Origin of the sequence: Halobacillus aidingensis (assembly GCF_900104185.1) — a bacterium.
Classification (GTDB): Bacteria; Bacillota; Bacilli; order Bacillales; family Halobacillaceae; genus Halobacillus; species Halobacillus aidingensis.
This window is the reverse complement of the sequence record NZ_FNIZ01000006.1, coordinates 7,112-64,782: the sequence shown is the minus strand read 5'-3', so window position 1 is coordinate 64,782 and position 57,671 is coordinate 7,112. Positions and strand designations below refer to the sequence as shown.

Here is a 57,671-nt window from a genome sequence, read left to right as displayed (position 1 = left end):
AGTCTTCTTATGAACAAGGAGCCATTTCAGGATACCCTGATGGTACATACAAACCAAAAGAAACGATGACACGTGGACAAATGGCTGTTTCGGTCTCTAACGCTTTTTCATTAGGTTCTGGCACTAATGGAAGCTATGGAGATGTCAGCCCATATGCGTACTATTATGACGCCGTTAAAAGTGTAACAAGTGCCGGGGTAGCTGCTGGATACCCTGATGGTACCTACCGGCCGGAATCAGCGATTACAAGAGAAGAATTTGCATTATTTGTAGCTCGTGCTTTGAACGATCAATTCAGAGTTTCCACGGACATTGATTCTTATGGAGAACGAGTGGTTACAGCGGATATTTTAAATGTCCGTTCAGGCCCAAGTACGGGTTATTCCATTGTCGGTAAACTCTCCGAGGGAACAACGGTTCAAGTTCACAAAGATTTAGGTAATTGGCTGAAAATCTCGTATGGTAGTTTGAACGGTTATGTGCATGAAGATTATACGACCCCAAGTCATTCGTCCCGTTCACATATCATTGCAATCGATGCAGGTCACGGGGATGGAGACGGCGGCGCTACAGCTAACGGATTGGTAGAAAAAGAAATCAACCTTGATGTAGCGAAGCGTGTTCAGAAGTATTTAGTGGATGCAGGTATTCAGGTAGTCATGACAAGAGATGATGATACTTTTGTTGAATTGGAAGACCGCGTGGATTATGCCGTCAACCGTAATGCGGACACGTTCGTAAGTATCCATTCGAATTCTTTCTATATGGAAAGTGCCAATGGAATCGAAACCTACTACTCTTCCGCTAGTCTGGACGACCGGGCTAGAAAGAGTATGCAGCTGGCAATTTATATTCAAAACCGGCTGGTCCCAGCCCTCGACTTAGCGGATCGTGGAGTGAAGGATGTTCCTTATCATGTGATTAGTAAAACTCCATTACCGTCTGCCTTAGTAGAACTAGGGTTTGTAACGAACGATACCGATGCATCAAGACTCGGATCAGATTATTGGAGAGAGCGTGCAGCAGAAGCGATCGCACAAGGTATAAAAGATTATTATAATTGGGTAGATTAACAGACGCCCCTCTGCAAACGCAGAGGGGTTTTTTATGTTTGGTTTTTGTTAAGTACAAACGGATATTTATCGAGTATTAATAAGAAAAGCAGCTTGTTTAGTTAGAAATAACAATCTTGGATGCTTTTAACTCTTCCCTGGTACTGATGCTTGTGTTGATAGCTTGTTCTTCAGCCAGGACGACTTTAACACTTCTGGGGGTGTTTGTTTTTTCTACATCGAATTCAGCCAAATCATTAACCTTTAATTTCTGCCCATCTTCTGTTTCAATGATTGTATTTTCAGTGACCTCTACCTTACACATATAGCCTATATCTGTACCGTAAGGATCATTTTTTTGGACCGCTGAAGAACAATCTATTCTTAGGGTGTTAGAAGATTCGACAGTATGAAAATAACCTTCAAAGGATTTAATAGGTCCAGAGTTGGTGCATCCAGTTATCAAAAAAAGCGACAACACCAGAAATATATATCTTATTCTTTGCACCTCCCAGTCTAAGTCACATATTACTGCTCCGTTAGTTGAACATGAAATAATAGTTACATTGAAAATTTGACTTGTTTAAGCTTAGCGTATCATAAAATACAAAGGTGTACTCCACCAACTAAATGTATGAACAAAATCATTTTATGTAGGAAACATGGGAAGGGAATCAACTCGCTCTGTGGAAAGTGGTCGCACCACAGCCTGCATTCTGAAAGAAATCTTCAAGAAGAGGGAGACTATTTTGAACCTGGTTAGTGAATAGAGGTGAAAATATTATAAAAGGATGTTTGGATCTTAAAGCGAGCGGGAAATGTTTTGATAGTACCAATCAAATAGATGTATAAAATATAGTCTTTCATATAAAAAAAGACAACAAAAAAGCCCAGAGTCTGAAACTCTGAGCTTTTATACGAATCTCTTATTGATAGAGAGCTCTGTACAAGAATACAGCGAACTCACTACGGATGGTTTCTTTTCCTGGCTTGAATGTGTTATCAGAATAACCAGTTGCAATAGAGCTTGCAGACAATGTTTGGATATCTTCATAAGCCCAGTGATCGGAACTTAGGTCAGCGAAGCTGCCGGAGCCGTTTGCATCAAGGTTGAATGCACGAGTGAAGAGAGCGGCGATTTCTGCACGTTCAATTGGCTCGTCCGGTTTGAAAGTACCGTCTTCATACCCGGAGAAATAACCTTTTGCTGTAACACCGTTGATGTAATCAGAAGCCCAGTGAGAACTAGATACATCAGAATACTCGCTATGAGAAGAAGTCGGAAGATCCAGCGCGATGCTTAACATTGTAGCGGCTTCCGCACGTGTAACTTTGTTATCCGGCTTGAAGAGGCTTCCTTCATATCCGTTGATGATGCCTGTTTCTCCAAGGTGGCTTATGTGATCAAAAGCCCAGTGGTACTTGTTGACGTCGTGGTATTCCCCTGCTGGAAGTTCTTCAACCGCAGATTCTGTTACCGTTTCTCTTTCTTCAATGACACGTTTTGCACCGGCATAGTTGCGTCCCCAGTAACCGGTCAGGGAAGCGACTTGAATGTCGTCTCCAGGGTTTTCAGCTGAAATCATTTTGTTGTTTCCTATGTATATTCCTACGTGCCAGATCGGGCTGCCGAAGAAGACTAAGTCTCCTTTTTGTAAATTGGAGCGGCTTACATATTCGCCTTGGGTGTACTGTTGACGAGAAGTTCGATTAAGGTCAATGCCCGCTTTTGCGAAAACATATTGCGTATATCCTGAGCAATCAAAACCGTGTGGCGATGTGCCTCCATAAACATACGGTGAACCTGAGTAATCATATGCTATATCTACTACTTGGTCCCGAACACTTTGTCCTGCGAAAGCATTAGGTGTAAATAGTAGAAAAACCGTGGCAAAAGCGACAATCGACGTTAAGAATTTTCTCATTCTAGTTATACTCCCCTTGTGTTTTTTTGTCTGTCCTTGTAATCCTTTACAAGCGTAACATAACAAGATTCGTCATAGTTTTACAGTTGTGTAACAATTAAGTTTCATAGATTTTACCAATAGGGAATAGTCTCTAGATACATAACAAAAACGACCAGCAGAAGCTGGTCGTTTTTCCTTGTTTTTAGATTAACTTGCTTTCATCTTTTCTTTCAATGGTGCGGATGACTTAGGAGCATTGAACTTACCGACAATCAAAGCTCCGTATGGTACCTTGTTCAAGAGATAGGTAACCAATATCGGGCCGCCGACGCCCATGATGAATAAGAGTAAGATGTGCACGCCGAAGTTTGTGTAGAAGGGCATGCTTTGCAAAAAGTCGATCGTATTGAACTGGAATAGTGGGTGAAGCAGGTAGATTCCATAGGAGCTGCTGCTGATCCACATGACGATCGTCGGTGTTTTCTTCAGCTGTCTGGCAATGAGATAGAGTAGACAGAAGATGAAAAACGTATAAAGCACGACGTCAAATCGCTTCGATGATACGACCGAATAGATATGGTTGTATCTCATCAGTAACGGTACCATTCCAGTCAGTGCTGCACCTGCAAGCAGATAGTATTTATACTTTTGAATGAAGCTTAGGAATATATCAATATTTTTCCCTGCATAGTAGGCGACCGTAAAGTAAAAGATCCAGCCTAGGAATGGCAGCTTATAATAAGGCCTTAGAGCAGCGACGAATGAAAAATCATGGAACCAACTGAAATTATAGATCGCCAGGTAGAACATATTGACGATAAGAGAAATTCCAATCATCAACAGCGCCGGGAACCGGTCGAAATATTTCTTCAACAAGAAATGTAACGCATAGAACTGGAAGATAATTAACACGAAGTAACCATGCCACAGTCCTAAGAAACCTTTCTCAAAGAACAATTCCATAAAGCGCCCCCACGTAAAGCCTGTCCCTACCAATAGAGGATAGGCGGAATAAATGACGGCCATCACGATATAAGGCACTAGAATATATAAAATTCGTTTCTTCCAAAAAGCCTTTGGAAGTTTGTCTGGATAAGAGTAGGATAATAAGAATTCAGAAATCATAACAAAAACGGGTGTTGCAAACATAATGGTAAGTTTGAACATATACATCAGTTCATCCGTCAATCGGAACAGCTCATAATTATGCTGGGTCATCGTCATGGAATGGATGAGCACGACACATAAGCATGCAACCGCCCGGATGAAGAAAATCTCGTTGATCATCGTACGTTTCATAGGATGCTCCTTTCTCATAACTCCTATATTTTATAGGGTATAGATGGAAAAGAAAAGGAGAAATTTCACCCATCTTTCGTCGTGCTTCCATGTATTCCGTTCACCCATACCCGTAGCTGTGGTAAAATCATGCTAATGGTTTTTTATTGTCAATTTATGAAGAGATATGAAAGAGGTATAGAAATTGAAATCGAAGTTAGGGATCGCAAGTCTATTATTTATCGGAGCGACACTGCTCCTGAAAGTTTCTGGTTTGATCCGGGATATGGTCATTGCCTATTATTTCGGTGACAGTTATGTCGCAGATGCGTATTTAGCTGCTTTCATCATCCCAAACATGCTTATTCTGTTCATGACGAACGGGATGAAAAATGCGCTTGTACCGAGTTATATCGAATCTGTAGAAAAGAATAAAGGGAAGAGATACTTAGGGCAGGTGTTCAAAGGGACGCTCGTCCTTGCCTTCATACTATCTGTCATCGGTATGCTGATCGCTCCTGTGCTCATGCCGCTGCTCTACCCGAACTTCAGTGAGGAAGCGACGCAGATTGCCACATGGGTGACGATCATCTTTTTTGCCTGCATCTCATTTGTCGGGATGAACAGTGTTCTAGAAGCGTTCTTTGATGCAGAGAGTAAGTTCTCTTTGTCGATTGTTTCTCAAATCATCGTCATTTTAAGCTCGATCGGAGCGGCCTTTTTATTCGCCAATCAAATCGGTGCCTATTCACTAGCGCTCGGTTATCTAGTGGGAACGATTTTGTCGTTGATCTTCAAGTTGTTCCTAGTTGTGCCGCGTAAAGTGATGGATGTGAAACAAAAAATCGACTGGCCGGAGGTTAAACAGTTTTACTGGATATTCTTACCCGTAGGACTTACCGTTGCCGTTGGTCAAGTGAACTTGATGGTCGGGACGATTTTCGCTGGGTATCAGGGTGAAGGGGCCGTGACGTACATCAACTACGCGAAAAACCTTGTCCATATGCCACAGGCCATTTTCGGGGTGACGATTGCAACAATTATTTTCCCGTTGTTATCAAAAGCGGTCACCGCAAACGACAACGGTCAGTTCAAGAAAGGCATCGAAAAGGGACTGACGACGATGTATCTCGTCCTGCTTCCTTCGGTTATCGGGATGATGCTGTTGATGCCGAACTTAATCGAGCTTTTCTACGAACGCGGAGCCTTTTCAAACGAAGCGACGGCCGCTACGACCCAAGTGGCGTACTTTTATTTCGGTTCGGTCGTGTTCTTCAGTTTGAATAACGTCATCAACAAAGGGTTCTACACGATGAAAAAAGGACACCTGATTTTGATGATCAGTATCGGTTCGATTGCACTCAATGTTTTGTTCAACTTCCTTTTCGCTGAATGGCTCGGCTACTTGGGAATCCCACTCGCCGCATCCGTCATGGCTTTGTTCTACACAGGCGCATGTTTAATTGTCTTCGTAAAACTCGTCGGCGGACTGGACTTCAAGTATTTAACGATCGATTATTTGAAAATCACCTTGGCTGTTGCTGCGATGAGTGGGGCTGTGATCGGTATCCAACAGCTGATCACCGATTGGCCGAACATCGTGCAGATCATTACAGTCGCCATCGTTGGTGGTATCGTGTTTGCAGCAGCAGCTTTTGTACTAAAAACACATGCCTTCTTGTTCTTGCTAAGAAATGTCACGAAACGTAAGGGGTAGGGATTATGAATAGAAAAGAAACCTTAATGAATATCGCAAGACCGGTCAACCGACCTGTCACGCGTAGAATTTTGAAAAGACATTATAGTGCCGACTTAGATGTAACGTCTCTAGAAGAGGAGAAAAAGGTGCTTGTCCTCGCGCCTCACATGGATGATGAAACCATCGGGCCTGGAGCGACCCTCCGTAAACATGCCGAACATGGCGCCGAGATTTACTGCCTTTTTATGACCGATGGAGGCGGAAGTGTCAGTGATTTAAGTGAGGAAGAACTGAAACAAAGCCGTAAAGAGGAAATCCATCAAGTGATGGACATTCTGAAACTATCCGACGTTTCTTATATGGACCTTCCTGATGGCGGCGTATCTAGTAGTGAAGAGAATATCCAATTTCTTAAACAAAAGATCGAAGAAGTTTCACCTGATGTCATTTATACAACACCTTATGTCGATGCCCACACCGATCACACGGCAACCGCCCAGCTTCTCGCGGACACGCTGAAACAAATGGATTACCGAGGAATTGTCCGTATGTACGAGATCAATTGTGCGTTTCCACCGGACTTCATCAACTGTCTTATTGATACATCTGATCAGTACGGCAAGAAGGTCCAGGCGACGGAAGTGTTCGCTTCCCAGGCAATTGCTTTCGACGGCTTCCTTGAGTTGAACCAGCTGAAAGGAAATCTCGCCAAACCCTCCGTGCAATCGGCCGAAGGGTACATCCAACTGGACAAGGATGCGTTCATTAAGCACTGTGACACGCTGAAAGAAAAGGAAATCAACTTCCCGAAAACGTTCAAGCAAGTAAACCGCACGGATACGCTGCTGTGGGCGATCTTCAAAAACTATGACCAAAAAAAAGATTTCTATCGTCACTCGATCAAATAGTGGCCGGGGAGGATTCATCTATGAGTAAACGTGTACTAGTTATCAGTAATATGTATCCCAGTCGGAAGAACCCGACCTACGGAATCTTTGTTAAGAATCAGGTCGAAGCTTTGAAGAAAAAGGGGCTGAAGATCGACATCGCCGTCAACCGTGATAATCGTGGCGGGAAAGTAAATCTTTTGAAAAAGTACGGCCTTTGGCTCCTGAAAACGCTCAGTAAACTGCCGTCCGGCCGTAACTACGATGTCGTCCATGCCCACTACATCTTTCCAAGCGGGCTGCCTGCACTCCTATTCAAGAAGCTCTTCGGGACGAAGCTTGTCGTCACTTCCCACGGTGGGGACCTCGATCAGATGGCGAAAAAGAACAAGTGGATCCGGAAGATGACAGGATATATTTTGAAAGAAGCGGATCATGTCATTGTCGTTGGAGAAGCACTGAAAGAAGAAGTCATCCAAGGGTTTGGCATTGCGGAATCCAGTGTTTCTGTCATCAACATGGGAGTGAACCGGAACGTCTTCGCTCCGAGGCCGAAAGAGGCGACGAAGCAGGAACTCGGCCTCTCAACAGAAGACCGTCACATTCTTTTTGTTGGAAACTTGATTGAAGCAAAAGGTTTGCGTGAATTATTGGTTGCTTTCCAGTCCTTGAATGAAAAATCAGAGGATCTCGAGCTCCATATCGTCGGAAGCAAGAAGAGTGATAGTTACTTACAGGAACTAAAGTCTTCGATTCATTCTGATCAAAAAGACCGTGTCCACTTCCATGGAACGAAAGATCAGGCGACTGTCGGGAAGTGGATGGCAGCAGCTGACCTTTTCGTCCTGCCGTCCCATATCGAAGGATTCGGACTTGTCGCGCTTGAAGCGATGTCCGCCCATACCCCAGTCGTTGCTTCTGATGTCGGTGGGTTGTCTTATCTTCTGAAAGACGGAGCGGGGGAGCTTGTTCACCCGAAGGATGCTCAATCTCTTGAAGAAGGAATGGCCAAAGTGTTGAATGATGCTTCCTTAAGAGAGGCTAGAGTTCAAAGAGGAGAACAGCTTGCTCAGGAGAATGATGAAGAAGTGATGCTGGAGCGGATCATAAACATTTATACACAATGAAAGTAGAAAAGCCATGAGATCACAGTGATCTCATGGCTTTTCCTTTATTCTTCTTCTACATCAGATTCGTTCACTTGTTTAAATACTGCCGTGACATGTTTGTTTCGGTTCATCTTTATCGAAGTGCTTGTCGACCCTCCTGATGTTTCGCCTTCCCATCGGACAAACGTCCAACCTTCAGCTGGAATGGCTTGAACGGAGATCCTTTGCCCCGCGGGTACCGTCTGTTTGGAAACTCGAATATACCCTTGTCCATCCGTGGATGTTGTTAATGTGTAGAGTTCCGGTTCGGGCTCTGGTTCAGGTTGGGGGTCTGGCTCAGGCTCGGGATCAGGTTCCTGGGTGACCTCTTGGAACACGGCCTTTACAGAATAATGACTGTTCATTTTAATTGTAACTGTACGGGACGAATGATTAACATCTCCCCGCCAACCGACAAACTCATAACCATTAGATGGAGTAGCGGTTAACGTAACAAGTAATCCATCTTCAAAGCTTGAGCCGGACCGACTTTGCTTAATCGTACCTTTTCCGCTCTTCCCTACGTTCAGTCGGTATTTCGTTGTTTCTTTTACTTCTTCTTGTTCCTCTTCTTCTTGCACTTCCTCGTCCTCATCCTGTTCTTCTTCAACGAAAACGGCTCGCACCTGCTTATCCTCATCAAACGTCAAGCGAGCAGAGGTTGTTGATGATGTCAGATCACCTTCCCAGGCGGCGAATGTCCACCCAGTGGCTGGACGTGCCCGCAACGAGATGGTCTCACCATGCGAGTAGGTGTTGGTGAGGGAGTCACGGAATATTTCGCCTTCTCCTTCAATCGTAAGGTTTAACTCATGACTATTGGATTCAAAGATGGCGGTGACATTCAGGTGTCCATCGATCGTATGCTCAATGGTGCTCTGAGTTCCTTCGATATCGCCTGTCCAACGGACGAACGTCCAGCCTTGTTCTCCAATGGCTTGAAGCTGAACGACATCTCCCGTTTCATAACTCTCTTGATCTGGTGTAACAGCAATACGGCCTTGTCCTTCAACGTTTGTTTGGATGAAGGATTCGGATTCGCTTTCCCCTTCAACCATCACCGGAAGTTCTTTCGTAAAGTCTTGATAGGAGAGAGTTAACACATCCAATCCGGACTCTTCAGCCGTTAATGTGGCTGATGGACCGTCGGACGTGAGTTGAACTTTTCCTTCCGTTACTGCCCATTCCGGTTCAAAGGACATCTCTTCACCGGCCGCATCTTTGCCTGTTGCTTCAATAGTAAGACTTTCTCCGAGAGAGAACGCGTCCAATTCTTCAGGTGAAAAGGTGACTTCTTCCAATACCTGTTCTTCGACGTTGACATTCATCGTTTGGGTGAAATCCTCCCAAGTAACTACAACATCTGTCTGGCCGGTTTTTATCCCCTTTACCGTAACTGCAGGCTCTTCTTCCACAGGAGTCACTTCTCCAATCGTCGGATCCTCGACCGTCCATTCTGCTTCAAGTGGATAATGATTTCCATCGCCATCCGACCAGACAAGGTGGTATTCCCGTTCGTAACCTTCTTGGACATACCTTCTTTCTCCGTCGATGGTGATTTTGGAGAGAAGATGATCGTAAGTTTCTTGAACAGATGGGTCTTCACTATAGCGGAGGCCTTTTTTTAGCGTCCGGTACGCTTTTTCGATATCTCCTTCGTTACTATACACGTCAGATAGAAGGGTGTATAAAGCACCCGCTTCAGGTGCAGCATAGATTCCTTCATTCAAGGTTTGCACAGCTTCTTCCATCCGGTCTAAATGTATGTAGGATTGCGCAAGTTTCCGTCTTGCTTCCTGATGGGAAGCGTCCATCTCCAGTACTTCTAAATACAGCTCCACACTCTTTTCGAATTCTTCTGCTTGGAAAGCTTCATTTGCACGCTCATACTGCTCTTCAAGCGTATTCGCCTGGACAGCATTTACTGTGAAAATAGTGGCAGCCGCCGCTATACCGAGCAGAGCGATAAAAACCAGCAGTCTTTTGACGTTCATCACATCACATTCCTTTCTTAGAAACTAGTACCAATTCCTCTTATTGTACCTCGGATAGAGAAAAATCGGAATACTAGGATAATTGTCGTGTTTTCACTATATATATCGGTTTATCCTACAATTTGTCGAAGAGATAACCGATAATTAATTTTAGAAAGACGTCATTTCTTTGTAAAAAAATAGTTAAAGATTCTAGATTCCAAGGTCAATAGAAAGATATCTTATGCTATAATGCTGATATCTGTTTATTCGACAAACAACAGGAGGTTTATTCATGGAGGAAACAATTTCCTTGAAAGAGATTTTCGAGGTACTGAAGAAACGTATAGGGCTGATCATCAGCTTGGCCATTTTAGCGGCAGGACTAAGTGCGGCGTACACCTTTTTCCTAGTCACTCCCACGTATCAAGCGTCTTCACAATTCATTGTCAGTCAGTCTCAAGGTCAACAGGAGAATACCCCGTATGATATCAATGACATCCGTACGAATGTGGAGCTGATTAATACATATAACGATATCATCAAAAGTCCAAGAGTTTTAGATATCGTTGTTGAAGAACTTGGAGTAGATTACTCCTCTGCTACATTGGCAGAAAAATTGCAGGTTTCAAGTTCTGAACAATCCCAAGTCGTGAGCGTGACAGCAACGGACAGTAATGCGATGCTTGCTGCCGACCTGACGAATACGACGGTTCGCGTATTTAAAGAAGAAGTACCACAACTGATGAACGTCGATAACGTCAATGTGTTATCAAGTGCAGAAGTTGGATCTGATCCTTCTCCTGTAAGCCCGAACCCGGCATTGAATATTGCCATTGCTCTAATCGTTGGCCTTATGATTGGTGTAGGAATTGCATTCTTACTGGAATACTTAGATAACTCAATTAAGAGTGAACAAGATATCGAAGAAAGTCTTGTTTTACCCGTCCTTGGGGTGGTCTCTACGATAACTGCTGATGAACTCCCAGCTCCGGGCCGATCCCGAAAAAAGTCGAACGTGACAGAAATGAGAGGTGAGTCTGTTGGCACGTAAAAAGAAACAGATGGTAAATACGAGAGCTCGAAATATTATAGCCAATGAAAATCCGAAATCACCAATCGCAGAACAGTTTCGTACGATCCGTACAAACTTGCAGTTTACAACCGTAGACAGCGAGTTGGAAACGATGCTCGTTACCTCTGCAAGCCCATCGGAAGGAAAGTCCATTACAACAGCAAATACAGCAACCGTCTTTGCCCAGCAAGGGAAGAAGACATTGTTGATTGATGCGGATTTAAGGAAGCCGACGGTGCATTACACATTCCGCGTATCCAATACGAGTGGTTTGAGCAATTATCTTGTAGGTAAGCAGCGAGTGACTGAACTCGCCCGTGAAACCGATGTAGACAACCTTGATGTTATTACCTGCGGTCCGATCCCTCCAAATCCGTCAGAATTGCTTGGCTCTAATAAAATGAAGCAGTTTATCGAAGAAGCGAAACAAACGTACGATATGATTGTTTTTGATACACCCCCGGTACTTGCGGTGACTGACTCACAAGTCTTATCAAACTTCGTAGATGGTGTGCTACTTGTCGTTCGCAGTAAGCAGACAGAGAAAGAAGCGGCTGTTAAAGCAAAAGAAACACTGGAACAAGCCAAAGCGAATATTTTAGGAGTCGTTCTCAACGATCAAGATTTAAAATCCAGCAATTATTATTACTATTACGGACAATAGTTTGTAAGAAGAGCTGCCCCAGCTCTTCTTTTTTGTGCCTTTTTCAAAAAAAATATATGAATCTCACAAATAGAGTGATATTTTTTAAAAAGAAGCTATTTATTTTAAAAAACCGTGAGAATCCCTTCAAAAAGATGTATATAATTGGTATAATCATTATCAGATTATAAAAATAGAGATAGAATTATAACAATAGGTGTAGAAAATTTAGAGGGGAGTAGGTCTTTTGATTGATATTCACAGTCACATCCTACCAGGCGTTGATGATGGGGCACAGACAATCGAAGAAAGCATCCAGATGGCGGAAGCAGCAGTGAAAGATGGCATTACGCATATTGTTGCCACCCCCCATCATAACAACGGAACGTACAACAATTATAAAAACAACATCAAGATTCAAGTCGCAGAGTTGAACCGGACATTCAAGGAAAAAGGGATTGACCTGCAAGTCCTGCCCGGGCAGGAAACAAGAATATATGGAGAGATGATTGAAGGATTGTCAGCTAGTGAGATTCTTCCAATCAACGATGACACGAACTATGTGTTTGTCGAATTCCCATCCAGTTCCGTTCCGCGCTATGCCTCCCAGCTGTTCTTTGATATGCAGGTAGCAGGGTATCAGCCGGTCATTGTGCATCCGGAGAGAAATAAAGCGATCATCGAAAATCCTGACCTTCTTTACTCGTTTGTGAAAAGAGGAGCATTCGCACAGCTGACAGCGGCAAGTGTCTGCGGTAAGTTCGGCAAGAAAATCAAGAAGTTCTCTGAACAATTGATCGAAGCGAACCTCGCTCACTTGATTGCAAGCGATGCGCACAATACCACATCCCGCGGTTTCTGCATGTCAGAAGCCTACAGTGAAGTCAGAAAGAACTATGGTCTTGATATGGTGTACATGCTTTCTGAAAATGCGGAAGATGTCATTGCAGGACAAGTCCTGCAGGCAGAGCCGCCACATCACGTAAAGAAAAAGAAAAAGGTTCTTGGTTTGTTTTAGTAGATAAGTAGAGAAGTGATTTTGGCTTTACATGCTGGAATCACTTTTCTTATATCAAAAAATAATAAATGAAAGCGTTTTTTTACAAAATATATAAAAATTATGTAAATATCCACAAGAATCCCCTTTAAAGGATACAAGTATATTGATACAATAACTTGTGTTACAAAATAGTTACAATGAATTGTTAATCATATCCAACAGATGTAGAAAAAGGTCGTGAAAAGATCATGAAAAACAGAAAATTGCCTAAGTCTGCGATTAAAACAATTCGTTATATCAAATACGAAGCTCCGGATGAAAAGCTGCCACTCTTAGAAAAGGAACTGGCTAAAGCTATGAAACAACGAAAAGCATCTCGCTTAGACAAGGAGGGAATGTGTTGACAACGGCTTATAAAAAAAGACTCCTATTACTTATTTTGATCGATTCCTTTATCGTATTCTTCTCAGTTTACATGTCCCACTTCTTTTTAAATCCTTACGTCGCTGTCTTTGACAATGTCATGATTGTCCTTTCAGCTACTTTACTCATCAGCCATCATCTATTTTCCAGTATTACCGGCATGTACAAGAAGAAATGGCGTTATGCCAGCACAGAAGAATTGATCGGAATTATAGGCGTAGTGACATTATCCATATTAACAGCAGTAATCGTTCAATGGGTGGCGTTTGGAAGTGTCTATGAACGTGCTCTGACCATCACCTGGATGCTACATATATTACTTATTGGTGGAGTCCGATTCGCCTGGCAGTATTATAAAAATTATGGCATAACACTCAACCCTAAGCTGAAAAAAGCGAAAGTCATCAATGACCCAAATCGCCAACGCACATTGATTGTCGGTGCAGGTGCCGCTGGACGGATGCTTGCCAGACAAATGAACAACTCTAAAGAGTTCAATGGCGATGTTATTGGTTTTGTCGACGACGATTTTAAGATGCACCATCTGACGATTTCTGGCCTTCCTGTCCTGGGTAGTACGAAAGAAATAGAGAATCTAGCTAAAAAGCATCATATTAACCATATCGTCATGGCAATGCCATCTGTTAAGCAAAATGTTGTAAAAAATTTAATTCAAATGTCTAAAAAAGCTGTTAAAAATGTCCAAACGCTTCCGATGATTGAGGATATCGCCCTAGGTAATGTGTCCGTGAATCAAATTCGAGACGTGCAGATAGAAGACCTTCTCGGTCGTGAGCCAGTGGAACTCGATATCGACTCCATCGAATCAGAAGTTAAAGGACGCACCGTTATGGTTACAGGTGCCGGTGGAAGTATAGGTTCGGAGATTTGCCGCCAGCTCGTCAAGTTTGGTCCGGAACGACTCATTTTACTCGGTCATGGTGAAAATAGCATTTATACGATCCATATGGAATTAAAACAATACGAAATTGATACAGAACTTGTGACCGTCATTGCGGATGTTCAGGACAGAGAGCGTATTTTCCAAGTCGTCCAAGACTACGCTCCATCCTACATTTACCACGCTGCGGCTCACAAACATGTGCCGTTGATGGAAGCAAATCCGAAAGAAGCGGTGAAGAACAACGTGATTGGGACGAAGAATGTTGCCGAAGCTGCTCACCATGCAGGGGTAAAAGCCTTTGTGCTCGTTTCCACAGACAAAGCAGTCAACCCGCCTAACGTTATGGGTTCCACGAAACGAATAGCAGAAATGATTGTGCAGAACCTTGGGCGACAAAGTCAGACGAAGTTTGTTGCTGTGCGATTCGGTAATGTTCTTGGAAGCCGTGGTAGTGTTATTCCACTGTTTAAGAAGCAAATTGCTGCAGGTGGGCCGGTAACCGTTACTCACCCGGATATGACGCGTTACTTTATGACTATTCCAGAAGCTTCGAGACTGGTCCTTCAAGCAGGGGCTCTTGCTCGTGGGGGAGAGGTTTTTGTGCTTGATATGGGTGAACCGGTGAAGATTGTCGATCTTGCGAAGAACTTGATCCATCTTTCCGGGTTTACGGAAGAGCAGATTCCGATTCAGTTTAGTGGGATTCGCCCTGGGGAGAAGATGTATGAGGAGCTTCTGAGTGATAAGGAAGTAAATAAGAAGCCGGTGTTTCCGAAGATCTTTATTGGGAAGACGGTGGAGTTTGATTATCAGCTTGTGGAGTATTTGGTTGAGCATCATGCGGAGAGTAGTGTAGAAGATTTGAAAAAGTATGCAATTGACTTGGCTAATAATAGGCTTCCAGCTAGTAAAAAAGTTTTAGAGCAAGTGTTATAGGATTGTAAGGGGGAGCTCGTTATGAAAAAGGTGAAAAAAGCAATTATCCCAGCTGCCGGATTAGGAACTCGCTTCCTTCCGGCGACCAAGGCTATGCCTAAAGAGATGCTGCCTATTGTTGATAAGCCCACCATTCAGTATATCGTGGAAGAGGCAATACAGTCTGGGATAGAGGATATTATTATTGTGACGGGAAAAGGGAAGCGTGCGATAGAGGATCACTTTGATAAGAACTTTGAGCTTGAGGATAACTTGATGCAGAAAGAGAAGTATGATCTTCTTGAGAAAGTGAATGCGACATCCAATGTTGAGATTCATTTCATTCGTCAAAAAGAGCCAAAAGGACTTGGGCATGCGGTTTGGTGTGCGCGTAAATTTATCGGTGATGAACCGTTCGCTGTTCTTCTTGGAGATGATATTGTTCGTGCGGAAAAGCCTTGTCTGCGTCAGTTGATGGATCAGCAGGAGGAAACATTATCGTCCGTTATTGGTGTTCAAACGGTTCCAGAAAAAGAAACGCACCGTTATGGAATCATCGATCCGCTTGATCAGGATGGTCGCCGTTACCAGGTGAAGACGTTTGTTGAAAAACCGTCACAAGGAACTGCTCCTTCTAATCTTGCGATAATGGGGCGTTACATATTAAACCCTGAGATCTTTATGTTTTTGGATAAGCAGGAGAAGGGTGCTGGTGGTGAGGTTCAGTTAACGGATGCGATTCAGAAATTAAATGAGATTCAACGTGTGTTTGCTTATGATTTTGAGGGACGGCGTTTTGATGTTGGGGAGAAGCTGGGGTTTGTGAAGACGACGTTGGAGCTTGCGTTGGAGCGTCCGGAACTGAAAGATGACGTTATAAGCTATATGGAAGATGTTTTGCAAAAAAACAAAGTACCTATGAATTAATAAACTATATAGAAGGTTGCCAAACGGCAACCTTCTAATAATGAAGAAAAATGAGTTGGATTGTTTGGAGTTGTTTGTAAGAAATATACAAGTAAGTCCAAGCAAACCAAATATAGAAGAAACGAATGGAAGGAAGTTGGAGACAATGGGAGATCGGATTTTTCTTTCATCCCCTCATATGAGTGATGAAGGGTATGAACAACAATACGTACAAGAAGCTTTTGATACCAACTGGATTGCCCCGTTAGGTACAAACGTTAATGAATTTGAAAATGAACTAGCAGCTAAAGTTGGATCTAAATCAGCCGCGGCGCTATCTTCAGGGACAGCTGCTATTCATTTAGCGTTAAAGGCCGCTGGTGTAGGCGAGGGAGATATTGTCTTCTGTCCAACATTAACATTTTCCGCAACAGCAAACCCTATCATTTATCAGAATGCTACACCCGTATTTATAGATAGTAACTATGAAACTTGGAATATGTGTCCTGGCGCTCTCGAAGAAGCTTTTAAGAAATATCCGGAAGTGAAAGCTGTTATTATTGTTCATTTATACGGACTTTCAGCGGATATGTATCGAATTATGGAGGTCTGTAATAAACATAATGTCACCGTCATTGAAGATGCAGCCGAGTCTTTGGGTGGTTATTATAAGGGTCAACATACAGGAACGTTTGGAGACTATGGAATCTTTTCTTTTAATGGTAACAAAATAATTACAACATCCGGTGGCGGGATGCTTGTATCTAATAATGAAGAAAAGATAAAAAAAGCAAGGTTTTGGGCAACTCAGTCACGCGATCAAGCAAGACATTATCAACATAGTGAATTAGGGTTTAATTACCGTATGAGTAATGTAGTTGCTGGTATAGGACGTGGACAACTGAAGGTGCTGGAACAAAGAGTAGAAAAGAAAAAATACATCTTTGATTACTATAAAAATGAACTTATTCACCTTGATGGAGTTGACTTTATGCCAGTCAATGATTGGGATCAACCGAACTTTTGGTTGAGTTCAATGACATTGACTTGTGACGTTAGACCAATTGATGTGATGGAAGCTTTGGAGAAGGAAAATATTGAATCTAGACCGATCTGGAAGCCGATGCATATGCAGCCTTATTTTGAGAAATATGATTTCGTTGGTAGTAGAGTTTCTGAAAAGTTGTTTCAGAATGGTATTTGTTTACCTTCTGACACAAAAATGTCAGACGAAGACCTGAAAAGAGTTGTACGAATAATGAAAGGTTTGTGGATGAAATAATGACACATACAAAGAAGGGCATTTATGAACGTTATCTAAAGAGGTTAGCTGATATTACACTCTCTGCTCTTGCCATTACAGTATTAAGTGTTCCAATGATATTAGTGTCTATTATGGTGAGAAAGAAGCTAGGATCTCCTATCTTGTTTAAGCAAGAACGCCCAGGACTTAATGGTAAGCCTTTTTTTATGTATAAGTTTAGAACGATGACAGATGAAAAAAATGAAAAAGGTGAATTACTCCCAGATCATATACGGTTAACTAAATTTGGGACGTTCTTGCGTTCAACCTCTCTAGATGAGTTGCCTGAATTATTCAATATTCTAAAAGGCGAAATGTCTATTGTTGGACCAAGGCCTTTACTTATGAGGTATCTCTCTCTTTATAACTCTCATCAACAACGAAGGCATGAGGTGAAACCAGGGCTTACTGGATTAGCTCAAGTTAATGGTAGAAATGCGATTAGTTGGCAGGATAAGTTTGAGATAGATGTCCATTACGTAGATAATGTTACGTTTCAACAAGATTGTAAAATTGTCCTTTCAACAATCAAGAAGGTGTTTGTTAGGGAAGGGATTAATTCTGAAACTGCTGCAACAGTAGAACCTTTTAAAGGCAATAAAGAGGAAGATTATTAAAATGAAGAATAAATTACTTATTGTTGGTGCGAGCGGACATGGGAAAGTAGTTGCTGATATTGCAATGGAAATTGATAAATGGGATGAAATTGCTTTTTTGGATGATGACGAGAATGTTAAGTCATCAATGGGTTTAGAGATCATTGGTACTTCTGATGATATTTTTACACATATAGATGAATACGAAATTTTCGTGGGTATTGGTAATAATACAACTAGACAAAAGATACACGGTATACTTGAAAGAGTTGGGGCTAATATTCCGATTTTGATTCACCCTAAGGCTGTTATTGGGAGACAAGTGGAGGTAGGAATTGGAACCGTTGTAATGGCCGGTGCAATTGTTAACTGTTGCACTCACATTGGTAAAGGTTGCATTGTTAACACTGGAGCTACAATAGATCATGATAATTGTATTGAAGGTTTTGTTCATATATCACCGGGAGCTCATTTAGCTGGAACGGTAAACGTTGGCAAAGGTTCGTGGTTAGGAATAGGTAGTATTGTGAGTAATAATGTTAACATCCCAAAAGGATGTACGATAGGTGCTGGGTCTTCTGTTATTAAGGATATACAGGAGGCTGGAATTTATGTAGGAACCCCAGTAAGAAAGCTAGATTACTAAGTATTGGAGAATTAGGTATGAAAATATTATATGTTACGACAATTTCAAATACAGTAAATGCATTTTTAATTCCTCATATTAAAATGTTAATTAACCAAGGACATCAAGTTGATATAGCTTTTAATATTGTTCAAGAAGTAAGTCCTGAGTTAAAAAAACTTGGTTGTGAAATATATGATATAGAATTTCAGAGATCCCCACTAAAGAAAGATAATTACACAGCTTTTAAAAAGTTGAAGAGACTAATTTTAAGAGAAGAATATGATATAGTTCATACCCACACACCTGTAGCATCATTTATAACGAGATTAGCATGCAGGAAAATTCAAGGAATAAAAATAATATATACTGCTCATGGTTTTCACTTTTTTAAAGGTGCTCCACTAAAAAACTGGTTAATATTTTATCCAATGGAGTGGCTTGCAGCGAAATGGACTGATTGTTTAATTACTATGAACGAAGAAGACTATTTGTCAGGTCAAAAAATGATGAGAAATAAAAAAATGGTTTTAAAAGTACCTGGGGTTGGGGTGGATTTGAAAAAGTTTTCACCACATAAAATTGAAGTTAGAAATCAACTTCGAAGTAAATACGGTTATAAAAATGATGAATTTATATTAGTATATGCTGGTGAATTGAGTTTTAGGAAACATCAAGATTTACTTATAGATTCAATTTACCATATAAAAAAGAAGATACCGGAAGTTAAATTGTTACTGGTAGGAAATGGACCTTTGTTAGAGAAGTACGAACACCAAGTTGAAAAATTAGGACTTAACGATTGTGTTGAATTCTTGGGCTTCCGTAATGATATTAACAAGATTATGACTCTTTCGGATATCGCTGTTTCATCATCCCGACATGAGGGACTACCGGTTAACATAATGGAGGCTATGGCTACAGGGTTACCTATAATTGCAACGGGGTGCAGGGGGAACATAGATTTAGTTGAAGATGGAGAAAATGGGTTTATTGTTGAAGACAATGATATTAAAGGTTTTTCAAATGCAGTAGAGGAATTATATTTATCGGGAAAATTAATGAATAAATTTAGTGTGAATAGTTCTGTGAAAGTGAAAGAGTTTACAATTAATAATGTATTGAAAGAAATGCAAAGAATTTATTTATCACTATTCTAGAGTATTGTTGTGATAGATATTTGTTCTAGCATTCTAATAAGGAAGAGGAATTATCATGAAAATTGCTTATGTAGTTGCAGATAGTCTAGAAAAGCCTCATGGAGTATCAAAAAAAATATATAACCAAATGAAATACTGGAAAACAAAAGGGGAAAAGGTCAAGTTATTTTATTTCTCAAAAAGACCATTAAACAAGATGTTTCATGAATTTGATTATGAAATTATCAAATATAACTCGAGAATTGATTTTGTGTTGAATACAAAAGGGTTTTATGTGATTAAGAAATGGGCCCCAGATATTATTTATTTCAGAATGTATCTTTACAGTATTAGTTTCCATAAAATGGTTAAAATTTATCCTAGTATTATAGAGATAAATACAGACGATGTTATGGAGAGTAAGATAAGTTACCCGAAGATTGTAAGGTTATTCCATCTAGTTACAAGGAATAAATTATTGGAAAAAGCAGCTGGTTTTGTATGTGTGACTTACGATTTAGAGAGAAAGTTTAAATATTACTCTAATAATACAATTACAATTCCTAACAGTGTTTCTAATCCTTTTATTGGGAAATTCAGTAATTCTAAGGATCGCAAGGAGCGTTTACAAGTTATTTTTTTGGGATCACCTCATCAACCCTGGCACGGACTAGATAAGATAAAATTCCTTGCAGCAGAACTAAGTGAAGTTGATTTTCATATTATTGGCACAAATGAATTGGAAAATACAACCAGTAATTTAATTCAATATGGATTTCTTTCTGAAGGGGAATATCTGGAAGTATTAAATAAAAGTGATGTTGCTATTGGGACCTTAGCCCTCCACAGAAACAATATGAATGAAGCAAGTCCCCTTAAGACAAGGGAGTATCTGAAATATGGAGTCCCAGTTATTATCGGATACAAAGATAGTGATTTACTAAACAAGGCACATTTTGTTTTAGAATTACCAAATGAAGAAAATAACATTATTAACAATATGAGTTTAATTGAAAAATTTATAAAAAATTCACGAAGAATACAAATACTAAAGAGTGATGTAGAACACATATTAAGTGATTCCAAAGAAGAAAAAAGGCTAGAATTTATTAATGAAGTAATTTATCAAAAATCCCATTAGAACTATATATTCTTAAAATTTTATGAAGATATTATTGATTGAAAGGTTGTAAGGCTATTGATTACAGCAAAAAAAAATGATAAAGGTTTATATCAAAATATTTCTTTATCACTGATAATTGCAATGTTTTATATTTTCTTTTCTTTAAGTGGATCTACTGGTCAAAAATCACTTTATATTTCAATAGGCTTACTTATTTTGTGGGTAACAGTAGCACTTTTAAGTAATGCAGAAGCATTTTATAATGCTATATCAACACGGCAGGTAAAAGCGTTTATAGTTTATCTTTTCTTCTATACATTCACGGCTGTATTTGTTGGTGGTGTAGTGTACACCTTGAAATTGGTTGGCTCCGCATTAATTATGTTTTCCCCAATGATAATTTACTTGTATTATAGAAGGTTAGATCCCAAAAAGTTGAAATTAATCTTAATAGTTTCCTTAATATTTTTCTGTTATTTAGTTATAAACTCACTGCTGTTTTATTCTATACATGAAAATGCTGCTCGCCAACTTGCTGCCGGTACAGAGAAATTTGGTGACTTAGCAATTGGTGGGGGATACACGCTCGCTTATGGATCAACAATTTTAGGAATATATTTAATAGATTTATTGTTTAATAGCGTAATAAAGAAGAAAAAATATAAGATAATAACTATAATTGCAATTGTTTTATTGTGTTATTTAGTAATCAGCACAAAGTCAACGCTGACAATTTTATGGTTTTTTATAGGTGCTATTTTATCACTATTCTTGAGATATCCAAGTTTCAAGAATGGGCTTGATCTGGAAAAAAACAAAAATAATTTTTTATTGAATTTATTCAAGATAATATCATTTTTATTCTTGGCTGTATTGTTTTTTATCTCATATGAAAAAATAGGATTATGGATACTAAACCAAACAATTGGTAGTTCAGATGTTGTTTCAATGAGATTAAGAGATATTGGGGAAAGTATGGCCTTTGGAATCCAAAATAGTGAATATTTAAAGATGAGATTAGAGATTCCGCTCAAATCACTTTCGTCCTTTTTAGACAATCCTTTAGTGGGGCGTGGATTTGAATACGGTTATGCTTGGGAAGATACATATTTATACTTAGGCGGCCATAGCGAATGGGCAGATGCAATTGGTAGAATGGGGATTTTGGGCGGTGTTCCATATTTTTTAATTTTCTTATTTGCTGTAAAGGATGAAAGAAGATTTTCGGGTAATTATATACCAGTTACGTATGGTTGGACATTTTTATTACTAGGAATATTTAACCCTTTGAGTGGTTTCCCCACTATGTTTACACTCATGTTTATTATTCCATCTTTATCATTCTTTTTATTTAACAGATTTAAAAAGTATCAAGAGAATGCAAACATTCAAGTGAAATAGTATTCTCCTTTTATGATAAACAAGGAGTGAAAAGTATGAAAATATTCGTAATACCTTCTGCTTACCCCAATGATTGTAACCCAAATTCAGGTACTTTTGTACATGAACAATGTAGGGCACTAAAACAAGATGGTCACGAAGTTATTGTATTGGATGCAACAGCTTATGGATACAAAAATTGGTTTATAAGTAATGTTAACAATTTTGAAAAGTCGAAGATTGATGATGTGGAGATATATGCTATGCATTACCGTGGGTTGATGTCCACCCGTATACCGAGATTGGCTGTTCATTGTTATCTGAATAGACTAAGAATATTATATCAACATGCAATTGCAGAGCATGGGCTTCCAGATTTGTTTTTTGCTCATTTCACTTTCACTTCAGGTTATGGGGCTTTAATTTTATCTAAAGAAACTGGGATACCTTATATTGTAACTGAACATCATAGTCTATTTTTAAAATCAAATTTACATCCATTTATCAAAAGAATTACAATTGAAGTAATAGAAGGTGCCAGTGCATTTATATGCGTTTCTGAACATCTTCGAACAGCTATGAAAAAATTCGAACCGGCAAATAAAAAAATATGTGTAGTTCCCAATTTAATAGATGATAAATTTAGATTTGCACCCATGCCATCTGCCCCCCCTTTTATTTTCTTTTCAGCAGGTAACCTAGTAGAAAATAAAAACTTCCATTTATTAATAGAGGCATTTTGTAGAGCTTTTAGTAAACAGGAAAAGGTAATTTTAAAAATTGCTGGGAGTGGTCCAGAAAAGTCTCGTCTGGAAAAACTAATCCGCTACTATGGGAGAGAAAAACAAATATATTTACTAGGAAATCTTAAGCGTGATGTAATCATGAATTTTTTTAAAGAGTGTCATTGTTTTGTGTTGCCAAGTAAGTATGAAACATTTGGTATAGTATATCGTGAAGCAATGGCTGTTGGTAGACCAGTAATATCAAGTAGGAACGGAGGGGTTTTAGATGGCTGGAATGAACAATATGGTAGGTTATTATCATCGAATGATATTGAAAGTTGTAAGAGTGAAATGATCTATATGTATAAAAACATTAATATGTACAACAGTAAACTAATATCTAAATACACTGTTGAAAAATATTCAAAAGCAGCGGTGGTAAAAAATATTAATAGGATTTTAAAAAATATAATGTAAAATAGGATGTTTTTGTTGTAGATAATGCTTTAAAAAGGAGAAATGTAACTAAATGAAAAATGTAATTTTTATAACCTATCTAAATTTATGGTCGATGGATAAAAATAAAGGGGCGCCCTCACTTTATAAAACGATTGATGCCTATATAAAAAACGGATGGAATGTAACACTAATTAACCCAGAATATAATCAAGGTGTCACACCGGAATTAGAAGGGGTAAGTAATATTACATTTAAGCCAATATTTTATCCACTTCTAAAAGTTAATAAAATTAGCTTTTTTGGTAGAATTCTTCATAGTATACAAGGGGAGTATATGTTCAATAAATTAGCAAGAAAGGCATTGAATGAACTGGGTGGTAAAGCTGTTATTTATGCTTATGAAGTTCATGGAGTAAAAGCTGGTCAAAGATTAGCAAAAGAACTCAAACTTCCATTCATTACACGTTTTCAGGGTACTATTTTAGCTCCTATAAAAGAAAATACAATTAATAAACTTAAACTATATCCCCATTTTGATGCAATTAAATCATCCGCAGATTTAACAATTATGACTGATGACGGAACCCAGGGGGATAGGGTTTTACAAAGATTGAAAAACAAATCAAAAGAAATATTTTTTTGGAAAAATGGAGTAGATATAGATGTAAACGAGCCAATAAATGAAGAAGCAGTGTTAAAGTTGAGACGTAATTTAAAGTTGGCTCCAAACGATAAAGTATTGGTAACTGTTTCAAGGTTAGTATCATGGAAGAAGGTAAATAGGGCAATTGAAGCAATGCCAGAAATTATAAAGGAAAATCCCGATGTTAAACTTGTAATAGTGGGGGATGGGGAAGATAAACTAAACCTTCAACGTTTAGTAGAAGAACTAAACTTGAAATCAAATGTCATTTTTGCAGGTGCTGTTCCTCAAGTAGAAGTGAAACATTATCTATCTTTAGGAGATGTATTTTTGTCTTTATATGATTTAAGTAATGTAGGAAACCCTTTATTAGAAGCTATGTCAGTAGGGAAACCACTTATTACACTGAACGTTGGTGACACTAGTACATTAATAGATCATGAAGAGAATGGGATCTTGTTAAACTTGGACCAAATAAGTTTGATTCCCAAGTATATATTAGAAATTTTAAGTAATCAGGATTACTCTAAGAAGTTGGGCGATAATGCTAAACAATATGCTGAAACCAATTTCTGGACGTGGGATGAAAGGATGAAAGCAGAATTACGCGTTGTAGATGAGTTGGTTGAAGAAAAGGGGCTCTAATCAAAATGTATAATGGCTCGAATTCACAGTGGAGAGTATGAAATTGAAAACAGATATAGGTTCTGATGCTTTAAAATTGACAATCTCAAAACTAGTATCTTTAATAGTTTCGTTTGGAAGTGTGATGATACTTGCCCGTTATTTATCATTAAAAGAATTCGGAACATATACTCAATTACTATTAATAATTAATATACTAACAACTTTGTTTGTATTAGGACTTCCCAATAGTATAAACTATTTCCTTGCTAAAGCTGAAAATCGTATGGAACAACAAAGTTTTTTATCTGTCTATTATTCTCTATCAACAATTTTAGGTTTTGTAACGGGAATTTCCTTACTAATGAGTGCCCCGATAATTACCGGTTTCTTCAAGAATCCGTTATTAAATAACTTTATTTACTTTCTAGTGATTTTCCCATGGGCAAAAATAATTTTAATGAGTATAGATCATGTGCTAATTGTTTATAAAAAAGCCAATTACTTGTTTTTGTTTCGCTTAATAAATAGTTTATTATTGTTATTAATTGTGGTATTAACAGCCTACCTACAATTATCATTTAATATTTATATTACCATGTTTTTAATTGTAGAATCCATTTTGGCAATATGTGTCTATCTAATTGTAAAAAATATTTCTGGAAGCATTTCGATTAACCTAGATATAGCTTCAATAAAGCAGATATTTAAGTTTTCAATTCCAATAGGATTAGCTTCTACTGTTGGGTTGTTAAGTATTCAGCTTGATAAAATTGTTATTAGCCAATTTTTTTCTGCAGAGGAACTAGCGATTTATGCAAATGCAGCACGGGAACTTCCTATTGCGATTATAGCTACATCATTAACAGCAGTATTAATGCCGCAAATGGTACGTCTATTAAAAGTGGGAGAAAATATTAAAGCGATCAGAGTATGGGGAGATACTATATATATTTCATATACCATAATGTGTTTCTTTTCAACTGTTTTATTCATTTTTGCTTCCGATATTATTATTTTACTATATAGCGAAAAATATCTAGGTGGAACCGTTGTGTTTCAAATTTACAGTATTTTTCTTTTGTTGCGTTTTACTTATTTTGGAATAGTCTTAAATTCTATTGGAAAAACAAAGTTAATATTATATAGTTCATTAGGGTCTTTAGGGTTAAATTTAATTTTAAATTATCTTTTTTATTATTTATTCGGTCTCATTGGTCCTGCAATTGCGTCGGTAGTATCAATGTTGTTAATTGCGTTTCTCCAGTTAATTGTTACTAGTAAAAATCTAAATGTCTCTTTTAGTAATATTTTTCCTTGGCATTCTTTGTTCAGGATAACTGTGATAAATGTTATTTTAGGTCTATTATTTTTATATATTAAGAGTATTATCCCTATAGAAGAAGGGAGGGGGGGAGTAGTTGAATCAATTGTATTAGGGATTATTTGGCTTGGAGTGTATTTTATTATCATGGGTAAAAAGGTGAAATATCGTTGGGATAATATAAATCAAAAATAATGCTCTAGCATACAAATTTGTTTGATAATTTTAGAGCGTCTTAATATTGAGGTGTTTATATTGTGATAAATAAAATCTTTATAGGAATAAAATCCATTCCTTACTATATTTTGGGTAATATTCTAGCTGCTTGTACTTATGATAAGAAGTATTTAAAAGGAAAGTATTTTTCGGGTAAATTCCGCGGCTTAGGGAAAATTGGTTGGCGTTGGGTTGTGAGTGATTGTTTATCTAGAATAATCTTTGGTATAAATCGTGGAGTCCCATTTCCTGTATCCCCTAAAATAAGTATTTCTAACCCAAGGAATATTCATTTCCATGTTGATGATTTAAATAACTTCCAAGGGTTTGGTAACTATTACCAGGCTGCAGGGGGAGGAAATATCATAATAGGGAAAGGCTGCTGGATTGCTCCGAATGTTGGTCTGATTACAACTAACCATGATATAAAAAATCCGAGTAAACATGCTCAAGCAAAAGATATTAAGTTGGGTGAAAATTGCTGGATTGGTATGAACAGTGTGATTTTACCTGGAGTAACTATTGGACCAAATACGACAGTTGGGGCTGGATCTGTTGTGACAAAGAGTTATCCCGAGGGCTTTTGTGTTATTGCAGGAAACCCCGCCAAAGTTATTAAAAGATTATAAGTGATTAAAGAATTTGTTGAACGGCGGTGCGGTAGTGATTAAAAGTCTAGAAGATTATAAACGGTTTTTAGAATGTGATTATAAAGCTACAGGTATATATAAAAGCGGTCTTAAGAATAGACTTTTAGACAGAAGGTTTAAGTTTTATAAAAGTCTTCGAAAGGCGGAGTACTATACTAACTGTAGAAATGATTTTTTTGGTAAATTAAAAGCTAAGTTTTTGCGAAATAGGCATAAGTGGTTATGTGATAAGTATAATTGGACAATTCCAATCAATGTTTTTGAGGAAGGTCTTGCAATAGTTCATGTAGGACCAATTGTTGTTTCGCACAAGGCGAAAATTGGTAAAAATTGCCGCTTGCATATTTGTGTGAACATTGGTAGTGCATGGGTGAACGGTGAAGCGGGGGCTCCTGTGGTTGGGAACAATGTTTATTTTGCTCCGGGAGTAAAAATGTTTGGTCCGATTTCAATAGGAGACAATACAGCAATTGGAGCAAATTCGGTTGTAAATAAACCGTTTCCAGAAGGTAATTGTACTATTGGTGGAATACCCGCTAAAATTATATCAAACAACACCAGCAAGAAATACATTTTGGAGTATTAGGTAGCAAATGAAAAGTTGATATTCCTACGAAATTTTAAAAGAATTATTATTTCTATATGAAGAAAGGGCATTGATATAATGAAATTAATAACAATTATTGGGGCTCGACCACAATTTATTAAAGCAGCCCCATTCTCCGAGATGTTTAGAGAAGAAAATGAAGAAATATTAGTCCATACTGGTCAACATTACGATACCAACATGTCAGATGTATTTTTTGATGAGCTGGGGATACCAAGACCTGATTACAATTTAGAAGTAGGTTCTGGGAGTCATGGATTACAAACAGGGCGTATGCTAGAGAAAATTGAAGAATTAATAACAATTGAAAATCCTGATGGGTTGTTGGTCTATGGTGATACTAACTCCACATTAGCTGGTGCTTTGGCAGCAAGTAAATTACACATCCCTGTTTTTCACGTGGAAGCCGGTTTGCGTAGTTTTAATAAAAGGATGCCCGAAGAGCAAAATAGAATATTAACGGATCATGTATCTGATCTATTATTATGTCCTACACAAACAGCTGTAAATAACTTGAAAAAGGAAGGGATTACAATTGGCGTTTTAAATACGGGAGATATAATGTTTGATGTAGTTCTAAGAAATATTGAAATATCGAAAAGCCGATACTCTAATGGTGTTTGGATAGATAAATTAAGAGAGAAAAATGAAAATATTCCTAGTCTTAAAGAAAAAGAGTATTACCTTGCAACTATCCATCGCGCAGAAAATACAGATGATGAGATGAAGTTATTTGAGATTTTTTCTGCATTTGAAAGAATGGACAAGCCGGTGATCCTACCAATTCACCCAAGAACAAGAAAATTGATTGATAATTTAGATATTAAATTAGACAATGTAATACTTATTAAACCGGTTGGTTATTTAATGATGTTATACCTCACAGCAAATGCCTATATGGTTGTAACAGATTCTGGCGGACTTCAAAAAGAAGCTTATTTTCTTAAAACACCATGTACAACACTTAGAGAACAAACTGAGTGGGTTGAAACCTTAGAAAACGGATGGAATGTTTTAAGTTCAATTAATATTGATACAATTTTAAAAACAGTTAGAAGAGAATTAGACTGCTTGAAATACCCACAACCTATGCTATTTGGTGATGGAAACGCTGCGGAGCATATATGTAATGCTATCTTAAAAGGAGGAAAATAATTATGAACACTGTTACTTTAACTAGTAATTTAAAAGAAAAACTATTAAACAAAACTGCAACACTAGGAGTCGTAGGACTCGGTTATGTAGGTCTACCATTAGCAGTTGAAAAAGCAAAAGCAGGATATAAAACAATTGGATTCGATGTTCAAGAATTCAAAGTGAAAATGGTTAATGATGGGGAAAATTACATTGGTGATGTAGTTAATGAAGACCTTGAGTCTCTTGTCAACTCTGGAAATTTGTTAGCTACTTCTGATTTTGCAAAAGTAGCACAAGCAGATTGTGTAAGTATTTGTGTTCCAACTCCTCTAGATAACTATCAACAACCTGATATAAGTTATGTCAAGGCTTCAGCGGAGAGTATTGTACCTCACATGCATAAGGATATGCTAATAGTATTAGAATCAACAACTTATCCTGGGACAACTGAAGAACTTTTAAAGCCGATCCTTGAGGAATCTGGATTGAAATGTGGTGAGGACTTCTTCCTAGCTTATTCTCCAGAACGTGTAGATCCTGGTAATTTAAATTTTAAAACCAAGAACACACCTAAAGTAGTGGGCGGATGCACAGAGAAATGTACAGAGGTGGCAGCAGCGCTATATGAGAGTATTTTAGAAGCACCTATACATCGGGTGTCTTCACCAGCAATAGCTGAAATGGAAAAAATTCTAGAGAATATATATAGAAATATTAATATTGGCTTAGTGAATGAACTTGCAATTCTTAGTAATAAAATGGGGATTAACTTTTGGGAAGTTGTGGATGCAGCAAAAACGAAGCCTTATGGATTCCAAGCATTTTATCCTGGACCGGGACTAGGCGGGCATTGTATCCCACTAGATCCATATTATCTTTCTTGGAAGGCGCGTGAATATGGTTTTCATACATCGATGATTGAATCCTCTATGATGGTTAATGACCGAATGCCTGAATATTGCGTAGAGAGAGCAAGTAAAATCTTAAATAGATATAAGAAAGCTATGAACGGATCTAGAGTTCTAGTAATTGGTGTTGCTTACAAAAAAGATATTAATGATTATAGAGAGAGTGCGGCTATTGATGTAATTAATGAGTTAGAAAAAGAGGGAGCAAATGTTACTTATTTTGATCCGTATGTTAATGAGTATAAAGATCAAGGGAAACTTAAAACTGGAGAAATGGATTTGACAGTTGATCTTATTGAAGAAGCAGATTTGGTTATGATAACAGCAGATCACACTAAGGTTGATTATCCCCTTATCCAAAAGCACGCAACGGCTATTTTCGATACAAAAAATGCAATGAAAGATATAACGAATAGAGAAAATATTGAGTTGCTATAGAAAGGTTTCAATTGGACTTATTCCTAAGTTAATTATTTCAAGGAATAGATAGGAGAAATTATGATGCAATATTTTGTACATGAAAGTAGTTACATTGATGATGATGTACAGATTGGGGATGAAACAAAAGTATGGCACTTTAGTCATATCCACTCTGGTGCAGAAATTGGAAAAAATTGTTCAATTGGACAAAATGTAAATGTATCTAACAACGTTAAAATTGGTAACGGAGTAAAGGTTCAAAATAATGTTTCTGTATATGAGGGTGTGGAATTAGAGGATTATGTGTTCTGTGGTCCATCTATGGTATTCACTAATGATTTAACTCCGAGAAGTAAGTACCCTAAAGGTAGTGCTGCATATAAAAGAACTTTGGTTAAGTATGGGGCTTCTATAGGAGCAAACGCAACAATTATATGTGGAAATAGCATCGGTTCCTGGTCCATGATTGCTTCTGGTGCCGTTGTAACAAAAGATGTTCCAGACTATGCACTAATGGCAGGAGTTCCGGCAAAACAAATTGGTTGGGTTTGTGAATGTGGTATTCCTCTAAAAGTAAATTATCATTGTAAAGAATGTGGTAGAGCCTATGAATTGAAAAAACATGGCTTAACGGAAAATAAATAAGAGGGAAGAGGTAAAGTATGCAGTTTCGTGACTTAAAAGCTCAATATACTCAATATAAATCAGCTATTGATGATGCTATACAAAATGTGTTAAATACAGGTCAATATATTGGTGGCAAACCAGTTAATGAACTTGAAAAAGAATTAGCTGAATACGTAGGTGTTAAGCACTGTATCACGTGTGCAAATGGGACTGATGCATTGTCATTGGTTTTAATGGCTTGGGGTGTAGAGGAGGGGGACGCAGTATTTGTACCTGACTTTACATTCTTCTCAACAGGGGAAGTGGTTTCTTATAACGGAGCTACACCAATTTTTGTAGACGTTGATGAAAGAACTTTCAATATAGATACTGATCAGCTTATACAATCAATTGAGAAAGTGAAAAAAGAGGGAAGATTAAAGCCTAAAGTAATTATACCAGTTGATTTGTTTGGACTCCCAGCTAATTATGATGAGATAGAGAAGGTTGCTAAACAGTACGATTTGCTTGTATTAGAAGATGGGGCGCAAGGGTTAGGTGGAAATATTGATGGGAAAATGGCCTGCAGTTTTGGAAACGCAGCTACTACATCTTTTTTTCCAGCTAAACCTTTAGGTTGCTATGGAGATGGTGGAGCAATCTTTACAGATAGTGATGAAACAGCTGAACTATTACGGTCATATAAAGTACATGGAAAAGGTAATAACAAGTATGACAATGTCAGAATTGGTGTTAATTCTAGATTAGATACGATGCAGGCAGCTATCTTGCAAGTGAAATTGCGTGCATTTAAAGAACATGAGCTCGATGAAGTAAATAAAGCATATCAACTGTATAGTGAAAAACTGCAGAATATTGTTGAAACACCTTTTATTCCAGAAGGTTATTATTCCAGTTTCGCCCAATACACAATCAAGCTCGATTCAAAAGAGCAACGAGATGCTTTACAGGTCAAACTGAAGGAAAATGATATTCCGAGTATGATTTACTACACTAAACCAATGCATAGTCAACAAGCATTCGCTGATCTGAAATTTGAAGAAGAAGAATTTACTGTAACAAACAAACTTTGTAATACTGTGCTTTCACTGCCAATGCATCCTTATCTAAAAGAGGAAGAGATTATAAAAGTATGTGATGTGATACAAGAATATATGAATGTTTAAATCAATATATGATTAGGGAAGAGGTTTTGTTATGAATTTTGCAATTGTCGGATGTGGCTTTATAGCAAAAAAGCATGCAGCAGCAATTGATAAAATTGATGCTGCAAAGTTAGTAGCAGTCTGTGACAAGGATCCAGCTACAATGGAATTTTACAAAGAAGAATATGATGCAGAACCTTATACTGAGTTAGAACAAATGCTGGGAGAAGAAGATATTGATGTAGCTTGTATTTGCACACCTAGTGGTTTCCATGCTCCTATTGCAGTTCAAATTGCAGAAGCAAAAAAACATATTATTGTAGAGAAGCCAATTGCGATGACAGTCGAAGATACCGATAAAATTACAAATGCTTGTAAGGCTAATAATGTAAAACTAGCGGTGGTGCACCCAAACCGATTTAGACCGGTTGTTCAAGAACTAAGAAAAATTATGGACCAGGGCTTATTGGGAAAGATTAGCCATGCAAGTTGTATAGTGAATTGGAACAGAAATCAGGAATATTATGACCAAGCCCCTTGGAGAGGAACTAAACAGCATGATGGTGGAGTTCTAATGAATCAAGCAATTCATAATCTAGATTTATTGTTATGGTTTATGGGTACTCCTGACCAAGTGTTTAGTATGGAGGCAACACGATTTAGAAATATAGAAGCTGAAGACGTATCTGTCGGAACAATAAAATTTAATTCAGGTGCACTAGGAACAGTAGAAGCTTCCACTACTGTATATCCTAAAAATTACGAAGAATCTATCACAATTTTCGGCGAAAAAGGTACAGTTAAAATTGGTGGGACAAACGCTTTAAATTTCGAGCATCTTGATATAATGGATATGTCGGATAACGAGATAGAAGATTTGAAAGAAAGTATTAAAGCTGATCCATGGGGAACTCCAGGTCATCAGTGGATTATTGAGGATATGGTTAATGCTATTAATAAAAATCGAGAGCCGGCTGTTACTGGCGAAGACGGTAAGAATGTTCTAAAACTAGTTTTATCTTTTTATGAATCTGCGAACCAAAATCAACCTGTGCAATTTTGAAGGGTAAATACCTATTAATAGATTAGTACCGGATACATTTAAAAGTTAATGGAGTGGATGTGGTAGAAACCTATGGCAATCTTGATAACCGGAGGGGCAGGATACATCGGCTCCCATGCAGTTAGATATTTATTAAATCATAAAGAAGATGTTGTTGTTGTTGATAATTTACAGAGTGGTCATAGAAAATCTATTAATGTAGAGGATTTTTATGAAATTGACCTTAGAGATAAAGAGGCTTTAAACAAGGTTTTTAAGACTCATAATATTGAATCAGTGATTCACTTTGCTGCTAACTCGTTGGTTGGAGAGAGCATGATAAAGCCCTATGACTACTACCATAACAACGTTTATGGCATGATGTGTCTATTAGATATCATGAAAGATAATAATGTTAACAAAATAGTATTCTCATCAACAGCAGCTACTTATGGTGAACCTAAGAGCATTCCTATTGTTGAAGGAAATGAAACTAATCCAACTAATACCTATGGTGAGACAAAACTTGCCATGGAAAAAATGATGAAATGGTTTGATCAAGGTTATGGTATTAAATATGTTTCTTTAAGATATTTTAACGCTGCTGGAGCGCATGAAGATTCCCATATAGGGGAAAATCATGATCCAGAAACCCATCTAATTCCTTTAGTTTTACAGGTTCCACTTAACCAAAGGGAAAAAATATATATGTTTGGTGACGACTACCCTACAGAAGATGGGACATGCCTTAGGGACTACATTCATGTAATGGACTTAGCATCAGCACATTATTTAGCACTAAAATATTTAAGAGAAGATAGTCCGAGTGAGATTTTTAATCTAGGTAATGGAAACGGCTATTCAGTCAAACAAGTTATTGATGTAGCAAGACAAGTAACGAAGCATCCGGTGCCAGCTGAAGTAAAAGAGAGAAGAACGGGAGATCCAGCAGTATTAATTGCTTCTTCAGAGAAAGCAAAAAGTATCTTGGGTTGGAAACCGCAGTTTGATTCACTAGAAAAAATTATTACTGATGCATGGAACTGGCACCTGAATAATCCAAATGGTTATTCGTCCTGATTTTTCTACATGCTTCTAAGTAGAAGCTAGAGGACGGTTCTAACGCTTCTATATGTGATATATTATTGTTTAACTTTGTCGGTGCTTGCAAGACTGTTGATTAACCACAATATGGAAGTTGAGAGTATTTATGTCGGTGCCTGACCCCATCACGTTAGAGCGTTAAAGGATGGCTTAGTATCAGTGATTTGTACATGATACTAAGCTGTATTATATACTTATATGCGTATGTGTTCATATAATCATTTAAATTGGTAGTGTGTCGGTGCCTGACCCCCAGTGCGTTAGAGCGTTAAAGGATGGCGTAGTATCAATGGTTTGTACGTGATACTACGCTGTATTTTATAAATTATATATGTGTATATGTTCATGTAAACATTTAAGTTAGCAAAGGAGTTACAAGGTTCATAAAAGAATCATTCTAATAAGAATTTTATGAGATAAGGATAGAGAGCTGAAGGGTATAGGTAAATAGGAAAATGAATAAAGAAGGAGGTATAAGGCAATGATTGATCCCTCACATCTGCCAATGGAAATTGTACGGGATTTTCAAATTTTCCTAGATTATATAGATCAAGAGAACGTAACGTTGACGAAAAGGAATAGGCACCTGCAGCGGAAGCACTGCTGGGAGTTGAATCAACGGTTTGAAGTACAGACGGAAGAAGTGACGGAGAAAAGTGATCAGATTTATTATCCACGCGTTCATCTTTTTTACCACCTAGCTATTCAAGGGAAATTAATGACGATTAACGGAAATCGAGCTGTCCTGCAGGGACGGGTGGCGGACTATCAGGATTTCACAGTTCTTGAAAAGTATATGTGTTTGTTAGAAACGTTGTGGGTGGATACGGACTGGGTCGTGTTTACGGATGATGAAAGGCATGTTTATACCTCGGTCATCAGAGCCTGTGGAAGAGTGATCTCAGAGTCGCCTGAACAAAAAATAACAACGTCGGGGGAATTTGCGGATTTTGGACATATGGTCATGATCCTTTCTTATTTTGGCATATGGAAATACACGATAAGCAAAGAAATGAAGGCGTACAAGCAGATGATTCCCGTTGAGTCTATCCAGACCACCTTTAGTGGCTGGAAGCTGCTAAGGACACTGGTGCTCGAACGTCCGATATCTGTCTGGAGTATTTCAGGAAGAAAACGATATGGGGAATGGGTGGTGAACCCGGGACAATTTCCGAATCGTGAAACCTCACTGATGCAGGCAGAAGGGTTTGTAGAGTTGCTGCATGGTTTGAACTTTTGCCAAGGCGACGATGGCGAATGGTTTATTGATGTGTTTAAGGAACTATTTGTAGGTGATGAATTGAATGAATCATTTTCCAGAGCATGTAATGAGATTTTTGAAGGAACTTATACACTTAGGTTGAAAGCAGGTGACCGAACAGAAATCATCGAATGCTCCTCGGAACACACAATGGAAGATGTGCATGAGGCCATTCTGGAGGTGTATGAGCTGGTGGATGATCACCTCTACAGCTTCTTCTTGAGTGGAGAAGCATGGAAAGGACACTCCATAAGCAGTCCTGGTGAATGGATGTCAGGTAGTCCGGCTGATGAGATCACCATTGCGGAAACGGGTGTAAAAGAAGGGGATACGATCCTCTACATTCATGACTTTGGTGAGGAATTCAGAGTGAAAATCGAGGTGATGGAAAGAATTGCAGAGAAAATGCGGGAAGATTCAACAACTTAAAACGTCCTACTGACTTGACGCCCCGTGCAGCAGGATAATGCAAGACATTGACACAAGTCCGTCCTTCCATCCATGGTGTCTGACGCTGGCCCGGATGCCAAAGAAGGAGGCACTGTTACAGAGAATGCTCCATGAGCTTCAAGGCTCTCAACACTGTGGGTCTGACTCCATGTGTGCTGTCCTACTTACCTGCTCCCAAAGGCTGTCTTATTAATAACTGGCCTCCAATATTATCAAGGTGTTAGTATCGTGTTGATACGAGATTAAGTCATAATGGTTTTATTGTATTACCACAACTAGATAAAAAAAGCTAATGAGTTGTATAATGGTATAAAAAGGAGCTTGTGTAATTGAAATTAACTATTCCTTCATAACCATAAGCTAAGGAGTTGTTTCTATGACAAACCTAAAAGGGGAACGTTGGCGACAAAGGTTTGAAAATTTTGAGAAGTCCTATTTGTTACTTTCCAAATACGCCGGAGAGAAATTAGATAATGAACTGGAGCGTGCAGGGGTCATACAGTTCTTTGAAATGACTTTCGAACTAGCTTGGAAAGTTTTAAAAGATTACCTTGAGTCGCAAGGGTATGATGTAAAAAGCCCAAGAGAAACAATCAAACAAGCCTACCAAATTGAAGTCATTGATGATGGTCACACATGGCTCGAAGCTTTATCCAAGAGAAACCTAACTGCTCATACTTATGACGATCAGATGGCTGAAAAAATGGTGCAGGAAATTAAAGAGCATTACTATCCAGAGTTACAAAAATTATATGCAAGACTGAAAGAGGAAGTTTAAAATGTCTGGTTTGTTAAATAAAGATAAAGAGTATATTAACAAAGCATTGTCACAAGTAGAGAAAATTGATTCTGCTATTCTATTTGGCAGCCGTGCTATGGGAAATTATAAAAAAGGATCTGATGTAGATTTAGCGGTAAAGGGAGAGGCCTTAGGCTTCTATGAATTAAGTATTTTAGATGATTTATTGAATGAAGAATACCCATTACCTTATTTTTTCGATATTGTGGATTATCATAGCTTGTCAAACCAAGCGTTGAAAAAACACATTGATGAGTACGGGGTAATGATTTATCAAAAAGAAGAGAGTTGTGGAGCTTGAATCCAACTCATACATGTCTAAAAGAAAGCCCCATCATTAATTACATAATGATGGGGCTTTCTTTGGTTTACTGCAGGTCTCTTAAAGCTTGTGTTAACTCTTTATGTTGGTTCCAGGCCCATAAGGTGTCGGATACCACAACAGCAGCTTCGGTTTTGTCCCTCACTCCATAATAATCAGATAACTCATCCGGACGTTTCTTAGGATAAAGTACCAGGTCTTTTACGTGGGGGTTATGATGATCAGCTTTTTGAAGCAGCGTTTTTGTTTTTCCCGTCATCCCTTCTTCTAAGTACGCGTATATGGCTTCATAAAACAAGATGAACGTATCCGCTTCCTGCAGATCATCAAGCAGAGCCCGTGCTTCTGTACGATATCCATGTTCCAAATAAAGAGGGAGCAGCTTGTACCAAATCCCCTGATTATCTTCTTCATTCAAGCGCATCAATTCCCGATAATGAAGAATAGCCCCATCAAAGTCGTACTCATTAACAAGCTGTTCCGCATAGGCAGCTTTCGCACGTAAGTAAGGTCGGGCATCGATTTCCATCCAGAGCTCTCCCATTAAGTCCGTCATGATAAAAGGTTCAATTGCGTTTTCTCCATTGATCATAGCTTTCGTAAGAATCCTCTTCTTCACATGATTATGCTGGGCAAGTTCTGCGACGATGATGTACAGGTCTGGATGATACGGATGTATCTCAAACAATTCCCAGCACAACTCAACCTTTTCAAAGAATGACGTTCCATAGAAATTGGAAAAGAGTTCTGCGAGCATAAAATGTTGATCCTGAGAAAGTTCCATGCTGAAGTTTCCAGGATAAGTAGAAACGGCAAGTATATGATTGATGAGGTCGTCCAACTTCTTGGAATGTGAAAGAGATGGGTTAAACCTTCCATCAACTGTCGCTCTCCAATAAGACGATATTAAATCATTCACCGTGTCACTGAGCTGACGATACGCCTGGGATACTTTATGAATAGAAACGCCATATTTTTCAGCACATGCTTTTTGTGAAAGTTTCGGTCCTAAAAAGGTTTTCGAAGCCAGATATTCAAGCCCAGCAGCAAAGCAGGCCGGCTCCTTTATGTCAGGTGATGTTCTTTGACAGTAATCATTCCATAAGTGTGTCATTTCTTCCATATGATTGTCGTAGTCCAATTGCTTTTGTTGGAATAATGTAAGCACTGTTTGCTGCGCGTGATTCATGAGACCGTTCTCCTTTTAATAAAGTTCATATTTGAAGTTTATCTGGTTTAACATGCAAAGTAAATTTTAACTGAATTTTATATGTGAGTGCTTGCTTCCAAATTTCTCAATTATGGCCACCTGTTCTTTAAAAAATCCAACATGAAAGAAAGCCATCTATATAGGTTCGACGTGCAATCCATGGTGTCCGACGCTGGCCCGGATGTCAAAGAAGGAGGCACTGTTACAGATGAAGCTCCATGAGCTTCATCTCAACATTGTGGGTCTTACTCCATGTCTGCTGTCATCTTGCCGCGCTTCACTCATACATACAGCAACGTCATTCCTCCCTGTTCGTGCTCCCACCCACACGATTCCTATATCTCATCGTACTCTAAAAGGTAAGCGAATACGGATAGGAGAGAACGATATGGGGGATTTGATACCTTTTAACCCGACAGGAAGAAAAGAACTTGATGATGTGATTCTAGAATTCCTAATGCACAGAGAAAAAATGTCAAATGCAAAATCAAGGGCGGAAATGGAATATCACTATAATATGGCGTTGTGGGTTCTAGAGGAAGCAAGATCTAAACGAGAAGATTGATCAGGAAAGGCTGGCTCAGCATCGTTGTTTTTTGGTGCTGGGCTTTTTAATTGGATGGGACACATGATGTTGAAGTCGTACTTGATGAGCTCGCTGGTATGGCAGATCAGGGATATGCAGCAATTGTTTATTGTGGCAGAACGTTGTTTATACCTTATGGAAGAGGAATGGTTGAAGTGGATCGGCCACATGGAGTCAGACCCAAATGGATGGGATCATTGGATTTTACGAAGCGTTACCGGTAAGAGTGCCTCTCGCTGGGGCGTGTGGGCCAGCGTCAGACACCATGGGTAGCGGGCTGTCGGTGTGTTGAGGTCACGCTGGATAATGAACCATAATAAATTCTGTCAGCTGTATGTTAGGAGAGATTGATAGAATGGTGGGGAAAGATGTGAAATTTGTTTTTTTGGGTGCAAGAAACACTAGAAAATACAATTTTCCAATACAAGAAGTTATTTTATCAAATCTATGATTCTTTGAATTCCCAACTTCGTGGATTCGTGCTCCAGAGCAACCTCCTCTATAATAAAGGCAGTTTCAAGCTAAGGAGGTGACGGTGTGTCCAGAAAACCGCGACAATGGTACAAAGGGGCAAGGTATCATATTACGGCAAGGGGAAATCGGGGAAGTGATTTGTTTTATGATGATGCAGACTTTGAAGAATACATTCGTTTCATCCGCTGGTGCCAAGAGGACATGCCGTTCATCCTCCACGCCTACTGCTTAATGACCAACCACATTCATTTTCTACTCGAAGTGAAAAATCATTCCCCTGGGGAGATCATGAAGTTTATTCAGTTTCGATATGCAAAGTACTTTAACAGCCGTCATAAAGTGTATGGTCATTTGTTCCAAGGTCGGTATTACTCCAAGCTCGTCGATACAAGAGCCTATTTTCTTGCAGCCAGTAAATACATACATCTCAACCCAGTAGAAGCGGGAATCTGTTCGAAACCTCAGTCCTATATGTGGAGCAGTTATCCTTGTTATCTATCCAATAAAGAATGTCCGATATTAACTACACAAGCACTCCTGGATTGTTTTCATGAACCAAAAAGATTACGGTACAGTGCTTATATCATGCAGGAAGGAGAGGAAGCGTTTGGCGACTATTGTAAAGAGTATCGGCCTCAAGGGTCTTGAAGGGTATATCATTGGCGTGGAGGCGCAATCGCTTAGCGGACAGGAGCAGATTTCTGTGATCGGTCTGCCGGATGCCTCTATAAAAGAATCCAAAGATCGGTTGAAAGGAGCCTTGCATTCGGTTGATGCAGATGTGTCAGGAAGGCATATGATCATACTTCTATCTCCGACCGAACAAAAAAAGAACGGTCCGATGGCAGATCTTGCAATGGCTATTGCTATGCTCAAAGAAACGCATCAGCTTGTTGGAAATATCCCCAATCATACAGCCTTTCTTGGTACGCTTTCTCTCGACGGATCTATACATGAAACAGAAGGAATGCTTGCAGCCGTCATGCAGGCGAAAGAGCTTGGCTTCCATCGCATCTACGTTCCTGCCCAAATGGGAGGTATCGAACAATTGGGAGATAACGACCTACTTTTACCCATTTCTCATTTGAAAGAAGTGGTCGATCATTTGAATGGCATTCATCAGCTTTCTTTTTCTATGCCTCGCAAGACGACTGTCCGTGAAACGGCAGGCACTGAGTGGACAACCGATTTCTGTGAGGTGATCGGTCATGAGGTTCCAAAACGTGCGTTAATGGTCTCAGCCGCTGGTGGTCATCACGTTCTCATGAGTGGTCCACCTGGATGTGGGAAAAGCCTTCTCGCGTCAGCTTTTCCATCGATTATGCCTCCGATGCCGGAAAAGACGATGATTGACAGCTACAGTCTCTATCAACTCGCCCACGAAACACGGGGGATAACTCCTGTCCCTCCCTATCGTCACCCCCACCATTCTGCTTCAGCTGTTTCCCTAATCGGTGGAGGTACCACTCCTCGACCAGGTGAAGTTTCTCTTGCTCACGGAGGTGTTCTTTTTCTCGATGAAATGGCTGAGTTTCCGAAAAAGACGCTGGACATGCTGCGGCAGCCTCTTGAGTCAGGAAAAGTGACCATCAGCCGTGTCAGTGGAACGGTTACTTACCCCTCACGTTTTATCCTGATCGGTGCAACTAACCCCTGCCCCTGCGGATATCAGGGGGCGAAAAATAAATATTGTACATGCACACCGAAACAAATCAACAGTTACCAGCTGCGAGTGTCGGGGCCCATCATGGACAGAATGGATATTCTGCTTATACTTGAGCCGGTGACAATTGAATCCAATACGCAGAGGATGAGTTCAGCTGAGATGCAGAAAAAGGTCATTATAGCGAGGGAGCGGCAGTATGTGAGGTATGGAGCTGATCTAACCAACAGTGTTGTTCCCTACGAAACGCTTATCCAACATTCGCCCATAGATCCACATTACATAGATATCTGAAAGAGATCAGTATTGCTTATCATTTCAGTAACCGGGTTCAAGTGAATATCATCCGGACAGCGAGGACCATCGCTGATTTGGATGGTGAAAGGGAAATTACTAAAGAAGCTCTTTCAGAAGCGGTTAAATATCGAGGACATAGCAGCATGGTCTCAATTTAATGCACTGGAAATCAGACACGGACATTTAGTAATGTTTATTTAAATACAGGAGAACTATCCACGCTCTTTACAAAAGCGCTGGGAAGGTTCTTGCTCTTCCTATATATGTAAATACATTATTGCACTTCATGAGAAGTATAGTATAATCAAAAATTTAGTCAAAAAATCCCCATTTCATAGACACATGACCTACACTTTCTTCGATTATAGAAATGATGAAGTGTTTTTCTATGCACAAATCCCTCATCTTTCCATAAGAGAATAGGAGAATCGAATGCACTTTTTTTAGCCATCAGCTCCTTCTACAATCACCAAGAATTTAACCCTCTGACTTCCACTGCCATCAACCTTTGGTACAGCCTCATGCATGTAAATAACAAATCCCGTTGGAAAGAAGAGTTTACTGCTTCAATGACCGGGATCTGGTAACAAGAAGCCCATCTATCGAATGCTCCCTTTATTATGAAAAAATGGACAACGAGAACGACAATGTGGAGGAGAACAGTGGCGGCAAGTGGAACGGCAGTGATAGCGGCAAGTCGAACACATTAATTAAACAAAACGAAACGAAAGAAAAAAAGAAGTAGTAGTAGAAAAGCAGGAGGAGAATCCCCATCATTTTTACGAGAACAACATCGAGACGTTGTCGTCGTTTTGCACAAATAAAACAATAACAATTGGTGTGAAGAGATGACTGATGATATCGTGATGGCTTAGTACAGTCAATATTCTATGATCACCTTTTAATACATAGGGACTTCTGTTTTTTGTAAGGGAAACTGTCGGTTGTCACTGCTAAGCTATACTGGTTCTTACGCGATTTTTGGGAAAGAGATTTTTAAAATATTCTTTTCAGGGTACAGGTAACTAAAACCCTATAAGCCGGTGACACGGATTTACTCAGCTATTATTAAGGAAGTCCAGCCCTTCACAATGATGAAACCGTCACTGTGCTTAATAGTGATTCTCTTCGATGACCTTAGCGGAAACATTTCAAACGTTGGTCTCTTGTTGATTCGATAAATCCATAACTCTCGCTCATTTCTGGCGCTCTTCCCATGCTTAATAAACTAGGTCATTTTTCTGAGTTTGCTTTTAAACACTAGGAAAATATGAATATTTTATCATTGCTTCCTTAATTTGTAGTACAATTAAAATGGAAAAAATTTAAGGGGGAATGTGTACGTATGAAGAAACTGTTGACTTTGGTATTGTCACTTTCGTTTATGTTTTCATTTTTCATTACAAGTGTAAGTGCTGCTGATTCTTTCCCGGATTTGGATAAAGTAAGCTGGGCAAAGGATGAAATACTATACTTGAATGAAGAGGGAATTGTTTACGGGTTTCCGGATGGAACGTTCGGTCCGATGGAAAATGTGACACGCGCAGAGGTAGCAGTCATGCTTATACGTGATCTTTACCCAAATCAGTCCCATGAAGGGGGCATACCATTCGATGATGTATCCAAAGATGCTTATTATTCTGATGAAGTAGGGGTCGCCTATGAAGAAGGTATCATCAAAGGTTACGACGGAAATATGAGACCAGAAGATCCAATCACCCGTTCAGAAGCAGTGGCTATGGTTGATCGTGCCTACAACATCAAAAGAAATGGAGAAGTCGATGGTTTTCCTGATGCTGAAGATGTTCCATGGGCAACCGAGAGCATCCTTGATCTGACCTCTCAGCAGATCATCCATGGGAAGCCTGATGGCACGTTCGCTCCTTTAGAAGATATTACGCGTGCGGAATTCGCCAGAGTGCTGGCTGCAACCATTGAGCCTTCCTTCCGATCTGACCATTTGAGTGAGAATGAAATCGCTCAAAAAACAGAAACTTTGCAGGAGGAAGTTTTCACAATTTTATACGATGATTTAAAGGAATACGGTGCAGATAGCGAAGACCGTGATTATCAAAGAATTGAAGACGAAATGGCTGAGTACGTAACGAGTGACTTCAACGAAGAAGTCGAAGAAACCTATTATGAAGCATGCTTAAGCTGTGATACCTTATACTATGACAATAACTTCGCCTGGGACATTCATATGAATGTGATGGAGAATAACAGTGAGAAGGTCATTGTTGAAACGGCACAGCTGCAAGCTTTCACATACACGGGGGCATTTAAAACCATTAATCTCATCAAAGAAAATGGCAAATGGAAGCTGGATGCGATTGTTAGTGAAGTCTTTGATGCCGATCGCCACCTCAATCTGACCGTAGAACAGGCCGAGCAGAGAATTTATGATCAGTTTAAAGTAACTGATGTCACTTACCTGCACACGTATGAGAAAGAAACACAGGATTATGATGGAGATTCTTATACTACCGAAATCCATGTGTTCAAGAACAACGAAGATGGTGCTGAATTTGAAGTGGATGCATCAACCGGCGGGACTGACATCTAAGTAATGAATAAAAATGAAAGAGGTTGGGACAAAACTCAGTCTATTAAACAAAGAAGAACCCTACGAACCAAATTGGTTTGTAGGGTTCTTCTTTTTATGTTGTTATTTCTCATTTGAGTTAAGTGGAACTGGCCCTGCGCATACAAATGAAAAACCGCTGCAAAGCTTCTTAGCTTTGGAGCGGTTTTGAAGGTCGGTGCCTGCACAGTTACACATATACAAGCTATAAAAAAGAGCGTAGTATCACCTATAAACATTTAATACTACGCCATCCTTTAACACTCTAACGCACCGGGAAGCATATATACATATTGAATTTGGATCGATAACGGTATCTGTTAGACTCTTATTCAATTATTTTTTATTCGATCCCCGTCTTTTCTTCTAATAGGATCGTCTAATTGTTAGCGGGGAAGGCTCTTTTAATTATTTAATGGGGTACATTGGAGCAATACACTACATAAGGTTGGGGAAATAAGCTGTGATTTTGTAATGATTTTATCTCAACAAATAAGAGTGGAAAGAAGAAACGCTTGAAGAAAGGGCTGCTTCGTTCAAGTGACTGTAAAGAATTCGTAGTTAAAAAAACTTCATAGAAAAGGAAGGAAACGAAGAAGTTAGTTGCAAGTGCTGATTGAATGATGAACGATCATAAGACACGCATACCTATAAAATTTCAAAACCAACAAAGACGCATTGTCAAACGACTTATTTGCGTTTTTACACTGGAAATAAACAATCAAAGGAGACGGGGAACTATATGGGGGAAAAAATTCTGAAGTGGTCATTGTATTCGTTAGGAGCAGTATCTCTTATTGTAATTGGTGCAATTGTTTGGGTTGTTTTTTCTGGGTTTCAATCAGAAGGTAATTCCATGACGAAAGAACAAGAACAGATTATGAAGGAAGTTAACGAACCAACGGATCAGAAAGAAATAAAAGCAGTTGAAAAAGACGGTATTCCTTCTGAAGGTTCTTTCAGGCAGGAACTACACGAAATGACGCACCAAAAGGTTCGAGCTAACAAAAAGCGCGGAAGTCAACAAATGACGGCAGAGCAAATTGATCGTATGCTTGGAATATTGAAATCAGTGGAAGGAACCGAAGACCATTACGAACATTTTGATTTTTATAAGAAGTCGTTGGAAGCATGGGACAAAGGTGACTTCTCCAACGCCGTGACTGTTCACAATACCATTTGGGAATGGCAAAACGGAACGATCGGTAGGGCAACGGGGCTTATGAGCGAAGAAGAAGAAAGTGAATATATCAAACGAAACTTCTAACAATCAACTCTTTATAATACATCTGCTTTCCAGATAAAAACCGCTCCAAAGCATCGTAGCTTTGGAGCGGTTTTGGATAATGTTTAATAAAGCAGCAATCCTTCTTCCCCTTGAGACTGAATGTCGTAAATCTTCCATGTTCCATCTTCCTTATAGAAACGGTAAGTTCCCACCTCAGAGATGGAGGAAGTCCATACATTACTTCCATTTCGTTCATAAGGGAAAGTCACCGTTCTTTCCACTTCCCCCTGAGTAATCTTCACATCAGCAAATCGATTGGCAATATGAACGGCATGTCCTTGTTTCGGTGTAGTTACTTCATAATCCACCGAAGTTCCATCTTCCATTCCTTTGATGTCATAGGAATGACTGATCGATTGCATCGCTTCATAATATCCAGTAGTTCGATCTTGTGTCGCTCTTAATTTTTCATAATCCTTCGTTTCAAGAGCAGAAGTCCATTCTTCGGATAATTGGTGAATGAGGTTTACCAGATATTCTTCCGTAGGAGCATCACTTTGTTCTTTGTCTAACGCACGCTTGATCATCACAATGGATTCCGCACGATTAGCGTTTCGGTTTGGTTTGAATTCTGTCGTGGATACCCCGTGAATGATGCCGACTTTACTCGCGTGATTAATCGCATCTAATGCCCAGTGCTGAGATACGTCTTCAAACGTTTTGACAGTTCCTTTAGAAAAGTCAATACTGTCTTCCATTGCTCGAATAACGATGGAAGCAATTTCTGCTCGTGTAATAGGACGGTTTGGTTCGAACTTATTTTCACCCATTCCATAAACGAGTCCATGGGAAGAAGCAATACGGACGCTTTCTTCATACCACTTTCCTTTAATATCTTTAAAATCCGTGCCACCCTCTACTTTCTCCAGGTCTAAAGCACGATTCAAGATAGCCACGAATTCTGCGCGCGTTATGGACTGGTATGGTCGAAACTCTCTTCTCCCATCCGACAATTCATACCCCTGCACAAGAGATGCTTTTGCAAACTGATCGAGTTCTTCATACGCCCAATGCCCCTTGATATCGACTGGTTCAAATGGATAAGCATGAGCTTGGAGATTAGGTATCAAAAAGAAAACCATAACAACAGACGTCATAAACATTAATTTTTTCAAAATATTCATCCTTTATATTATTTTTGAAAGGGCTCTGACTCCCAAATAGAGGACTGGGATACAACGAGTGCTTTCATTGATATATTCATAGATACTATTAATTATTTAAGGAACAGCGACAACAATAGTTTGATATGTAAAGGTAAAAGTACTAAAAAATGACAAGAAGAGCTACGCATCAGATTAGCACAATCATCGCACTTTTACAATCCTTCGTTCCAGAAGTTGACATCTTCGGTATCCACAACATTTAGAGGTGATTTTACGTTGTTTTTATATAGAATTTATATGCTTAATTTCCCCCTATCATTGAAACTTTTTCCATCCTGTAATCGACTTATTGGAGTGTAAGGGATTAAATTGTAGGTTTATCTGATATATGGCAGAAAGTTGGAAGGGGGGATGGAGAGGTTAACTTGATCGCCCCTATGAACAGCTTTTTGAAATCATTTATACCTTGGACTAATTAAACAGTGAGAGCAAATAAAGCATAGAGCTTAAGTAAGATAGAATTGAATATTTTTGAAAAGGTTATGAACTTGAACAGTGGGAATGTACAAATTTTTTGAGGAGTACGTAATAAGGAACATAAGGATTTTTAATCGTGAGCATTGGTCCTCGTACATAGTGGATCTAAATTAAGAAACGAAAGGTATAGTGGCTAATAACATTAAGAACGAAGGTGGAGGTTGGTTATGAAACCATTTATAGGGATACTGCTTTTTATGGTGATGGTAGGTTGCTCTGTGGTTGGGTAATCACGAAACTGTTTCATTAATATTGCTGGTCATTATATGGAAGGTGTGACTCTTTGAGAACGTTAATCATGATTTCAGTTGCTCTCCTCTTAACTGCTTGTGGTTATGGTACCGTCGGTTCAGACGATGAACCTAACACATTGTTGCCAGGCGACTCTCCTGATATTTACGGTTATATCATGGAAAAAGATAGGGACGAAATCCTGGTGGTAAATCCGGAAGGCAAAGACTTCTCGCATACTAAAAAAGAAGAAGATTACCACGAAGCTGTTCGAGTAAGGATGAACACAGATGCTGAAGTTGGTGATGTGGTAGAAGTTTGGTTTGACGGGGGAGTTGCGGAATCCTATCCAGGTCAAGCCATTGGGGATAAGATAAAAGTCGTTCCGGAGAATAAGCCCGATAGTGCGGATCTTTACCCTTCTGAAGCTTTAAAAAAAGCAATAGAACAACACACACTCGGGCAAGGTGTCGTTGTTGTGGAGTCTTCTACTTATGAGGGTGAAGAGGACCAATGGCAAATAACACTAAAAAATACGTTTTCGACGGAGGAAGAAAAAGAGCGAATCGTTGTAAAAGACTGAGACTGTATTTTTTGGAGGCTGTCCCAAGTACAAGAGAGGCTGAGAAAGCGTAGGATCAACAGTTCATCGTTGATCCTACGCTTTTTCACACTTTACATGCCTATATGTTCATACAAGCACTTTTGTTGGTTCTATCGGACATCGAAAACAGAACTGAAATGGGATGTTCGATTAAGTAGGCTATTTCGGAAACACGTGTTTTAAAGATAAGTGTAAATGTTACTAATTGTAACCTTACCTGTTCAAATCTGATGGTATAATTTTCTTCCCTTATAACTACTGAGAGCAGGTATAGCTTCAATGGTAATAAGGAGAAAGATAGAGGCTTTGTTACATAATTGTAAAATAATGTCGAAATATAGTGTGCTACGATGGTAGAGGAGAATAAACAATCCATTCATACATAATCGGGAGGTACAATCTTTTGGGGAAGAAATTTTTCAGTGTCGTGTTAACAAGTCTTATGGCCATGGTCTTATTTGTACCACATACTCAGGCAGCATCCTTCTCAGGCGATGAAGTAATCAAACTTGCAAAAGACCATCTTGGAACGCCATATCAGTGGAGTGGAGAAACTCCCGCTGGGTTTGATTGTTCCGGATTTACATACTACATAATGGACAAAGTAGGAGTCGATCTTTCAAGGGGTTCCTATGATCAATATAAACAGGGGACCTATGTTGCGAAATCAAATTTACAAAAAGGTGACTTGGTTTTCTTCTCGGGTACACATAAACAAGGAATTTCCCATGTAGGGTTTTATATCGGAGACGGGAATATGATTTCGGCTACTAAAAGTAGAGGAATTGCCATTGATCCAGTCTTCTCTGGTTATTGGGGAGATAAGTACACGGGTGCCAAAAGGTTTTTACATAACAGTTTTTTCAATGATGTATCCAGTGGTTACTGGGCTTATGATGAAATTAAACAATTAAATAACGAAGGAATCATCAATGGTTATTCTGATGGAAGTTTTGGACCTACAGATAATGTCACCAGAGCACAAGTAGCTATGATGGTGGGCAAGTCATTAAATCTTAATCCCTCTTCTTCCGCCCAATTCAAGGATGTTTCTTCTGCGCACTGGGCATATGGTTACATCAATGCGGCAGTGAATGCTGGTCTGGTCACTGGTTATGGGAACGGTACATTCAAACCAGATGAGGCGATTACCAGATCTGAAATAGCAGCAATCATTAATAGAGCTTTCGAATTTAGCAATAAAAGCAGTTCTTATCGTTTTAAGGATATGAACTCTTCTCATTGGGCCTATGATGATGTGTATGCATTAGCGTCGAATTCTATCACTTCAGGATATAATGACAACACATTCCGCCCTAATCAAGAAGCAACTAGAGCTGAATTCAGTGCTTTCTTGTATCGTGCATTAAATTAAAGCATTTCACAAAGGTCTATAACTCAAATGGTTGATGATTAAACCTCTTTTTAAGTCTGGGTGCCGAATAAGGTATTGGTAATGAAGGGGCTTAAATCCTAAAATCATTATTGTAATATGAAACATACCTGTATAGCCCCCACTTCTTGAGTGATAAGAAGTGGGGGCTTTCGTTGTTGAACGCCATTAAAAAAGGTCGCTGGCTTATGGGTGGTTCCCTTTTATATTTTTGAACCTAATATGATTTATCGTTTGGATTTGTCGATGAAAATCGTATGGGGGTTTCAAGTTTCTTGGATTATATAGATCAGGGAAAGTGACGGTGACAAAAAGAAACAGGCACCGGCAACAGCGAAAGCACTGCTGAGAGTTGAATCAGCGGTTTGAAATACAGACAGAACGCTTATTGGTGGCGCTCTGTTAAATCCAATCTTTCCCTCACTGTGACTCCATGTGTTTTGTGTTAAAAATGGTATCATATTCGACACCTGCGTATTACACTTTTAGCCAGATGGCGTCCTAATTGAGGGTGCTCACTCGAGTGTTAGAAACGCACTTACCTAAAAAAAGCAGCTTGAGAAAAGCTGCTTTAAGATAAGCTATTTTTTTAAGTTAGGATTTTCTCTTTTGGCTTCTTTCACTTCATTTTGGCGATACCCACCAGCAATGTCGGCTTGCTTAAATTCTTTTGGATAAATGACTTCCTGTGCGTCTGATGGTTCCTCCCCATTTCCTCCTATAGGTTGATACTGTGCTCTTTTGGACATAGTGTTCATCCTTTCTATTGGAATTGGGTTATGTACATAATTTACCCTCTCAAAAGACCTGATAAACAAACCATTGTATTGGTCCCGAGTCTATAGAAGAAATGAGACCATATATGACGTTAGGAAAGGTGAATAACTTGAAAAACGAAATATATATGATCAATCGTAGTCATAAATAACCCGTTCATCAGTCCTTTGCCGAACCGCCACTAATAAAACGTTTAGCTTTCGAAACACTAAGAGCGAAGGGAGGGATCATCGTGGCTCAAGGAAATAAAAAACTTTCAAATAAAAATGCACAAATTCATGATCGTAAAGAAGAGAAACAGCCAAGGACGAAACGATAATAGGTTGTAAATGGACTATCGGACAGTGAATTTTCGTTTTAGAAAAGAGGGCGTAACACCAGAGGATATGATCCATGGTGTTACGCCCTTATGCTTTAATAAAATTGAATGTTAAAGTGATCCGTTATATGGTTAACTGGATTTCTCCAATACCAAATTCTCCTCCTTCGCATTAGCAGTCAGTACACTAACGATACCCATAATGACAAAGGCCGCAGCAGCACTGAAGAACATGGCGATAAAGATATTTCCGATCAAGTTAAGAGACGTAAAGGTGACATACAAGGAAGCCCCCGTAACCACTGCAGCAATCGCGCCATAATGATTCGCCCGGTTCCAGAAATACCCGAGGGTAATCGGCGCAATGATCCCGGATATGATCGCGGAAAAGCTGAATTGGATCAGGAAGGCCAGGGACTCTGGTCGTTCTAAGGAGAAGTAGAGGGACAGGAGTCCGACGACAATCAGTGATCCCTTCGCCACTTTCAATGATTTGTTGTCCAGTTCTTTTGCTGATAGCTTTCTTGATGAAAGGAACGGTGCGACGACGCGGTACAAGTCGTTGCCGATACTTGTCGTGATTCCTAAGTACAAGCTGTCTGTACTGGATAAAATCGCAGAGATGATTCCGACAATCATGATAGCTGCGATGACACTCGGGAAGGCCTCGATGACATAGGTCGGAATCGCTGCATCGGCACTTTGCAAGCTTGGGAAAAGGACGCGGGCGGCGAGTCCACCTAGTACCATCAGCGTAGAAATGATGCATAGCACGAGCCCTGCGGATAAAGTGAATGGGGCCAGGTCTTCCTCTTTTTCAATCGACAGGACTTTGTTCAACAGATGTGGCATTAATACGAAACTGAATAGCAGGAACTGGACTGCCATGATGGCGAGCGCACTGTTATAGGGACCGCCGTCCGCAATGGCAGCGGTCAAGTTCGGATCGATGCTATTTAGGCGGTCGGTCAGTACTCCGAAGACATTCCAACCTCCACCGATGGTCCAGAAAAAGGATACGACGATGAAGATCGAAGTGATCGCCATAAGAATCCCTTGGATGCCGTCCGTAATGATTTGGGCGAAGGCACCGCCAAGGCCGATGTAAAGTATCGTGATGGCCACACCGATAATGATGCCCCAGAAATAAGGGATACCGATGACAGTTTCAAAAATGGTCGCAAGTCCGACGTTTTGTCCGACGATATAATAAACATTGAATAAGATCAGTAAAGAGACGATGGCTTGCAGGGCTTTCGAGTTATAACGTTTTCCAAGCCACTCCGGAAGTGTCGACACGTGACCGAACTTTTTCCCGTAACGCCAGAACGTTTTGGCGAATAGAAGCAGTCCGACCCAGGAAACGCCAAAGCATCCGAGGGTGTACCAGAGCACAGCAGTCCCGTGCTCGTAGGCGAGGCCTGGAACGCCGATGAATAGGTTGGCACTGGCGTAGGAGGTGGCAAAACTTGCGCCGACAAGCCAGGGGCTCACTTTTCCCCGGGCGGTAGCAAAGCCGGACATCGACTGGCTGTGAGCCCGCCCTTTTTTACCCACCCACGTCACAGCGGCAAAGTATACAGCTAATAAAAGGATGACGGTCCATAATAATACACTGGAACTTGTAAGCATCGTTTATCGCTCTCCTTTCTTCGTCGTGTAAAAATTCTTCCATATGAATAGTCCAAGCAACCAGAATAACGCAACAGCGATGAAATAAGTAAGGATCATTTTGTTTCCTCCTGTTTTTTGAAAAATGGCAAGGGGTGTGGTCCGATTTCACTGATTTCTATTTCTACTTTTAGGTTATGTTTTAGGGATGTTTCCTCTATCAGTACATGAGTCAATAGTGAAGGTCCTTCTTCCAGAGCGACCACACCGACTACATAGGGTGTATGTTCCTGCCAGGCAGGGTGTCCGGCCCGATGAATCACGCTCCATGTTTTCAAAAGCCCCCGGCCGGAGGCTTTTTTCCATGTTAACGAATCATGAAAACAATGAGGACAGTGTTCGCGAGGGTAGAAGATCCACTGTTCACATTTGTCACATTGCTGAAGGCTGAGGTGTCCGGCTTGGATGCTTTCCCAAAAAGGCTGACTAACGGGTGTAATCGTAGGACCTGGCAAAGAAATGTTTGGTAGTTGGCTCATCGTTCTCCTCCTAACACAAGGGCCGTCGTTTCACTTAAGGTGGCTCCGTTCCCTGTCACAAGAGCGTTTTTTGCATCAGGGATTTGTCGGTTTCCAGCTTCGCCTCTCAATTGATGGACGGCTTCCACGACATGCGACATGCCGCCCGCTAAGTCCGCCTGGCCGAAGCCCAACTGGCCGCCATGCGTGTTTAGTGGAAAATCTCCGTCATGGCCGAAGCTGTGGTTTTTGACAAACTCTCCGAATTCTCCGGGCTTACATAGACCCGTGCTTTCAAGGGTTGTTGCAACGACACTTGTATAACAGTCATACAGTGAGAAAAGATCAATGTCTTCCACGTTCGTCCGCGCTTGTTCAAGCGCTCTCGGGATTGAATAATTGAAAGGCAAGGCGTCTATGCCTGGAGCCTGGCTGACCGCGCGGTGGGTGATTTTTTCACCCGCTCCTTTCAGATAGACTGGTTTATGCTTCCCTTCCGCTGCTTTTTCTGCAGACGTTACGACGACGGCGGCTCCACCAGCGACGGGCATGACGATCTCAAGCAGGTGTAGCGGATCGGCTATCATTGGAGAGGCGAGAATATCTTCGACTTCAACGGGCTTGTTATAAAAAATCGCATCCGGGTTCAACTGGGCATTTTTCCTGTGCCAGTAGGCGATCCTTGCAAAATCCTCCTGAGTGGATCCGTACTCTTCCATGTGCTGTCTTTTTAAGAGCGCATAGGAAGTATTGGCTCCCGATGCACCGAAAGGCACATCAAATTCGCGGATCGGATTGCGGTTCGGGGATCGTAATGTTTCTCCTTTTTCATTTTTGTTTGCTAAAACACAGACGACGGTTTCGCACATGCCTGCCTGGATGGCCGCGGCAGCTCTCCAGATCATCCCCGGCCCAGTCGCTCCACCGAGGTCCACCGTGTTGGACATAGTGGGATCGATTCCTAGATACTCAGAAACCGTCGCCGGCACATGCTGGGGCGTTTCCCCGACTTGTGGTCCGACGAGCAGGCCGTCGACGTCTTCCTTGGAGATGCCGGCATCCTTGATGGCGAGGCGGACGGATTCTGCAATCAAACTTAAGGTCGTTTTTCCTTCTGAATAACGGACGGGCTTCAGCTCACCAATTCCGATGATCGCCCCTTGGGGTTGATTGACCATTACACGAACTTCCTTTCTGGTAGTTGACGAAATGATTGTAGGCATGTTGGGTTACGTAACGAGGCTTCGTTTTTCACTTCACGCCCTAAAGAAGCTGTTTTCGCTGCTCCTTCGACTCTTTTTCCATTGATGGTATGCGGGATTTCCTCCACTTGATAAATCCGCTTCGGGACGTGGCGTGGAGAAGCTTTGGTCCGGATTAGTTGGCGTATTTCTTTTGCTAAGCCTTCTGTCAGTTGTTCCGTGACGACACAAAGGACGATCTCTTCATCATGATCTTTCGGTAATCCGAATACAACGCTGTCTTTGATTTCTTTGATATGATCGACGACACCGTAAATTTCTGCAGTTCCGATTCTTACGCCACCAGGATTCAATGTCGTATCGGCACGTCCATAAATGATGAAGGACTGATCGATGGTTTGTTCGGCTAAGTCTCCATGTGTCCAAATCCCTGGTCGTTTGGAAAAATAGCTCTTACGGTAACGTTCCTCTCCACCTTCACCGAAAAAGGTGAGCGGCATGCTTGGGAATGGTTTCGTACAAACAAGGTCGCCCTTTTCTTCGTAAACAGATGCTCCTCGTTCATCCAATACATCCACCGCCATTCCTAACGCTTTACACGCGATTTCGCCTTGCTTCAATGAATGAACGGGTGATCCCATCACAAAACAGCCGATGATCTCTGTTCCGCCGGAAATGGAAGCAAGGAACAGATCCTGCTTGATTGTTTGATAAATCCAGTTATATTGTTCAGGTGCTAAGGGAGCCCCACAGGATAGCAGACTTTTCAAAGTGTTGAGCGAGTGACTGCTTCTCAGATCGACACCTGCTTTCATCAATGTATCTAAATACTTCGGACTTGTGCCGAAATGGGTGATGCCCACTTCATCCGCAATGTCCCACAAATGGGTGAGGGAATCCTGACTTACGGGAGAACCGTCATACAATAGAATCGCCGCTTCACTGGCTAACCCTGAAACGAGCCATGGATACATCATCCACGCGGTATTGGTGTACCAGAACAACACATCATTTTGCTGGACATCACAATGGAGTTGGTGCTCTTTCACATGTTGCAGGAGCGTTCCGCCGACCGAATGGATGATCGCTTTCGGAAGTCCCGTCGTTCCCGATGTATATAAAATATATAAGGGATGGTTAAAAGGGACAGGTTCGAACGTCGGCTCACTAGCTTCATTGTTACAAAGCTCGTTCCACGAAAGGGATTCAACCCCTTTAATATCAGTTTCCCCTCCGAACGTGACAAGTGCGGATAGGCCTTCGAGGTGATCCGTCGTCTGCTTGATTTTGTCCACGATATCGAATGGTTTCTGCTTATATTGATAGGCGAGCGCAGCAATTAATACTTTCGGTTTCACCTGGCCAATGCGATCGACAATTCCTTTGGTCCCGAAGTCAGGGGAACAGGATGTCCATGTCGCCCCGAGTGAGGTCGTCGCAAGCAAGGCAACCAGCCCCTGGATATCATTCGTCGTGACCCCGGCGACACAATCGCCTTTTTGCACACCTAACTGTTTCAACCCTTCCTGGGCTTTTGCTACAGATTGCCTCAGTTCTTCTAAAGTAATGCTTCGATGAACCCCTGTCTCATTCGCTTCATAGGCAACCACCCGATCAAGAGAACCCCGCAGTAGGTTTTCAGCAAAATTCAATCGTGCTTCGGGAAACCATGTACTATCCGGCATTGAAGGGCCAGGGACAAAAACACGGTCGCCTTTATCTCCAATAATGTCCGCATAATCCCACACAGCTGACCAAAATTCAGAAAGGTGGGAAACGGACCAGCGGTGGAACCGTTCATAAGGGAAAAGTGGCTGGCCGGTATATTCGGCAAAAGCTTTGATATGCGATTGTTCTATTCGTTCGCTCGATGGCTCCCATAGATAAGGTGAACGCTGAGCTGTGATCGATGTATTCATTGGATTTATCTCCTTTCGCATTATGAATGGGGAACTTCAATCAACAGGGCCATGCCTTGACCGCCACCGCCGCAAAGGGAAGCGATGCCTTTTCCACCGCCGCGCCGTTTCAGTTCATGAGCGAGTGTCAAAACAAGTCGGAATCCAGTGCCACCTAAAGGGTGACCAAGAGCAATCGCGCCACCATTGACATTGACGCGGTCATAATCGAGGCCAAGCTCGCGGCAGCTGGCGATCACGACACTGGCAAACGCTTCATTGATTTCAAACAGATCGATTTCCTCAGTCGTCAGTTGGTGTCTGTCTAATAGTTCTTGGATCGCTTGCGATGGTTTCGTTTGTAAACTCGGATCTGGTCCGGCAATCTCTGACCAATCGATGATTTCCGCCAGCGGATCCTGTCCGAGTGATTCAGCTTTCTCTTTCGTGGTAACGATCCCAACGCTCGCCCCGTCCGTCATTTGAGATGCATTGCCTGCCGTAATCGTGCCTTCGTTGGAAAAGGCGGGGGAGAGGTTGGATAACTTCTCTACTGTCGTTCCTTTGCGGATGCCTTCATCTTCTTCAAGCAAACCTGAAAAAGGAGTGATTTCCGGCTGCAGCCATCCTTTTTCTTGAGTCTTAGCTGCTCGTTGCTGGGAAAGGGCAGCATACTCATCTTGTTCTTCTCGACTGATTTCGAAGGAGCGGTTTTTCTCATCAGTAAGAGCTCCCATCGATACATCCGTTAAGGCACACCATAAACCGTCATTCAGTAAGGTGTCTTTCAGCATGCTATGACCGAGTCCTGAAGAAGCCCTTACTGGAGCGGTATGAGGAGCGTTCGTCATCGAGTCGAAGCCACCGACGATGTATAATTCTCCCTCGTTCAATTGCAGTCTTCGAGTGGCATCCGCGATCGTAGCGATCCCGCCCAAACAGACATTGTTCAATGTGATGGCAGGTGTATCGATCTCCACCCCTGCCTTATAAGCGACTTGTCTCGCAGGGTTTTGGCCGCCACCAGCCTGGATCACTTGGGCAAGCAGCACACCATCTGCCTGTTTGGCTATCGGATTTTTCTCAATTAATGCGTTTAGCGCGTGCGACCCGAGTTCTGTTGCGGATTTCTTTTTCAAGGCCCCTTTCCATTTACCGAACGGGGTTCGAATGCCATCTAAAAGTACGATACTCATCTATGTAGCCACTCCTTTTTAAAAAATAGAAAGAGCCCTCTTCAAAAAAATAAGAAGAGGGCTCTTTGCTCTTCTTATCTTCCAGGATCATCTCCTGCAGGAATTAGCACCTTTTCAAGCGGATGCTTGATGGTTGCCGGGCGTCAACGGGCCAGTCCCTCTGCCTCTCTGGATAAGAAATAAGTATTCAATTGGAAAATATAAAGCCTCTCTATCAGTGATAGAGAGGCTAGAGATTATGTAAATCTCTTATCTTCCTGAGCATTCACTCAGTAGGATTTGGCACCATGCTATGAATATAGCGGTTGCCGGGTTTCACAGGGCCAGTCCCTCCACCTCTCTGGATAAGATGTTCTTTCGTTATTTGGTTAAGTGCCATGTTAGCAAGTGAAAGGAACGGTGTCAATGCATTTTATAGAAAAGTGTGAAAATTTATTTTATTTGGTCCCTGATCCTAAGCGTGTTAGAGACCGAAAATATAGCTTAATAGCAATGATTTTCGCTTGTGCTTATCATCTTTGTGATTTTATATGTGCTTATGTTAGTTGAACACTTAATTTTTTGATTTACACGTGGTTTTATTCTCAATAGTGCAGTCGATTTTTCTATGAGAGGCAGGAAATTGGATGAATGATGTAGTAAATAATTAAGTACAAGAATCTATTTTAATTCTTGTCTTCCTCACTATTACTGACACTCACAAGGATCTAACGAAAGAATGTAAAGGTGAGGTTTATATCGAATAAGGGGGCATACACATGGCAGAGGTATCTTCGATGAAGCAGGCCGTTGATGTTTTACTTAAAAAGGGATTATCCAAGCGGGATATCCTAACCAATGTGGATAACAGCCATTTCCCGTTTGAGGATGAAGAAGTTGTGATGACTTTTATTGATCTACAAATTGAGTGTTCCTCTGATGATGAATTTAACAAGTTGGTCGAGTATTTATATGGATTTAATTTGAATCAATAATAGATTTATTCAATTTCACCTCTTTGAGTGTCTGTAAGAGAATGCAGACTGACTTTTTGCTTAGTAAATGATAGTGTCTAACTTCAACTGTAAGATCGAACTAAAGGCTGGCGTAGTATCAACCGTTTATGGATGATACTACGCCATTTTTTATTGGTTATTAAAGCATATTAAATGAAGCTTAAGTGTTGTTTTGATCTAAAAACTTTAGTCGTATTTATTTAAAAATAATTAACAATTCATCATGCTTTTATACTAAAATAGAGGTTGTGTGAATAATGTGAGATTCCATAAAGAGAAGGTTTTTCTTCGTAAAAGAAAGAGGAGAGTGAGTGAATGTTATTTGAAAAAGGAAAAATACAGTGGGTACTTGTGCTTGCCATTTTGGCGCTTATGATCTCGCTGGGAGCTCCGGGGGTTAATTATGCAGCTTCGGATGTTACTCCACCAACATTAAATGAGTTAACTGTTTCGAAGCAGGAGGCTACAGTCGGAGATGAAGTGAAAATCACGGCTGATGTGAGTGATGATTTATCAGGAGTAGAGAGTGTCACTGTCAAATATAAAGCACCCATAGGCACCGCAAATAAATATATGAACTTGAGGTTAAATACAGAGACAGGTAAATATGAAAGTAGTTTTGAAATCGGGGAGTATGATGCTTCAGGGAACTGGGGAATAGATTACATACTAATGAGAGATAAGCAGGATAACACGTATTCTTATCATCATTCCGAAACTGGTCCCTATCAGGGAGAAAACTC

Annotated in this window: 52 protein-coding genes and 2 riboswitches (1 of these 54 cut by a window edge); of the genes, 40 read left to right on the top strand and 12 right to left on the bottom strand. The window is 40.1% G+C overall.

The annotated features are described in order from the left end of the window. Window positions 1–1,073: the 3' portion of an N-acetylmuramoyl-L-alanine amidase gene (locus tag BLS23_RS07580; RefSeq protein ID WP_089651944.1), read on the top strand. The gene continues 307 nt to the left of window position 1, outside the view; the window shows 1,073 of its 1,380 coding nt (coding positions 308–1,380); its start codon lies off the left edge, out of view; its stop codon occupies window positions 1,071–1,073. A gap of 97 nt (window positions 1,074–1,170) precedes the next feature. Here the strand turns inward: BLS23_RS07580 and BLS23_RS21345 are convergent, their stop codons facing one another. The 3 genes from BLS23_RS21345 to BLS23_RS07565 form a co-directional block, all read right to left on the bottom strand. Continuing rightward, window positions 1,171–1,377 carry a hypothetical protein gene (locus BLS23_RS21345; protein WP_143015242.1) on the bottom strand — a complete coding sequence of 69 codons (207 nt, stop codon included), beginning with the start codon at window positions 1,375–1,377 and terminating at the stop codon, window positions 1,171–1,173. Between the two features lie 601 nt (window positions 1,378–1,978). Beyond that, a complete protein-coding gene (locus tag BLS23_RS07570) occupies window positions 1,979–2,977 on the bottom strand; it encodes a C40 family peptidase (protein WP_089651942.1) in 999 nt (332 codons plus the stop codon). A 189-nt stretch (window positions 2,978–3,166) separates the two neighbouring features. Beyond that, complete coding sequence (locus tag BLS23_RS07565) at window positions 3,167–4,258, bottom strand: acyltransferase family protein (RefSeq protein WP_167356039.1); 1,092 nt, start codon at window positions 4,256–4,258, stop codon at window positions 3,167–3,169. 184 nt (window positions 4,259–4,442) lie between these two features. Between BLS23_RS07565 and murJ the strand changes: the two genes are divergently transcribed. From murJ to BLS23_RS07550, 3 genes are read left to right on the top strand one after another with little or no spacing between them, the layout of a single operon-like run. Continuing rightward, a complete protein-coding gene (gene murJ, locus BLS23_RS07560) occupies window positions 4,443–5,954 on the top strand; it encodes a murein biosynthesis integral membrane protein MurJ (protein WP_089651940.1) in 1,512 nt (503 codons plus the stop codon). A gap of 5 nt (window positions 5,955–5,959) precedes the next feature. Next, entirely contained in the window at window positions 5,960–6,844 is an 885-nt protein-coding gene (locus tag BLS23_RS07555; RefSeq protein ID WP_089651939.1) for a PIG-L deacetylase family protein, read from the top strand. Window positions 6,845–6,864: 20 nt separating this feature from the next. Next, on the top strand, window positions 6,865–7,950 hold the full coding sequence (locus tag BLS23_RS07550) for a glycosyltransferase (protein WP_208599170.1): 1,086 nt from the start codon (window positions 6,865–6,867) through the stop codon (window positions 7,948–7,950). Between the two features lie 44 nt (window positions 7,951–7,994). Here the strand turns inward: BLS23_RS07550 and BLS23_RS07545 are convergent, their stop codons facing one another. Further along, a complete protein-coding gene (locus BLS23_RS07545) occupies window positions 7,995–9,965 on the bottom strand; it encodes an InlB B-repeat-containing protein (RefSeq protein ID WP_089651938.1) in 1,971 nt (656 codons plus the stop codon). Between the two features lie 274 nt (window positions 9,966–10,239). Here BLS23_RS07545 and BLS23_RS07540 point away from each other — a divergent pair, with 274 nt between their 5' ends. From BLS23_RS07540 to BLS23_RS07420, 25 genes are all read left to right on the top strand, one after another. After that, window positions 10,240–10,998, top strand: a complete 759-nt coding sequence (locus tag BLS23_RS07540) for a YveK family protein (protein ID WP_089651937.1) — start codon at window positions 10,240–10,242, stop codon at window positions 10,996–10,998. Further along, entirely contained in the window at window positions 10,988–11,683 is a 696-nt protein-coding gene (locus BLS23_RS07535) for a CpsD/CapB family tyrosine-protein kinase (protein WP_089651936.1), read from the top strand. The genes BLS23_RS07540 and BLS23_RS07535 overlap by 11 nt, the downstream gene beginning before the upstream one ends. 226 nt (window positions 11,684–11,909) lie before the next feature. Beyond that, on the top strand, window positions 11,910–12,680 hold the full coding sequence (locus tag BLS23_RS07530; protein WP_089651935.1) for a tyrosine-protein phosphatase: 771 nt from the start codon (window positions 11,910–11,912) through the stop codon (window positions 12,678–12,680). A 379-nt stretch (window positions 12,681–13,059) separates the two neighbouring features. Further along, on the top strand, window positions 13,060–14,925 hold the full coding sequence (locus tag BLS23_RS07525) for a polysaccharide biosynthesis protein (RefSeq protein WP_244157117.1): 1,866 nt from the start codon (window positions 13,060–13,062) through the stop codon (window positions 14,923–14,925). A gap of 21 nt (window positions 14,926–14,946) precedes the next feature. After that, window positions 14,947–15,831, top strand: a complete 885-nt coding sequence (gene galU, locus BLS23_RS07520; RefSeq protein WP_089651934.1) for a UTP--glucose-1-phosphate uridylyltransferase GalU — start codon at window positions 14,947–14,949, stop codon at window positions 15,829–15,831. 145 nt (window positions 15,832–15,976) lie between these two features. After that, window positions 15,977–17,092: a DegT/DnrJ/EryC1/StrS family aminotransferase gene (locus tag BLS23_RS07515; protein ID WP_089651933.1), complete on the top strand. Its 1,116-nt coding sequence runs from the start codon at window positions 15,977–15,979 to the stop codon at window positions 17,090–17,092. Then, the gene (locus BLS23_RS07510) at window positions 17,092–17,730 is read left to right on the top strand and encodes a sugar transferase (RefSeq protein WP_089651932.1); all 639 of its coding nucleotides are present in this window, start codon (window positions 17,092–17,094) and stop codon (window positions 17,728–17,730) included. The genes BLS23_RS07515 and BLS23_RS07510 overlap by 1 nt, the downstream gene beginning before the upstream one ends. A gap of 1 nt (window position 17,731) precedes the next feature. Continuing rightward, window positions 17,732–18,355, top strand: a complete 624-nt coding sequence (locus BLS23_RS07505) for an acetyltransferase (protein ID WP_089651931.1) — start codon at window positions 17,732–17,734, stop codon at window positions 18,353–18,355. Window positions 18,356–18,372: 17 nt separating this feature from the next. Next, a complete protein-coding gene (locus tag BLS23_RS07500; protein WP_089651930.1) occupies window positions 18,373–19,494 on the top strand; it encodes a glycosyltransferase family 4 protein in 1,122 nt (373 codons plus the stop codon). A gap of 55 nt (window positions 19,495–19,549) precedes the next feature. Beyond that, window positions 19,550–20,614, top strand: coding sequence for a glycosyltransferase family protein (locus BLS23_RS07495; protein WP_089651929.1), 1,065 nt, complete (start codon window positions 19,550–19,552; stop codon window positions 20,612–20,614). Window positions 20,615–20,671: 57 nt separating this feature from the next. Next, the gene (locus BLS23_RS07490) at window positions 20,672–21,997 is read left to right on the top strand and encodes an O-antigen ligase family protein (protein ID WP_089651928.1); all 1,326 of its coding nucleotides are present in this window, start codon (window positions 20,672–20,674) and stop codon (window positions 21,995–21,997) included. Between the two features lie 35 nt (window positions 21,998–22,032). After that, window positions 22,033–23,178 (top strand): glycosyltransferase, encoded by a 1,146-nt coding sequence (locus BLS23_RS07485; protein ID WP_089651927.1) that lies wholly within the window; start codon window positions 22,033–22,035, stop codon window positions 23,176–23,178. Window positions 23,179–23,230: 52 nt separating this feature from the next. Then, a complete protein-coding gene (locus BLS23_RS07480; protein WP_089651926.1) occupies window positions 23,231–24,448 on the top strand; it encodes a glycosyltransferase family 4 protein in 1,218 nt (405 codons plus the stop codon). Between the two features lie 43 nt (window positions 24,449–24,491). Then, window positions 24,492–25,946, top strand: coding sequence for an oligosaccharide flippase family protein (locus BLS23_RS07475; protein ID WP_167356038.1), 1,455 nt, complete (start codon window positions 24,492–24,494; stop codon window positions 25,944–25,946). Between the two features lie 62 nt (window positions 25,947–26,008). Further along, on the top strand, window positions 26,009–26,596 hold the full coding sequence (locus BLS23_RS07470; protein ID WP_244157116.1) for a DapH/DapD/GlmU-related protein: 588 nt from the start codon (window positions 26,009–26,011) through the stop codon (window positions 26,594–26,596). A 34-nt stretch (window positions 26,597–26,630) separates the two neighbouring features. Then, a complete protein-coding gene (locus tag BLS23_RS22125; RefSeq protein ID WP_089652067.1) occupies window positions 26,631–27,203 on the top strand; it encodes a serine O-acetyltransferase in 573 nt (190 codons plus the stop codon). 78 nt (window positions 27,204–27,281) lie between these two features. Beyond that, window positions 27,282–28,379: a non-hydrolyzing UDP-N-acetylglucosamine 2-epimerase gene (gene wecB / locus BLS23_RS07460; RefSeq protein WP_089651924.1), complete on the top strand. Its 1,098-nt coding sequence runs from the start codon at window positions 27,282–27,284 to the stop codon at window positions 28,377–28,379. 2 nt (window positions 28,380–28,381) lie between these two features. Then, window positions 28,382–29,707 carry a nucleotide sugar dehydrogenase gene (locus BLS23_RS07455; RefSeq protein WP_089651923.1) on the top strand — a complete coding sequence of 442 codons (1,326 nt, stop codon included), beginning with the start codon at window positions 28,382–28,384 and terminating at the stop codon, window positions 29,705–29,707. A 63-nt stretch (window positions 29,708–29,770) separates the two neighbouring features. Next, entirely contained in the window at window positions 29,771–30,334 is a 564-nt protein-coding gene (locus BLS23_RS07450; protein ID WP_208599169.1) for an N-acetyltransferase, read from the top strand. A 17-nt stretch (window positions 30,335–30,351) separates the two neighbouring features. Continuing rightward, entirely contained in the window at window positions 30,352–31,482 is a 1,131-nt protein-coding gene (locus tag BLS23_RS07445) for a DegT/DnrJ/EryC1/StrS family aminotransferase (protein ID WP_089651921.1), read from the top strand. Window positions 31,483–31,513: 31 nt separating this feature from the next. Continuing rightward, complete coding sequence (locus BLS23_RS07440; protein ID WP_089651920.1) at window positions 31,514–32,524, top strand: Gfo/Idh/MocA family protein; 1,011 nt, start codon at window positions 31,514–31,516, stop codon at window positions 32,522–32,524. Between the two features lie 72 nt (window positions 32,525–32,596). Continuing rightward, window positions 32,597–33,583, top strand: coding sequence for a UDP-glucose 4-epimerase GalE (gene galE / locus BLS23_RS07435; RefSeq protein ID WP_089651919.1), 987 nt, complete (start codon window positions 32,597–32,599; stop codon window positions 33,581–33,583). 505 nt (window positions 33,584–34,088) lie between these two features. Then, window positions 34,089–35,297 carry an IS1096 element passenger TnpR family protein gene (locus tag BLS23_RS07430; RefSeq protein WP_089651918.1) on the top strand — a complete coding sequence of 403 codons (1,209 nt, stop codon included), beginning with the start codon at window positions 34,089–34,091 and terminating at the stop codon, window positions 35,295–35,297. Between the two features lie 397 nt (window positions 35,298–35,694). Continuing rightward, window positions 35,695–36,096, top strand: coding sequence for a nucleotidyltransferase substrate binding protein (locus BLS23_RS07425; RefSeq protein WP_089651917.1), 402 nt, complete (start codon window positions 35,695–35,697; stop codon window positions 36,094–36,096). 1 nt (window position 36,097) lies between these two features. Continuing rightward, window positions 36,098–36,418: a nucleotidyltransferase family protein gene (locus BLS23_RS07420; protein WP_089651916.1), complete on the top strand. Its 321-nt coding sequence runs from the start codon at window positions 36,098–36,100 to the stop codon at window positions 36,416–36,418. A 67-nt stretch (window positions 36,419–36,485) separates the two neighbouring features. On the opposite strand, the gene BLS23_RS07415 is transcribed toward BLS23_RS07420, so the two are convergent. Beyond that, a complete protein-coding gene (locus tag BLS23_RS07415) occupies window positions 36,486–37,628 on the bottom strand; it encodes a hypothetical protein (protein ID WP_089651915.1) in 1,143 nt (380 codons plus the stop codon). Window positions 37,629–38,037: 409 nt separating this feature from the next. On the opposite strand from BLS23_RS07415, the gene BLS23_RS21730 reads away from it, so the two are divergent. The 7 genes from BLS23_RS21730 to BLS23_RS07390 all read left to right on the top strand — a co-directional run bounded on the left by BLS23_RS21730 (window position 38,038) and on the right by BLS23_RS07390 (window position 44,520). Beyond that, on the top strand, window positions 38,038–38,214 hold the full coding sequence (locus BLS23_RS21730; RefSeq protein ID WP_167356037.1) for a hypothetical protein: 177 nt from the start codon (window positions 38,038–38,040) through the stop codon (window positions 38,212–38,214). Window positions 38,215–38,277: 63 nt separating this feature from the next. After that, window positions 38,278–38,508 (top strand): hypothetical protein, encoded by a 231-nt coding sequence (locus tag BLS23_RS07410; protein WP_089651914.1) that lies wholly within the window; start codon window positions 38,278–38,280, stop codon window positions 38,506–38,508. A gap of 264 nt (window positions 38,509–38,772) precedes the next feature. Further along, window positions 38,773–39,357 (top strand): transposase, encoded by a 585-nt coding sequence (locus tag BLS23_RS07405; RefSeq protein WP_089651913.1) that lies wholly within the window; start codon window positions 38,773–38,775, stop codon window positions 39,355–39,357. Further along, window positions 39,317–40,666 (top strand): YifB family Mg chelatase-like AAA ATPase, encoded by a 1,350-nt coding sequence (locus BLS23_RS07400; RefSeq protein ID WP_341845038.1) that lies wholly within the window; start codon window positions 39,317–39,319, stop codon window positions 40,664–40,666. Before BLS23_RS07405 ends, BLS23_RS07400 begins: the two co-directional genes overlap by 41 nt. Beyond that, window positions 40,663–40,827 (top strand): magnesium chelatase subunit ChlI family protein, encoded by a 165-nt coding sequence (locus tag BLS23_RS22200; RefSeq protein ID WP_341845039.1) that lies wholly within the window; start codon window positions 40,663–40,665, stop codon window positions 40,825–40,827. The genes BLS23_RS07400 and BLS23_RS22200 overlap by 4 nt, the downstream gene beginning before the upstream one ends. Before the next feature lie 1,187 nt (window positions 40,828–42,014). After that, window positions 42,015–43,235, top strand: coding sequence for an S-layer homology domain-containing protein (locus BLS23_RS07395; RefSeq protein WP_089651912.1), 1,221 nt, complete (start codon window positions 42,015–42,017; stop codon window positions 43,233–43,235). An 874-nt stretch (window positions 43,236–44,109) separates the two neighbouring features. Continuing rightward, entirely contained in the window at window positions 44,110–44,520 is a 411-nt protein-coding gene (locus BLS23_RS07390; protein ID WP_143015241.1) for a DUF6241 domain-containing protein, read from the top strand. An 83-nt stretch (window positions 44,521–44,603) separates the two neighbouring features. Here BLS23_RS07390 and BLS23_RS07385 read toward each other — a convergent pair whose 3' ends face one another. Continuing rightward, on the bottom strand, window positions 44,604–45,656 hold the full coding sequence (locus tag BLS23_RS07385; protein ID WP_167356036.1) for an S-layer homology domain-containing protein: 1,053 nt from the start codon (window positions 45,654–45,656) through the stop codon (window positions 44,604–44,606). An 811-nt stretch (window positions 45,657–46,467) separates the two neighbouring features. On the opposite strand from BLS23_RS07385, the gene BLS23_RS07380 reads away from it, so the two are divergent. Together BLS23_RS07380 and BLS23_RS07375 are read left to right on the top strand one after the other, a co-directional pair. Then, on the top strand, window positions 46,468–46,998 hold the full coding sequence (locus BLS23_RS07380; RefSeq protein ID WP_089651909.1) for a DUF3221 domain-containing protein: 531 nt from the start codon (window positions 46,468–46,470) through the stop codon (window positions 46,996–46,998). Between the two features lie 424 nt (window positions 46,999–47,422). After that, window positions 47,423–48,394: a C40 family peptidase gene (locus BLS23_RS07375; RefSeq protein ID WP_089651908.1), complete on the top strand. Its 972-nt coding sequence runs from the start codon at window positions 47,423–47,425 to the stop codon at window positions 48,392–48,394. Window positions 48,395–48,993: 599 nt separating this feature from the next. On the opposite strand, the gene BLS23_RS07370 is transcribed toward BLS23_RS07375, so the two are convergent. From BLS23_RS07370 to BLS23_RS07345, 6 genes are all read right to left on the bottom strand, one after another. Next, window positions 48,994–49,161: a YfhE family protein gene (locus tag BLS23_RS07370; protein WP_089651907.1), complete on the bottom strand. Its 168-nt coding sequence runs from the start codon at window positions 49,159–49,161 to the stop codon at window positions 48,994–48,996. 479 nt (window positions 49,162–49,640) lie between these two features. Further along, window positions 49,641–51,140 carry a sodium:solute symporter family protein gene (locus BLS23_RS07365; RefSeq protein ID WP_089651906.1) on the bottom strand — a complete coding sequence of 500 codons (1,500 nt, stop codon included), beginning with the start codon at window positions 51,138–51,140 and terminating at the stop codon, window positions 49,641–49,643. Between the two features lie 95 nt (window positions 51,141–51,235). Further along, on the bottom strand, window positions 51,236–51,658 hold the full coding sequence (locus BLS23_RS07360) for a Zn-ribbon domain-containing OB-fold protein (RefSeq protein WP_089651905.1): 423 nt from the start codon (window positions 51,656–51,658) through the stop codon (window positions 51,236–51,238). After that, a complete protein-coding gene (locus BLS23_RS07355) occupies window positions 51,655–52,815 on the bottom strand; it encodes a thiolase family protein (RefSeq protein ID WP_089651904.1) in 1,161 nt (386 codons plus the stop codon). Before BLS23_RS07355 ends, BLS23_RS07360 begins: the two co-directional genes overlap by 4 nt. Beyond that, on the bottom strand, window positions 52,815–54,758 hold the full coding sequence (locus BLS23_RS07350; RefSeq protein ID WP_089651903.1) for an acetoacetate--CoA ligase: 1,944 nt from the start codon (window positions 54,756–54,758) through the stop codon (window positions 52,815–52,817). The genes BLS23_RS07355 and BLS23_RS07350 overlap by 1 nt, the downstream gene beginning before the upstream one ends. A 20-nt stretch (window positions 54,759–54,778) precedes the next feature. Beyond that, window positions 54,779–55,933, bottom strand: a complete 1,155-nt coding sequence (locus BLS23_RS07345) for an acetyl-CoA C-acyltransferase (protein ID WP_089651902.1) — start codon at window positions 55,931–55,933, stop codon at window positions 54,779–54,781. A 71-nt stretch (window positions 55,934–56,004) separates the two neighbouring features. After that, a riboswitch (SAM riboswitch) is annotated at window positions 56,005–56,112 on the bottom strand. Between the two features lie 67 nt (window positions 56,113–56,179). After that, window positions 56,180–56,284: riboswitch (SAM riboswitch) on the bottom strand. Window positions 56,285–56,691: 407 nt separating this feature from the next. Between BLS23_RS07345 and BLS23_RS07340 the strand changes: the two genes are divergently transcribed. Both BLS23_RS07340 and BLS23_RS21725 read left to right on the top strand, forming a co-directional pair. Continuing rightward, window positions 56,692–56,907, top strand: coding sequence for a hypothetical protein (locus BLS23_RS07340; protein WP_089651901.1), 216 nt, complete (start codon window positions 56,692–56,694; stop codon window positions 56,905–56,907). 336 nt (window positions 56,908–57,243) lie between these two features. Next, window positions 57,244–57,671, top strand: a 428-nt coding sequence (locus BLS23_RS21725; RefSeq protein WP_167356035.1) for a hypothetical protein, incomplete at its 3' end; no start/stop codon positions are given.

Bases quoted from the DNA above. Each gene is read 5' to 3' on its own strand.
- BLS23_RS21345 (WP_143015242.1), bottom strand. From the start codon at position 1,377: ATGTGTAAGGTAGAGGTCACTGAAAATACAATCATTGAAACAGAAGAT.
- BLS23_RS07570 (WP_089651942.1), bottom strand. From the start codon at position 2,977: ATGAGAAAATTCTTAACGTCGATTGTCGCTTTTGCCACGGTTTTTCTA.
- BLS23_RS07565 (WP_167356039.1), bottom strand. From the start codon at position 4,258: ATGAAACGTACGATGATCAACGAGATTTTCTTCATCCGGGCGGTTGCA.
- BLS23_RS07555 (WP_089651939.1), top strand. From the start codon at position 5,960: ATGAATAGAAAAGAAACCTTAATGAATATCGCAAGACCGGTCAACCGA.
- BLS23_RS07550 (WP_208599170.1), top strand. From the start codon at position 6,865: ATGAGTAAACGTGTACTAGTTATCAGTAATATGTATCCCAGTCGGAAG.
- BLS23_RS07545 (WP_089651938.1), bottom strand. From the start codon at position 9,965: ATGAACGTCAAAAGACTGCTGGTTTTTATCGCTCTGCTCGGTATAGCG.
- BLS23_RS07540 (WP_089651937.1), top strand. From the start codon at position 10,240: ATGGAGGAAACAATTTCCTTGAAAGAGATTTTCGAGGTACTGAAGAAA.
- galU (WP_089651934.1), top strand. From the start codon at position 14,947: ATGAAAAAGGTGAAAAAAGCAATTATCCCAGCTGCCGGATTAGGAACT.
- BLS23_RS07515 (WP_089651933.1), top strand. From the start codon at position 15,977: ATGGGAGATCGGATTTTTCTTTCATCCCCTCATATGAGTGATGAAGGG.
- BLS23_RS07510 (WP_089651932.1), top strand. From the start codon at position 17,092: ATGACACATACAAAGAAGGGCATTTATGAACGTTATCTAAAGAGGTTA.
- BLS23_RS07505 (WP_089651931.1), top strand. From the start codon at position 17,732: ATGAAGAATAAATTACTTATTGTTGGTGCGAGCGGACATGGGAAAGTA.
- BLS23_RS07500 (WP_089651930.1), top strand. From the start codon at position 18,373: ATGAAAATATTATATGTTACGACAATTTCAAATACAGTAAATGCATTT.
- BLS23_RS07495 (WP_089651929.1), top strand. From the start codon at position 19,550: ATGAAAATTGCTTATGTAGTTGCAGATAGTCTAGAAAAGCCTCATGGA.
- BLS23_RS07485 (WP_089651927.1), top strand. From the start codon at position 22,033: ATGAAAATATTCGTAATACCTTCTGCTTACCCCAATGATTGTAACCCA.
- BLS23_RS07480 (WP_089651926.1), top strand. From the start codon at position 23,231: ATGAAAAATGTAATTTTTATAACCTATCTAAATTTATGGTCGATGGAT.
- wecB (WP_089651924.1), top strand. From the start codon at position 27,282: ATGAAATTAATAACAATTATTGGGGCTCGACCACAATTTATTAAAGCA.
- BLS23_RS07455 (WP_089651923.1), top strand. From the start codon at position 28,382: ATGAACACTGTTACTTTAACTAGTAATTTAAAAGAAAAACTATTAAAC.
- BLS23_RS07450 (WP_208599169.1), top strand. From the start codon at position 29,771: ATGCAATATTTTGTACATGAAAGTAGTTACATTGATGATGATGTACAG.
- BLS23_RS07445 (WP_089651921.1), top strand. From the start codon at position 30,352: ATGCAGTTTCGTGACTTAAAAGCTCAATATACTCAATATAAATCAGCT.
- BLS23_RS07440 (WP_089651920.1), top strand. From the start codon at position 31,514: ATGAATTTTGCAATTGTCGGATGTGGCTTTATAGCAAAAAAGCATGCA.
- galE (WP_089651919.1), top strand. From the start codon at position 32,597: ATGGCAATCTTGATAACCGGAGGGGCAGGATACATCGGCTCCCATGCA.
- BLS23_RS07430 (WP_089651918.1), top strand. From the start codon at position 34,089: ATGATTGATCCCTCACATCTGCCAATGGAAATTGTACGGGATTTTCAA.
- BLS23_RS07425 (WP_089651917.1), top strand. From the start codon at position 35,695: ATGACAAACCTAAAAGGGGAACGTTGGCGACAAAGGTTTGAAAATTTT.
- BLS23_RS07420 (WP_089651916.1), top strand. From the start codon at position 36,098: ATGTCTGGTTTGTTAAATAAAGATAAAGAGTATATTAACAAAGCATTG.
- BLS23_RS07415 (WP_089651915.1), bottom strand. From the start codon at position 37,628: ATGAATCACGCGCAGCAAACAGTGCTTACATTATTCCAACAAAAGCAA.
- BLS23_RS21730 (WP_167356037.1), top strand. From the start codon at position 38,038: ATGGGGGATTTGATACCTTTTAACCCGACAGGAAGAAAAGAACTTGAT.
- BLS23_RS07410 (WP_089651914.1), top strand. From the start codon at position 38,278: ATGATGTTGAAGTCGTACTTGATGAGCTCGCTGGTATGGCAGATCAGG.
- BLS23_RS07395 (WP_089651912.1), top strand. From the start codon at position 42,015: ATGAAGAAACTGTTGACTTTGGTATTGTCACTTTCGTTTATGTTTTCA.
- BLS23_RS07390 (WP_143015241.1), top strand. From the start codon at position 44,110: ATGACGAAAGAACAAGAACAGATTATGAAGGAAGTTAACGAACCAACG.
- BLS23_RS07370 (WP_089651907.1), bottom strand. From the start codon at position 49,161: ATGTCCAAAAGAGCACAGTATCAACCTATAGGAGGAAATGGGGAGGAA.
- BLS23_RS07365 (WP_089651906.1), bottom strand. From the start codon at position 51,140: ATGCTTACAAGTTCCAGTGTATTATTATGGACCGTCATCCTTTTATTA.
- BLS23_RS07360 (WP_089651905.1), bottom strand. From the start codon at position 51,658: ATGAGCCAACTACCAAACATTTCTTTGCCAGGTCCTACGATTACACCC.
- BLS23_RS07355 (WP_089651904.1), bottom strand. From the start codon at position 52,815: ATGGTCAATCAACCCCAAGGGGCGATCATCGGAATTGGTGAGCTGAAG.
- BLS23_RS07350 (WP_089651903.1), bottom strand. From the start codon at position 54,758: ATGAATACATCGATCACAGCTCAGCGTTCACCTTATCTATGGGAGCCA.
- BLS23_RS07345 (WP_089651902.1), bottom strand. From the start codon at position 55,933: ATGAGTATCGTACTTTTAGATGGCATTCGAACCCCGTTCGGTAAATGG.
- BLS23_RS07340 (WP_089651901.1), top strand. From the start codon at position 56,692: ATGGCAGAGGTATCTTCGATGAAGCAGGCCGTTGATGTTTTACTTAAA.